This is a genomic window from Neisseria sp. P0009.S010, from assembly GCF_051958545.1.
In the GTDB taxonomy this organism is placed as follows: Bacteria; Pseudomonadota; Gammaproteobacteria; order Burkholderiales; family Neisseriaceae; genus Neisseria; species Neisseria subflava_A.
In genome coordinates this window covers 168272-225414 of record NZ_JBQCVH010000003.1, presented here as the reverse complement: position 1 = coordinate 225414, position 57143 = coordinate 168272, and the positions used below count along the sequence as shown (strand labels likewise).

The window sequence follows — 57143 nt, the reverse complement described above, 5'->3', positions numbered from 1 at the left end:
CGAAACCGTCACGATATCTTGAACATCGGCGGCTTCTCCGACCAAGTGTTTGCCCTGATTGGTTCCTTTGCCGAACGAGGTATGGGTACAGATTTCTGGGTAGATGAGATTGAGAAAACGCCGCTGGCAGCTGTGAACTGAAGCTAAGGCCGTCTGAAAAAAGGGTAGAAATATTTTTTCAGACGGCCTATTTATTCAGGACAAGCTGAGAACAAGAATAAGGAAACAAAATGCAAAAATTTATCTTAATACGCGGTCATCAGGGTTCGGGAAAATCGACTTTTGCCGAACAAAAAGCCGCCGAATTTAAAGCGCAGTATCAGGATGCGGAAGTTGTCCGTATTGAAAACGATTTGTTTATTACCGATGAATACGGTGAATATCGTTGGTCGGGCGAAGCGGTGGATAAGGCGCAGAAATGCGGCAATGCCTTGATGACTGAAACCTTGAGACTTGGACGCCAAAATCCGAATCGAAATATTTTGATCATTAATTCCAATACCAACCAAAAAGCTTCGCGTTGCCGCCATTTGTTGGATTTGGCGAAAAAAAGCGGTTTTGAAACAGAAATCTACCGTATGCACAATTTCTATCCCAACCTGCACGGTGTGAAAGAGCATGACGTGTTGGCGGCTTATATCAAGTTGAACCAAAACCGCGTGGCAAACGAAATCCACGTCGATGCCGAGCAGCCGGCAAATGCGGAGCAGTTAGAAAAAATCGAACAGATGCAGGCTGTCGAGCATAAGCCGCTGGTGTTTGATGAGGCGCAGCAAACCTTTGTGACCGATCACTATCTGCAACACAGCAGCCGTAATTTTACAGCCAAAGCATCCAAGCGTTATCCCGAATTGCGCGTGTTGAAATACGCCCGCAGCGTGTTCTATAACAAACGCTTTGATGATGCGTTGCTGGAAATGCGCGGTTTGATTATCGATGCGCATAATCGAATCATCGTGCGCCCGTTTAAAAAAGTGTTCAATTATTCGGAACGTATTGCCAAAGGCAGCCGCTATCCGATACGAATTAGTGACGAGAGGCTGGTGGACGCGGTGGTGAAAGTAAACGGCTTCCTCGGCTGCTGCACTTTCGTCTCGCTTTCAGACGGCCATCCGTCTCATGGCGCGACGTTTGACGGCAAAGTGCTGTATTCGACTACCGGTTCGCTCGATAGCGCGTTCGCGGACATGACCGCCGCACACTGCGCGCAATACGAAACCCTGTTCCGCGCTTATCCGAACCATACTTTTTTGTTTGAAATCACAGACGCGAAAGACGTACACATCATCCGCGAAGAACTGGGGGAAACCTTAATCGGCTGCATTGATGTGGCGACCGGTCGTCAGTTTAGCGAAGCGGAATTGGACGAAATCGGCAAACAATACGGCGTACGCCGTCCTGAAATGTTGAAAAACATTACATTCGGCGAGCTGAAAGGCCGTCTGAAAAACGTGGAACACGAAGGCTTTATGGTGTTTGATGCCCAAACCGGCGAAATGCTGTTCAAACTCAAATCGCCGTATTACCTGATTTCCAAGTTTTTAGGACGAAGCAACGAGGGGAATATCGGCCGCAAACTCGACAAACGCCACGTCGATGAAGAGTTTTACCCCTTAATCGACTACATCCACGAGCATCAGGAAGCGTTCAATGCTATGCCGGAATTGGATAAAATCGCGTTCATTCAGGCGTTTTTGAGACAGTTGTAAGGCCGTCTGAAAATATATGGAGCAACACGTATTTATTTTCCGCGCTCGTATGCTTCGATTTCTCCGACTTTAGGCGCATAGCTGCTGCTTGTGTCGTGGCGCAAATCCAACCAAATATCGACCAATGCCCAAGCGGCCGGCGCGGCAATCACGTTTTGCCCCATACATAAAACTTGCGCGTTATAGTTTTCCACCGAGCCGCGGACAGTAAGCAAATCATGTGCTGTCGCCGCTCGTATGCCGCGCACTTTATTGGCGGCAATTGCCGTGCCCACGCCGGTGCCGCAAATCAATAGCGCACGGTCGGCGCGTCCTGCCGCGACTTCTTCGGCCGCGGCAAACGAGAGTTGCGGATAGGTTCCTTCGGGCGAGGATAAATCGACCAAGCTGCTGACGCGCGGGTCGTTTTGCAGATGCGCTTTGAGCGCGTCCTTCAATATTGCGCCGTTGGCCGGCGCGGCAATAACCAAACGCATAAAAACTCCTTGAAGCACACAATAAACATTACTCAGCATACGCCCGCGCGTGATACGATTCAAGCCTGCAACGCAGAAAGCACGGTATGAGCAAAATCTACTTCACATCAGACCTACATTTCTCACATAAAAACATTGCCAAATTCTGCCCGCAATTTCGACCGTTCGATAACTTGGAGCAGATGGATGAATTTTTAATCCGGACATGGAATGAAACCGTTACGCCTGAAGATACGGTGTACAACTTGGGCGATTTTTCCTTTGCCCAAGACCATAAGCAGATAGAGCGCGTTTTGTCGCGTTTGAACGGGCAACATCACTTGATTTACGGCAATCATGATCATGTGATTCGGCAGCATGCCGATTTTTTCCGCAGCCAAACCAAGCATGACGGTCATCCGCTGCTGTCGTCCATACGGCCGTATTTGAAACTCAAATTGCCGGAAATTAAGAATACGCTGGTTCTTTTTCACTATCCGATACAGGAATGGGACGGCTGCTATCAGGGTTGGTATCACTTGTACGGCCATTTGCATGACAGGGTTGCGGAAATCAAAGGGCGTGCTTTAAATGTCGGATTTGATTTGCACGGCCGCTTTTTGACGGCGCAAGACGTCGATAAGTTTTTGTGTGATTTACCTAAAATTTCGTATTTTGGCGAAGCAGGGTTGAAGGCCAATTCGCCGGAAGAAGCGGCAGAGCTGGTGTCTCGGAAACTGGCGCAGTTAAATCAGGTATAATTTCAGACGGCCTTTGCGGATTTCCGGCAAAGGCCGTCTGAATATCAATTTCCCATTGTTGAGTGATACATGGAAAACCTTTTGGCTTACTTACTACAAAAAATCAGCCTCCCCAACCAAATCGGCAAGGACAAGTCATGAGCGGTAAGCCTTTGAAGTATCCCGTTTCCGCTTTGGTCGTCTTGCATGATAAAGACGGCAATATCCTGCTGATTGAACGTACGGCGCCGCAAGGTTTTTGGCAGTCGGTTACCGGCAGTTTGGAAGAGGGTGAGCGTATCGAAGAAACCGCATGGCGCGAAGTGTGGGAAGAAACCGGTATCCGCCTTGCAGACGGCCAGCTGGAAAACTGGCATGACAGCACCGTTTATGAAATCTATCATCACTGGCGCCATCGCTATCCCAGAGGCGTTTTTGAAAACCGCGAACACATCTTCTCCGCCCAAATTCCGCGCGATACGCCCATCATGTTACAACCGGACGAACACGTTGCCTACGGTTGGTTTGGCGTAGAAGAAGCGGCGGAAAAAGTGTTTTCGCCTTCCAATAAACGCGCAATTTTAGAACTGGTCAAAAGGCTGAATGCCAAAAAGGCCGTCTGAATACGACAGTTTCACATTTTCAGACGGCCTTGGGTTTGCTATACTTTCGCCGTTTGACTCTCTTTAAAATCAAAGGAAACCATCATGGCAGACTTCAACAAAATCCTGACCCCGGGCGATGTGGACGGCGGCATCATCAACGTTGTCAACGAGATCCCCGCAGGCAGCAACCACAAAATCGAATGGAACCGCAAACTGGCCGCTTTCCAACTCGACCGCGTTGAACCGGCAATTTTCTCCAAACCGACCAACTACGGCTTCATTCCGCAAACTTTGGATGAAGACGGCGACGAATTGGACGTATTGCTGGTGACCGAGCAGCCTTTGGCAACCGGTATTTTCCTGGAAGCACGCGTTATCGGCGTGATGAAATTCGTTGACGACGGCGAAGTGGATGACAAAATCGTCTGCGTTCCAGCCGACGACCGTAACAACGGCAACGCCTACAAAACTTTGGCCGATTTGCCGCAACAACTGATCAAACAAATCGAGTTCCACTTCAACCACTACAAAGACCTGAAAAAAGCAGGTACTACCAAAGTTGAATCTTGGGGTGATGTAGAAGAAGCGAAACAAGTCATCAAAGAATCTATCGAGCGTTGGAACAAACAAGCCTAATCGGTTTGTCCCATCCAATATTAAGGCCGTCTGAAAGCAAAGTTCAGACGGCCTTTTTATGTTTCAAACCGATATATAACAAAATCGTCTTTAAAACAAACAAACCATTCTTTCTCATTTTCAGACGGCCTCATTAAAGTAACGCCTATACCAAAAATAAGGAGTGCTTCAATGACTGCTACCACAACCAACCCGCGAGCTAAGCTGCCTGAGACGCCTTTGTCCGGCAACGAAGCCTTGAAAGAGCGCAGCGATTATCTGCACGGTACGATTAAGGAAGAGTTGAAAGACGATTTTACCGGCGGCTTTACTGCCGACAACTTTCAACTTATCCGCTTCCACGGTATGTATGAACAGGACAACCGCGATATCCGTGCCGAGCGTACTGAACAAAAACTTGAGCCTTTAAAAAACATGATGTTGCGTTGCCGTTTACCCGGCGGCATCATTACGCCGAAGCAGTGGCTGGGTATCGACAAATTTGCCGGTGAAAATACGATTTACGGTTCCATCCGCCTGACCAACCGTCAAACTTTCCAATACCACGGCATTCTGAAAACCGATTTAAAACAGGCACATCAGGCATTGCATAAACTTGGTTTGGATTCCATTGCCACAGCCAGCGATGTCAACCGCAATGTGTTGTGCACCAGCAATCCTGTACAAAGTACTCTGCACCAAGAAGCCTATGAATGGGCGGCGCGCATCAGTATGCACCTCCTGCCGCGTACCATGGCATATGCCGATGTCTGGCTGGACGGCGAAAAAGTGTTCTCGACCGAGCCGACCGAGCCGCGCAATAAAGAAATTGCCGACGATGTAGAGCCGATTTTGGGTAAAACCTATTTGCCGCGCAAATTCAAAACTGCCGTCGTGATTCCGCCCGATAACGATGTGGACATTCATTCCAACGATTTGGGTTTTGTGGCGATTGCAGAAAACGGCAGGTTGGTGGGCTTCAATGTATTGGTCGGCGGCGGTTTATCCAGCGAACACGGTAATACCAAAACCTATCCGAATACTTCTTACGAATTTGGTTTCGTTCCGCTCGAATACACCCTTAACGCCGCCGAAGCTGTCGTCAGCACTCAGCGCGACTGGGGCAACCGCAGCGACCGCAAAGCAGCGCGTACACGCTATACGCTGCAACGCGTCGGCGTGGATGTGTTCAAAGAAGAAGTTGAAAGACGCATGGGTATTAAGTTTGAACCCATCCGCCCTTATGAATTCACTCATCGCGGCGACCATATCGGCTGGGTACAAGGGCATGAAGGCAACTGGCATTTGACTTTGTTTATTGAAAACGGCCGTCTGCTCGATTATCCCGGCAGGCCGTTGAAAACCGGCGTGCGCGAAATTGCCAAAATCCATCCCGGCGACTTCCGCCTGACAGCCAATCAAAATCTGGTGGTTGCCAATGTGCCGCCGGAATTGAAAGATACGATTGATAAAATCGCCAAAGAGCATGGATTAATCAGCAAATCGATTACCATCCAGCGTGAGAACTCGATGGCCTGCGTTGCCTTGCCGACTTGCCCGCTGGCGATGGCGGAGGCTGAGCGTTTCCTACCGACATTCTCCGATAAAATCGACGCAATGTTCGCTAAATATGGCTTGGAAGACGAATACATCGTTTTGCGCGTAACCGGTTGCCCAAACGGTTGCGGCCGCGCCATGCTGGCGGAAATCGGTTTGGTCGGTAAAGCGGTCGGCCGCTACAACCTTTACGCAGGCGGCAACCGCGAAGGCACCCGCATTCCGCGCCTGTTTAAAGAAAACATTACCGAACCTGAAATCCTTGAAATTGTCGAAGGCTGGGTGGCAGATTGGTCTCGAAGCCGTTTGGATGATGAAGGTTTTGGCGATTTCGCCATCCGTACCGGCATCGTCAAGCCCGTATTGGACGCTCCGCGAGACTTTTGGGCATAACGCATACAAACAGACCCGACAAGTCTGCAATAAAAAAATAGAGAAAACCAAAGGCCGTCTGAAAATCTGATTTTCAGACGGCCTTTTATATTGGGAGCGTTTATATCAAAGATGGAATATAAACCGGATCAGCGACGGCGGCCAAAGCCCCGCCCCATGCTTGGGCGGCGGTAGTTGGAAGGCTGACGCGCGGTTTCGCGGTAACGCTGTTGCTGTTGAGCGTTTTGTTGTTGCGCACGCAGGGTGCGTGTATTCAGCTGTTGGCTGGTGCGTCCGTTTGGACGTGCGGTTTGATAATAGTTGGCACGGGCTTGACGGGCAATCGGGCTGTTTTGATTGCGTGCCTGTGTGAATTTGTTGGCCAATGCGTTGCCGATAAAGGCACCGGCTGCCGCACCCACCAAGCTTTGCAGCAGCCAGCTGCCGGTGGATTGGTCGTAGATGTATTGTTGGCCGTCTGTACCGGTTACCGGTTGGCCGTTGTTGCCGTTGGCTTGTGCTTCGGCAGGAATGGTGTCTTTCACGGCTTCAGGCGTGAGCTGGTAAACCGTATTGTCTTCTTGTTGGCCGTTTTGTTGTGCCAACTGTTGTTGCAATGCTTCGATTTGTTTTTGTTGCTGCTCAAGCTGCGCTTGGGTATTGTCTTTGCAGGCAGCGAGGGCAAAAGTGGAAAGGGCGGCTAAGGCAATCAGTTTTTTCATTGTTTTTCCTGAGAGAGGTTTGTCTTTGCCGAGATTTCGGCGGAGTGTGTTTGCCTAATATTAAACCATTTCCCTGTTTTTCAAGTGGTTTTACAAAATAATATTGGAAAGTTGCGCTGCAAATGCACGGCTGTTGGCAGCCAGATTGCCCAATGCAGGCATTTCGTGTTCGGTTTCGATAATCAGCAGGTTGGCAGGGCGGCGGGTGTGCAGGGACATTTGCATTTCAGCGGGAGAGAAGGACATGTGATGGCGTTTGGCGAAAGCTTCGGCGCGTTTGTTGGCGGTTTTGAGCATAGGCAGCAGGGTAATATCCAAATGGAAACGGCGTACGCCCAGAACCAAAATACGCGCTGCGAAGAAATCCGCTTCATCAGTAAAAACGCTGGGGCTGCTTTGATTGAAGTCGTGGCGCTCTGCGGCAATCAAAGTCGCGATGGTGCGCACTTGCGGAATCAGGGCTTCGCTGATGAGGCTGTCAGGCGAATCGGGCAAAGTGTGCATGTTGAGCATACTGTTGTGGCTGTTGCTGTCAACGACCATGCGGCAGGTGTGTAACATTTGGGTTTGGCTGTGGATTTTAGTTGAAGCGGTCATGGCTGTATTCCTTATTTCTTAAAAATGGGTGGATTTAAGCGGCCATGGTGGGTATAAAAAAAGCCGCTCAAATGAGGCGGCTCTAATTTGCGTATTTTCAATTTAGTCTGTTTCAGACAAGCGCAAAAAAGTACCGCACGTTTGTGTGGTACCAATAGAAGAAAGTAGCAGAGCGTTGCGCGGTTTGCATGATGAAAATACGTCTTTAATGTATAAAAGAATAAAGCGTAGTTTAAAACAAGAATGCCAGTAATTTCAATATCCAATCGACAAAACCCACCAATAAATCTACAAGTTGTTGTAATCCTTCCAATTTATTTTCTTTCGAGTGAGTCAAATTTGCACAATTATAATGCAAAACCGGGTAAATTGATAACAATCCGAGCTGGCTCTTTAAAAAGGCCGTCTGAAATTCAGCTTTCAGACGGCCTTTATTTTTGTTTATCCAATCAATAAACGTCACGTTGGTAGCGTTTGTCTTCGCGCAGGTCGTTGAGGTAGTCTTCGGCTTCGTCGCGGCTGAGTTTGCCTTGGGTTTCGATGACTTCGATCAGGGCGTTTTCGACATCGCGTGCCATGCGTGCGGCGTCGCCGCAGACGTAGATGTGTGCGCCTTGTTGCAGCCAGTTCCAAACTTCGGCGGAGTGTTCAGCGATTTTGTGTTGGACGTAGACTTTGTGTTCGCCTTGGCGGCTCCATGCGAGGTCGGCGCGGGTGAGGAGGCCGTCTTTACGCCATTCGCTCCATTCGAGTTGGTAGAGGAAGTCGTCGGCCAGGCGTTGGTTGCCGAAGAAGAGCCAGTTTTTGCCGCTGTCGCCATTGGCGGCGCGTTGTTGCATGAATGAGCGGAAGGGGGCGACACCTGTGCCTGCGCCGATCATGATGATGGGGGTGTCGCCGTTTTGAGGCAGGCGGAAGTTGGGGTTGGGTTCGACAAAGACGCGGACTTCGCTGCCTTCTTCGAGGCGTTCGCCTAAGTAGCCGGATGCTGCGCCGGTGTAGGTGTGGTCGTGGTGGTCGAAACGGACGACGCCTACGGTAAGGTGGACTTCTTCGCCGACTTCGTCTTGTGCGGAGGCGATGGAGTAAAGGCGCGGGGTTTGTGGGCGGAATAGGCTGTATAGGGTTTGTGCATCCAGTGGGTGTGGATGGGCGGCAAATACGCCGACGGGCGGTGTGGCGGAGAGGTAGGCGTCTAGTTGGGCTTTATCTGCGGCTATGGTTTTGAGTTCTCCGTTGTTTGATAAATCGGCGTATTGTTGGACGAAGGCGGGTGTGTTTTGGGTAATGTCTGCGGATTCGGTCAGGGCGGTGCGGATGTTGGTTTCGCGGCCGTCTGAAAGTTGGATGGTTTCGCTGCCGGTCAGTTGGTTGAGGTTGAGGATTTCTTGAACGAGGTCGGCGGCATTCAGCGGCCATACGCCGAGCGCGTCGCCTGCCTGATAATGCAAACCTGAGCCGCTGAGGTCGATTTCGATGTGTTCGACGTCTTTTTCTGCATCACGCGAGGTGATTTTTTGGCGCACGGATAGGGTGGCTGTGTAGGGGTTTTCTTTGGTGTACACGGTGCCGCTGCTTGGGGTTGCCGGGCTGTATGCTGCGGTGTTTGCACTAGGGCTTGCTGCTTGGGCGGTCAATTCGGCTACTTTGGGTACGACGGCGGCTACCCATGCGTCGGCATTTGCTTGGAACTCTAAGTCGCAAATGCCCAAGTCGTTCAGACGGCCTGCGCCCAGTTCGGCAAATTTGGCATCAAAGTCTTTGCCTGCTTGGCAGAAGTTTGGATAGGAGGAATCGCCAAGGCCCAAGACGGCAAAGGTCAGTTTGCTGAGGTCGGGTTTCTTTTTGCCGTAGATGAATTTGTACAGGGGTAGGGCTTCTTCGGGTGGTTCGCCTTCGCCTTGGGTGGAGGTAACTAAAAGCACGATGTCTTCGTCGGGCAGGGTTTTGCTTTTGAAATCGCCTACGCTGCTGAGGCGGGCTTCTACGCCGGCGGCTTGAAGTTTGGCGCGTAAGGATTCAGCAACGCTGCGGGCATTGCCGGTTTGTGAGGCGGAGAGGACTAATACGCGGCGGCTGACTGTCGAGGCGGCTGTTTGCAGGGCAGATGGTTGGGTTGCTATACCGGATATGCCTTGGCTTTGCGCCCAGCAATAGCCGGAGAGCCAGGCAAGTTGGGTGGGGGATAGTGTGGAGAGTTGGGCGGAGAGTTCGGGTGGAAGCGGATTGGCTTGGCTCATTTGGATTCCTTTGTTGGACGGCTATAACCGATTGTTTGAATAATGGACAGTCGCCACTTTAAACAGGCCGTCTGAAAAAAGGAAAGAATGCTTGGTTTTAATTTAAGATGATTTCGTTATATTCGGGAAGGTATTAGGCCGTCTGAACAAGCATATTCAGACGGCCTTGGATTGGATAGAAACGAGATTTTCAGTTTCCGCTGGAGAGTTTCATCACTACGACGCCGGAGATGATGAGAAATGCGCCGAGCCAGCGGCCGATATTGGCGGCATCGTTGAAAAATACAACTCCCACTAAAAATGCCCCTGCCGCGCCTATGCCTGTCCAGACGGCGTAGGCTGTACCCATCGGAATACTTTTTTGGGCAAGGTAAAGGAGGTATCCGCTACCGGCGATGCAGGCAAAAGCGGCGGCAAAGCCATGCCAGCGGTAGCCTTCCTGTTGTGCCAGCTTTAAGCCCAATGGCCAGCCGATTTCCAGCATACCGGCTAAGATTAAATAAAACCAACTCATAATATATCCTGATAGTGTGTTAAGGTTTCAGACGGCCTTGGAAAGATTGTTTTCTTCCGAGAGTTCAACGCGTTGTCCGATATCTTTTAAATTGGAGTATTGTTCGACCAAGCGCGGTACATCGTCCAAGCTCATTGCAAACATCCATAAATAAGTGCTGACGGAATAGATATGGCCGGCACTGCCATAGCCTTTAAGTGTCATGTGTATAAAGGCGAAGCCGAACAATATGCTCATCGCTATGCCGATACTGAGATAGCCTAAGGCTTCGCGGTTGGAAATCAGCACGCGTAGTTTGGCAACCCAGCCGTAGTGGCGGTAGAGCTGATGTTCGTTGCCGTCGCGGATAAAGTGATTGTCGCGTTCAAGCCGGTTGTTTAAACGGAAATATAGGTTTTCGCTGATGGCGGCAAAACGCGGCAGCAACCATAAAAACAGGGCAAGTATCGCGACAGCCAATACGCCCACCCGAAATTCCAATATCAGCAACATCATACATGCACCGAAGATGGAGACCAGCGAAGTAGCAGCGATGGGCAGGTGTTCTTCAAAAAAACTGACAAACTCACGCGATAGGGCGACGCGTGCAGTAATGGCGGAATGCGGTACTTCTCGCTTGCGCTGTTCCAAAACGACCGGGACGGCTATTTCAGTATAGATCTGGGTAAATGTGCGCGTATCGGCTATCCTGCGGGCGGCACCGATTATCCACATTAATAAAACCACCACACCATACAACATTGCCTGCCAGACGTTGCCTTCCATAACGGCATTAATCGCCCAGCCGCCAAACACGGGATATACCAGCAAGAGCAGATTATCCAAGCCGACGAGAGAGAAGGTTGTGATTAGTTTGCGGCGGTGTGTTTGACCGATGTGTTTCAACATTTTCCACATGGTTGCCCTCCTTATTTAGTATTGAGGGTTTGCGCCATTAATTCGGCCAATGCGTCCAAATCGGCAAACAGTCGGGCTGCACGTTTTTCACCGAAGGCGGTAAAAATTCGTTTGCTGAATTCCTGCATGTTTTGCACCAATGGGGCGGCAGATTTCTTGCCTTGCTCGGTCAGCGATAATAAGCGTTCGCGTTTGTCTTGTTCGCTTTTGTGAAATATCAGCAAGCCTTGTTCTGCCAGCGTTTTGCATGTGCCGGAAACGGTTTGCTTGGGCAGGCTCCATTCTTCGCCTATGTATTTTTGAGTGCGGCTGCCTTCGGTGGCCAAGGTGTAGAGAACGGCAAAGGTATTGTAGTTGGTGTTTTGCTGTTTAATCCATTGATCAAACGCGCTGTCTATGTGGCTGATACGCATGCCGAGTTAGTCGAGCTGATTCATAAATTGGTCTCAATATTGACTAATTGGGTGTGGATTATAGTCATGTTTAGGACTAATTGCAAATAGAAGGCCGTCTGAAACAATCATTTTCAGACGGCCTTGAAACCGTTAAAATAATTAATGTAGAAACGATATATTCAAACTACGATAAACCTAATAAAACCATCTTCAACACATACGCCATGATTCATTTCTTATCTCAAAATATTTCATCCAAACAAGCCACTGCCATCGGGCTGCTTGCCGTTGCCTTGTGGAGCTTCGTCATTTCTCTGATACGCTCTTTGAGTCTGCATATGGGGGCAGTGGGCGGCGCGGCAATGATGTACACCTTGTCCACCGTATTGATTTGGCTGATTTTCGGCCGGCCGCATTTGCGCAATTACAACCGCAGCTATTTGTTTTGGGCAAGCGTGTTTTTTGTCGGCTGCGAATTATGTTTGTCGCTGTCGGTCGGTTTCGCGCAAAACGCAAGACAGGCGGTGGAAATCGGCATGGTCAATTATTTGTGGCCGACGTTTACCATCGTCGGGGCGGTATATTTCAACAAACAGCCGTCAAAATGGTGGATAGTCATCGGCTTTGTGCTGTCGTTTTTAGGGATTGCCACTGTATTGGGCGGCGATGTCGGTTTGTCGGTTTACGGTATTTACCACAATGTCCGCACCAATCCCGGCGGCTACATCATGGCATTTGCGGACGCAGTGTTTTGGGCGGCATATTGTACGCTGACGGCGCGCGTGAAAGCGGAAGGCAGCAGCGTCGGCTTCTTCTTTGCGCTGGTGTCTATACTGTTGTGGATAGAGTATTTTCTCAGCGGCGCGGATACGTTGAGTTTTGATTCTGTATCGCTCGGCTATGCCGTTGCCGCCGCGTCTTGTATGGGCTTGGGCTATGCAGTGTGGAATATCGGTATTTCGCGTGGCAACCTGACCGTATTGGCGGGTGCATCTTATTTCATTCCGGTATTGTCTGCGGTAGTGTCCTCGTTTTTGATCAGCGCGCCTTTGTCCATGACGTTTTGGCAGGGTGCGGGAATGGTGTGCTTAGGGTCGATTGTGTGTTGGTTGGCGACCCGGAGAAAACAGATGGCGTGAGGCAATATCCCATAGCTTCGCGATATAACGAAAACAGCTTTTTTAACAACCAAACATTCTTTCCCATTTTCAGACGGCCTGTTTAAAGTAGCAGTCAGTTTGAGAAATCACGAGAAATGGAAAAGAATCATGACCGCAGCTTCCGCTCCGCTTTTGCGCTTCATTACCGCCGGCAGTGTCGATGACGGCAAATCCACCCTCATCGGCCGCCTGCTCTACGACAGCAAAACCTTACTGACCGACCAGATTGACAAGCTTAACCGTGCTGCCGAAAACGGTGAAACGCCCGACTTTGCCAGCCTGACAGACGGCCTTGCCGCCGAGCGCGAACAAGGCATTACCATTGACGTGGCCTATCGTTATTTCGCCACGCCCAAACGCAAATTCATCATTGCCGATACGCCGGGACATGAGCAATACACGCGTAATATGGTTACCGGCGCATCGACTGCCGATGCCGCCATTATTTTGGTTGATGCCACACGCGTCGATTTTTCAGGTAATGAACCTGTCCTCCTGCCCCAAACCAAACGCCACAGCGCAATTCTGAAACTCTTGGGCTGCCCCAACATCATCGTCGCCGTGAACAAACTCGACTTGCTCGACTTTGACGAAGCCAAATATCAAGCCATTACCGAAGCCTACCGCAAACTGGCGGAACAAATCGGCCTCCAAGCACAAATCCACTTCCTGCCCATCAGCGCCTTGAAAGGCGACAATATCGTCAATGCCAGCAGCCAAACCCCGTGGTATCAAGGTTTGCCGCTTTTGCCTTTGCTTGAAAGCCTGCCTGTCAACCGCCAAAACGCCGCCGACCAAGCCACCCACTTCCCCGTACAGCGCGTCGCACGGCAAGACGGCAGCAGCAGCGACGACTTCCGCGGCTATCAAGGCAGGCTGGAAGCAGGTCGTCTGAAAACCGGAGACGAAATCAAAGTCCTGCCTAGCGGACACACCGCCAAAATCGCCGAAATCTACAATCCAAACGGCAAAACCGAATCTGCCGAGGCAGGGGAAGTGTTGACTGTCGTTTTGGATACCGATATCGATATTTCACGCGGCAACAGTATTGTTTCAGCCGACAGCGCCATTGTTCCCGAACAACAATTTCAAGCCGCGCTTTGCTGGTTTGACGATATTCCGCTCAATCTGCGCCGCAAATATTTGCTGAAGCACACTACCCAAACCACGCCCGTAAAAATCAGCGAAATTGCCTATGTTTGGGACGTGAACACCCTCAGCCGCGTCGAATCCGCCGAAACGCTCAAGCTCAACGACATCGGCAGCGTCAGCCTCAAAACCCAGCAGCCGCTTTCTGCTGCCGCATACGAAGACAACCATGCACAAGGCGCGTTTATTTTGATTGACGAAGCCACCAACCATACTGTCGCAGCAGGCATGATACGCAAAGTCAGTGAAACAAACAGTTTTGAAATTTAAAAGAAAGTTGCAATAAAAAAAGGCCGTCTGAAGTTTCAGACGGCCTGTTATTTTATCCAAGGCGAAATGCTTATGCGCCGTAAACCGGATATTTATTGCACAAAGCAGTCACTTGTTCGCGGACTTTGGCGAGGTTGGCTTCGTCTTCAGGGTTGGCCAATACGTCGGCAACCAAGTTTGCCAATACGCGCGCGTCGGCTTCGTTAAAGCCGCGTGTGGTCATGGCGGCGGAGCCGATGCGGATGCCGGAGGTAACGAATGGTTTTTCCGGATCGTTCGGGATGGCGTTTTTGTTGACGGTGATATGAGCTTTGCCCAAAGCGGCTTCGGCGGCTTTGCCGGTGATTTTCATCGGTTGCAGGTCAACGAGGAAAACGTGGCTTTCAGTACGGCCGGAAACGATGCGCAAACCGCGTTTAACCAACTCTTCCGCCATAGCGGCAGCATTGATTTTCACTTGTTTTGCGTATTGTTTGAACTCAGGTTGCAACGCTTCTTTAAACGCCACGGCTTTGGCAGCGATAACGTGCATCAACGGACCACCTTGCAGGCTTGGGAAGATAGAAGAGTTCAGCGCTTTTTCGTGGGTATTGTCACGGCACAAAATCACACCGCCGCGAGGGCCGCGCAGGGTTTTGTGGGTGGTGGTGGTTACGAAGTCGCAGAATGGTACGGGGTTAGGATATTCGCCGCCGGCAATCAGGCCGGCATAGTGCGCCATGTCGACAAAGAGGTATGCGCCGACTTTATCGGCGATTTCGCGGAATTTTGCCCAATCGATTTGTAGCGCATAGGCAGATGCGCCGGCCACAATCATTTTAGGTTTGTGTTCAAGCGCCAAGCGTTCTACTTCGGCATAATCGAGAACTTCGTTTTCATCCAAACCATAAGTAATGGCGTTGTAGAGTTTGCCGGAGATGTTAACGCTTGCGCCATGGGTCAAGTGGCCGCCGTGTGCCAGAGACATGCCCAAAATGGTGTCGCCCGGTTTCAAAACTGAAGCATATACGGCTTGGTTGGCTTGCGAGCCGGAGTGCGGTTGGACATTGACATATTCTGCGCCAAACAACTCTTTAGCGCGGTCAATCGCCAATTGTTCGACAATATCAACGTATTCGCAGCCACCGTAGTAGCGTTTGCCAGGATAGCCTTCGGCGTATTTGTTGGTCAATTGCGAACCTTGGGCTTCCATAACGGCACAGCTGACGTAGTTTTCAGAGGCGATTAGCTCGACGTGGTCTTGCTGGCGCTTGTCTTCTTGGGCGATGGCTGCTGCCAAATCGGGGTCATATTGTGCGAGGGTAACGCTTTTTGAAAACATGTTCTCGATTCCTTTGTGATGGGCTGAAAATATAGGATGGAGTGCTGCGAATTGGTTCAAGATGAACTATTTTTCTTGCATTGTCAACAATTGTGTCGGGTGTTTGGTTTCAGACGGCCTGAGATTGAAGGGTTTATTTGAAAATATCATCTTGTTTTAAATGAAAATCCATTTTTTCCAGAAGCGCGACCAAATCGGCTTCGGCTTGGGCGGCTTTAAGATTTTTTGCCAGTTCTACCAAGGCTACCGCATTTAATCGTTCTTTCTCCAGCCGTAGAGCTTCTTCGCTGAAGATTTTGATATTGTCTGCCGATTCGGCAGCATCTATTTTTTCAAATGGATAAAACGATTCTTCGTGTACGGCCAAACCGTCGGGCAAGGGGGCGGCATGGTTGAAATCGGCATCATTGACCGGCATCCATGAAGGATGGTTTTCAAGCAGGATAAATTGTCCGTCCATGCCGTTGATATGACGGAATAGGGTGGTTCGGCCATTGTGTAAACGCATAAGCCCGATTGTATGCCCAAGTCGGTAAGCCGTCTATAAAGCCGTTTCTTTCTATTTTGGCGCTAACTTATGTTGATATTATTAATTTTGATGTAAAACAGTTTCGACTTAAAAAAGACTGGATAAAACGCCCGTGTTTGTTATAATGAAGCTAAAGATTGATTCGTCCTAGTTTTTGACCGCAGTACTTTTTTATTTAATTAACAAGAGAGGAAAACAAAATGTTTCCAGAATATCGCGATTTGATTTCTAAATTGAAACAAGAAGATGCACACTTTGCCCGTTTGTTTGACGAGCACAATGAGCTGGACGATAAAATCACCGGTTTGGTTAACAACCCTGTTACCAGCGGTGCCGAAGAGATTGAAGAGCTGAAAAAAGCCAAACTCAAACTCAAAGACGAATTGTATGCTCTTCTGCAAAAAGCAGCAGGCAAATAATTAAAAATTGAATAAGGCCGTCTGAACGGTATGATAGGAATCTCGGATTTCGTTTCATACTGGTTCAGACGGCCTTTTTAGTTGTTTGGTATTTGTTATTTTTATTAGCACAATTTAACTTTTAATTGTAAATCACTCTTAATTGCGTTGAAAACTCTGTTAAGGTTATTTAAAATCTCGAATAATTTTTATTTTGATTTTAAACAAACAAAACCAAGAGAAACAATGCAATGAAAACATTCACACTCGCTATTTTGCCTTTGGCGTTAATTAGTGCATTCTCACACGCAGCTGAAGAGAAAGCTGTTGAACAGGCTGAAGTCGATACCGTTTACGTTACTGCCGAGAAGCAGTTGCAACAGTCGCTCGGCGTATCGCGTATTTCTAAAGACGACATCGACAAACGCCCTGCAGCCAATGATATTTCCGAATTTGTCCGCACTATGCCGGGCGTTAACCTGACCGGCAATACGGCGACGGGTCAGCGTGGCAACAAACGCCAAATCGACTTGCGCGGTATGGGCCCTGAAAATACATTGATTTTGATTGACGGCAAGCCGGTTAATTCGCGCCAATCCGAGCGTATTAGTATGCGTGGTGAACGCAATACGCGTGGCGACAGTAACTGGGTGCCGGTTGAAGAGATTGAATCCATTACCGTCTTGCGCGGTCCGGCGGCAACACGTTACGGCTCTGGCGCGATGGGTGGCGTGGTCAATATTGTTACCAAAAAAGTGTCTAAAGAATTTAAAGGCCAAGTCAATCTTTACGCCAATCAGCCGCAAGACAACAAAGAGGGCGCAACCCGCCGTATCGGCTTTAATTTGAGCGGTCCGATTATCCAAGATACTTTGGGCTTCCGCATTTATGGCAACCTGAATAAAACGGATGCAGATGCTGCCGATATTAATGCCGGACACGGCAATGACAGCGCGGCCGGTGTTGAAGGTGTACGCAATAAAGACATTGCAGGCCGTCTGCAATGGAAAATCAGCCCAGCGCAAACGCTGATTTTGGACAGCAGTTACAGCCGTCAGGGCAATATCTACAACGGCGATACGCAAAACAGCAATCCGCGTTCTGCTTTGGTTAATTCTTTGGCCGACAGCAAAGCCGAAACTGCCCGCTTATACCGTTCCGCTTATTCTTTAACGCATGACGGCGCATGGGAATGGGGCGATACTAAAAACGTGATCAGTTATGAGCGCACAATCAACAGCCACTTGCCTGAAGGTTTGGCCGGTGGTCCGGAAGGCAGCTATACAGGCTTGGATTTTGTTCAAAGCCGTCTGAAAAACCTGCGCTTCAGCAGCGAAGCGAATATTCCGTTCAAACTTGGTGTCGATAACGTGTTGACGGTTGGTGCAGAATTTACTGACAGCAAATTGGACGATCCTGCCTCCAATACTCAGGGATTTAAAGACCAAGGCAAAACCGATGCGTTTAACGGCATCTCCGCAACGCGCGGTGGTAAGGCATCTCAACGCAACTGGGCGGCATACGTTGAAGACAATATTTCATTGACCGACAAAACCCATCTGATTCCGGCCATCCGTTTCGACCACAACAGCGACAGCGGCAGAAATTGGAGTCCGGCTTTGAACTTCTCGCATCAAATCGGCGAAAACTGGTTGGTCAAAGGCGGTATTGCCCGTGCGTATAAAGCGCCAAACCTGTATCAAACCAATCCTGACTTTATCCTGTACACACGCGGTCAAGGCTGTCCGCTCAATGCGCCGAACAGTGTCCGCTGCTACTACATGGGCAATGGCAATTTGAAACCTGAAACCAGTATCAATAAAGAGATTGGTCTTGAATTCAACAAAAACGGCTGGCAGGCTTCGGCGACTTATTTCCACAACGCGTACCGCAATAAAATCGTGATCGGCGACCAGCTCATTGCCACCAGCAATATTGGCAACTGGCTCCTGCAATGGGAAAATACGCCGAAAGCGACTATTTCAGGTATCGAAGGCAACTTGGTGATTCCGTTGCATGACACACTCAAGTGGAGCAACAATTTCACTTATATGCACAAATCTGAAGATTATCAAGGCAATCCATTGTCTTTGGTGCCGAAACATACCATCAACAGCACATTGTCTTGGACGCCGAACGAACGCTTCGATGCCAATCTGACCTTTACCCACTACGGCCGCACCAAGCCGCGCAGCGTGGCAGTCAACCGTTTGGAACAAAACGGCAATCCTCGTGCAGGCGTAGCAGCGTTGTCTTCCGAACACAGCCAAACCCAAGTCGGCTCTTACGGTATTTGGGGTATCAATGCAGGCTACAACTGGAACAAACGCGTGGCTGTCCGTGGCGGTATCAGCAATCTGTTTGACAAAAAACTGTACCGCACAACTGCCGGAGCACAAACTTACAACGAACATGGCCGCGCCTTCTACGGCAGTTTGAAAGTATCGTTTTAAGTAGAAGCGTATTAAATCAGGCCGTCTGAAACGGTGTGAAATGAAATCTAGGATTTCTGACACATGGTTTCAGACGGCCTTCAGATTTTAAATTTAGAAGTATTTGTTGTTACGGAATTTGCTTCTCTTTTTAGAAAAGTAAAAGGGCGGTATTTGCCGCCCTGAGAATACAAACTGCTTATTCGACCCAAGTCACCATTTCTTCAATCGGTTTGCGTGATTTTTGGGTGATTTCTTTGGCGCGATAGCCGAATGTTGCCGCTACGGATACGCCCCATTCATTGGCATCAAACAGGCCTTCTGCTGCCAATACTTCGTTCATTTTGTCGTAGTTGAAGCCCTCGATTGGGCAGGAATCGATACCGATGGCCGCTGCACCTGTAAGCATATTGGCCAAAGCAATATAGGTCTGCTTGCCGCTCCAGTCAAATAGTGCGCGTTGGTCGTCGGCAATTTTAATGTCGGTTTCTTGGAAGCTTTTGTATCTTGCCAACGCTTTTTCCAGTTGCTCTCCTTGCAGGCCCCTGCGTTCGGCAACACTGCGGAAGAACGGGGTATCGTAACGGGCATTTTTCTTGGCAAGGATAATCACCAGATGGCTGCAGTCGTTCAGTTGGGATTGCATCCCCCAGCTGAAAGGCTTGATTTTCTCACGCAGGGCTTTGTTTTGAATCACCAAGAATTTCCACGGCTCAGAGCCGACGGAGCTTGGGGAGAGGCGGGCAAATTCTAGAATCGCTGCAAAATCTTCTTGGCTGATTTTTTTGTTGGGATCGTAATAACGGGTGGAGCAGCGATTTTCGAATACTTGCAGCATTTGTTCGCGTGTAATTTGATTCATCTGGTTTTCCTAATAAATGAAGATGTTATTCCAATATCCGGTTCCTTTTGAGGCATCATTACCGGCATAACCTTAATGAGGAAACAGGCTGGGGCAACACCATGTTAAATCAAACCTGACGGTCAGGCTATCTTTTAATTCTGAATTTCGCAAAAAAATTCGATAAAAATCAATATCAATGCGAAAGGCCGTCTGAAACTTTAAACGTTTAAAGTTTCAGACGGCCTTTGATTTCAAATCCTGATTACAGATGAGGATTCATCAGGTTTTCAGGAGAGAGGATGCGGTTGAGTTCTTCTTCGCTCAACAGACCGCGCTCCAATACGACTTCGCGCACGCCTTTGCCGGTTTGGGCGCAGATTTTGCCGACCAAGTCGCCATTGCGGTGGCCGATGTATGGGTTCAGATAAGTGACCAAACCGATGGAGTTGAAGACATAGTGTTCGCAGATTTCGCGGTTGACCGTAATGCCTTTGACGCATTTGTCGGACAGGTTGACCGCGGCATTGCCCAAGAGGGAAATGGTTTCAAACATACATTGGGCGATTACCGGCTCCATAACGTTCAGCTGCAACTGACCTGCTTCGGCTGCGAAAGTGATGGTGGTGTCGTTGCCGATGACTTTGAAGCAGACTTGGTTGACGACTTCAGGAATCACGGGATTGACTTTGGCAGGCATGATGGAAGAACCGGCCTGTAATTCAGGCAGGTTGATTTCTTTCAAACCGGCGCGCGGACCGGAAGAGAGCAGGCGCAAGTCGTTACAGATTTTGGACAGTTTGACGGCTGTGCGTTTCAATGCGCCGTGTACCATCACATATGCGCCGCAGTCGGAGGTCGCCTCGATCAGGTTTTCAGTCAGTTTGCAAGGCAGGCCGCTGACTTCGGAAAGTTTCTCAACGACTAAAGCCGCATAGCCTTTAGGTGTATTCACACCTGTACCGATGGCGGTAGCACCGAGGTTGACTTCAAGCAGTAGGGAGCGGGTACGGTCGAGGTTGAGGATTTCTTCTTCCAGCAACACTTGGAAAGATTGAAACTCTTGGCCGGCAGTCATCGGCACGGCATCTTGAAGCTGGGTGCGGCCCATTTTCAAAACGTCTTTAAATTCTTCGGCTTTGGCGGCAAAGGCATTTTTCAGGATGGCCAGTTTGTCGAGCAATTCGCCGATGCTGTAATACACGGCAAGGCGGAAGCCGGTAGGGTAGGCGTCGTTGGTGGATTGGCTGGCGTTGACATGGTCCATCGGATTGACGATGTCGTAGTGGCCTTTTTCGTGACCCAAGACTTCCAATGCGAGGTTGGCAATGACTTCGTTGGTATTCATGTTGACCGAAGTACCGGCGCCGCCTTGATAAACGTCGGATGGGAATTGGTCGAGGCAGCGGCCTTTGACCAATACTTCATCGCAGGCTTTTTCGATGGCGGCCGCGATTTCCGGCTTGATGGCACCCAATGCGCCGTTGGCTTGCGCGGTGGCTTTTTTAACCATGACCATGCTGCGGACAAATTGCGGTACGTCGGAAATTTTTTGTGTGGAAATTTTAAAGTTTTCAATGGCGCGCAAAGTATGGATGCCCCAATATACTTCAGCAGGGATCTCGCGGTCGCCCAATAAATCGTGTTCGATTCGTACAGTCATTTCTCTTACCTTCTCGTATAGTTGTGTTGGTGTGCATTATGCGTTTGGAACATTAGCCCAGTTCGGCAAGATTGTCCAGTTAATAAGGCTTAATCGTCAGGATGAAAGCGCGTTGCTTCACGCTCTTTTGCGGCTGTCTCTTTATCTTTCAATTTCGCACCCAAGCCCAACATTTTTTCATATTCGGATTGCGGCGTGCCATCCTCTTCCATGCCGAATGCGCTGGCATTGACCCAAAGGGAAAGCAGGGAAACGATGAGGGCGAAAAAACCAACGATATACCAAAACATTTTTTTCTTCCTTGTGTGTCTGCGTGTGCAGATTGTTGTGGTTTGTAAAGATGTGAATGTAGCACAAACGCGGTTGGGTTTAAATTCTTCTCCCACATCCTTTCATTGATTTACCTGTAAGTGTTTAGAAAAGAAAAGGCCGTCTGAAAAGTAAGACTTTTCAGACGGCCTCGGAGGCTTTATCGGAAAGATTTAGCCGCCGCATGCGCCGCAGCAACCGCCTTCGCCATGACCGCCGCGTTTTTCTTCGTTGTTGATAACGGGCAGCTCGGTTTCTTCGGTTTGCTCTTTTTTATCTTCAGGCAAATCGTTTACTTTGATTTTGTTTTCTTCGGCCATGATACATCCTTTCAATGGATTGAGGAGTGGAAAGATTCATAAAGATAGCATCTTTAAACGGATAAACCAAGTAGCACAAAACTGCCTTGTGATAATGCCATGACTTGGAACAATAAATTTGCTTATAAAAACGTTAAGGCCGTCTGAAAAAATCCAAAGAGAAATATTGGTTTTATGGTTTGAAATGGCAGCAGAAAGATTTAAGAATGCTTGATTTGAAGGGATAAACTGACATGGATTTCAAAAAACAATACAATGTTATCATCATCTGGAAACAGCCAATTTATCGGAGCATATATGTATTCATACCACAGCGAACGCCATTTCAGCGACCGCAACAACTGGCTTAGGGCAAGCGTATTGGGTGCCAATGACGGCCTGATTTCCACTGCCTCCCTGTTAACGGGCGTAGCCGCTGCCGCGCCTGATTTCCAAACCCTGCTGTTGACGGGCGTTTCGGCGCTTATCGGGGGCGCAGTATCAATGGCGGCGGGGGAGTACGTTTCCGTGTCCAGCCAATTGGATACGGAAAAAGCCGATTTACACAAAGAATGCTACGAATTGGCAAATAATCCTGATGCGGAGTTGGAAGAGCTGACGGAAATTTACCGCCGCCGCGGTTTGTCCGACCCGCTCGCCACAGAGGTGGCCAAAGCCTTGATGGAACACGATGCACTCGCCGCTCATGCACGTGACGAAATCGGCATTACCGAAGCCTCTGCCGCCCAACCCATGCAGGCCGCGCTGGCTTCTGCCGCTTCATTTTGTGCAGGCGCAATTTTGCCTTTACTGGTTGCGTTGACGGCTTCTACCGCCATTGTTCCAGCCTTGGCAGTTTCCACTTTGTGCGGACTGGCCGGACTGGGCTATGCCTCCGCCAAACTCGGCGGCGCGCCTGTCGTTCCTGCCGTTTTGCGCGTGTGCATATGGGGCGTTGCGGCATTGGTGATAACCGGATTTATTGGAAAAATAGCAGGCGTGGCCGTCTGAATGTAAGGCCTTATATTCTTTTAAACCTGTATCCAGTAAAATTGAAAATTGATTTGATCGCTAAAGGCCGTCTGAAAATTTTTCAGACGGCCTATGGTGCTTGTATTTATTTATTACAAACTGTTTTATCATGACCTATCCGATTCCCAAACCCCGTGAAAAATCCCGTTGGCTCAATCTGTCTCAAGGCTCGCTGCCTTTGGCTTTGGCGCGTTATCTGCCGCATAAGCAGCTCAAGGTTGTCTTGACCCAAGATGCGGAACAGGCGCTACGCCTTCAGACGGCCTGGCTGTTTTTCCGTCCACACGATACGGCCGTGTTCCTACCTGACTGGGAAACGCTGCCTTACGAGCGTTTTTCACCGCATCAGGATTTGGTGTCGGAGCGCTTGTCGGCATTGTGGCAGATTAAAAGCGGCACGGCGGACGTGTTGTTCGTACCGGTTGCTACGGCGATGCAGAAGCTGCCACCTGTGCCGTTTCTAGCAGGGCGCACGTTTTGGCTGAAAACGGGGCAGACTTTGGATATAGGTCGTCTGAAAACCGATTTGGTAGATGCGGGTTATAACCATGTTTCCCACGTTGTTGCGGCGGGCGAGTTTGCCGTGCGCGGCGGCATTGTTGATTTGTTCCCGATGGGCAGCGAAATGCCCTACCGCATCGATTTGTTTGACGATGAAATCGACAGCATTAAAACCTTCGATACCGAAACGCAACGTACCATTTCTCCCGTTTCCGAAATCCGCCTGCTGCCGGCACACGAGTTCCCCACCGACAGCGAGGCGCAAAAAATCTTCCGCAGCCGCTTCCGCGAGGAAGTTGATGGCAATCCGAACGATGCCGCCGTATATAAAGCCGTCAGCAACGGCCATTTCGGTGCGGGCGTGGAATACTATCTGCCGCTGTTTTTTGAAAACGAGCTGGAAACGCTGTTTGACTATATCGGCGAAGATGCGCTGTTTGTCTCTTTGGGCGACGTTCACGCCGAGGCAAACCGTTTTTGGAGCGACGTCAAATCGCGTTACGCCATGGCGCAGGGCGACGAAACCTATCCGCCTTTGCTTCCACAGCATTTGTATCTCTCTTCTGATGTCTTTGCAGGCCGTCTGAAAAATTATGGTCAGGTATTGCCGGATATTTTTGGTGATGAACATACGTTGCCAAACTTGGCCGTCAACCGCCAAGCAGATGAGCCGTTGCAGGCATTGAAAGATTTTCAGACGGCCTTTGACGGACGGATTTTGCTGTGCGCCGAAAGTTTAGGACGACGCGAAACCATGCTCGGCTTCTTGCAGCAAAACGGCTTAAAAGCCAAAAGCGTGTCCGACTGGCAGGGCTTTTTGTCGGCGCATGAGCCGCTGATGATTACAGTGGCGCCGTTAGCTTACGGGTTTAAATTAGAAGATCAAAACATCGCGGTCATTACCGAATCCGATCTTTATCAATATGTTGCCCGCTCGCGCAAACATCATCGTAAGAAACACGCCGCCGTTTCAGACGGCCTGTTGCGCGACCTTGCCGAAATCAATATTGGCGACCCTGTCGTGCACGAAGAACACGGCATCGGGCGGTATATGGGCTTGGTCACAATGGACTTGGGCGATGAAACCAACGAAATGATGTTGCTCGAATATGCGGGCGAAGCGCAGCTTTATGTGCCTGTTTCGCAGCTGCATTTAATCAGCCGCTACTCCGGTCAGGCGCATGAAAACGTTACTTTGCACAAGCTCGGCAGTGGCGCGTGGAACAAGGCGAAACGCAAAGCCGCCGAAAAAGCGCGCGATACCGCCGCCGAGTTGCTCAACCTCTACGCCCAACGCGCCGCCCAATCGGGACATAAGTTTGAAATCAACGAGTTGGACTATCAGGCGTTTGCCGATGGCTTCGGCTACGAGGAAACCGAAGACCAGGCCGCCGCCATTGCCGCCGTGATTAAAGATTTGACACAGGCGAAGCCGATGGACCGCCTTGTGTGCGGCGATGTCGGCTTCGGCAAAACCGAAGTTGCCCTGCGCGCCGCATTTGTGGCGGTGATGGGTGGCAAACAGGTCGCCGTACTCGCCCCAACCACGCTTCTGGTCGAGCAGCACGCGCAAAACTTTGCCGACCGTTTCGCCGATTTCCCTGTGAAAGTCGCTAGCCTTTCGCGTTTCAACAACAGCAAAGCCACCAAAGCCGCGCTCGAAGGCATGGCGGACGGCACGGTCGATATTGTTATCGGTACGCACAAATTGGTGCAAGACGACATCAAATTCAAAAACTTAGGTTTAGTGATTATCGATGAAGAACACCGTTTCGGCGTGCGCCAAAAAGAGCAGCTCAAACTCCTGCGCGCCAATGTCGATATCCTCACCATGACCGCCACACCGATTCCACGCACCCTCAGCATGGCGCTCGAAGGTCTGCGCGACTTCTCACTGATTACTACCGCGCCCAGCCGCCGCCTCGCCGTCAAAACCTTTGTCAAACCCTTCAGCGAAGGCAGCGTGCGCGAAGCCGTATTGCGCGAACTCAAACGCGGCGGACAAGTGTTTTTCCTGCACAATGAAGTAGATACGATTGAGAATATGCGTGAGCGGCTGGAAACCCTGCTGCCCGAAGCCCGCATCGGCGTGGCGCACGGACAACTGCGCGAGCGCGAGCTGGAACAAGTCATGCGCGACTTTTTGCAGCAACGATTTAACGTGTTGCTCTGTTCCACCATCATCGAAACCGGCATCGACATCCCCAACGCCAACACCATCATCATCAACCGCGCCGACAAATTCGGGCTGGCGCAACTGCACCAGCTTCGCGGGCGCGTCGGCCGCAGCCACCACCAAGCCTACGCCTACCTGCTCACGCCCGAATACATCACCAAAGACGCAGAAAAACGCCTCGACGCCATCGCGGCGGCAGACGAACTCGGCGCAGGTTTCACCCTCGCCATGCAGGATTTGGAAATCCGCGGCGCAGGCGAAATCCTCGGCGAAGGTCAATCCGGCGAAATGATACAGGTCGGCTTCACGCTCTACACCGAAATGCTCAAACAAGCCGTGCGCGACCTTAAAAAAGGCCGCCAGCCCGACCTCGACGCACCGCTGGGCATCACCACCGAAATCAAACTGCACAGCCCCGCCCTGCTGCCCGAAAGCTATTGCCCCGACATCCACGAACGGCTCGTCCTCTACAAACGCCTCGCCGTCTGCGAAACCGTTCAGCAAATCAACGCCATACACGAAGAACTCGTCGACCGCTTCGGTCTGCCCGAACAACCCGTCAAAACCCTCATCGAAAGCCATCACTTACGGCTTGCGGCAAAAGAATTAGGCATTGATGCCATTGATGCGACCAGCGAAGCGGTAACGGTAACTTTTGGCAAAAACAACAATGTCGATCCAACCGAAATCATCCTGCTGATTCAAAACGACAAAAAATACCGCCTTGCCGGCACGGATAAGCTGCGATTTACCGCAGAGATGGAAAATATCGAAGTGCGGATTAATACAGTGAAGAACGTATTGAAGACTTTGAAAGAAAGGGTGATAGCAAAGTAGAGTTTGATAAAGAAAAGGTCGTCTGAAAAATTTTCAGACGACCTTTCCTTATCCAAAATTTGTAGGTCGGATACTTGTATCCGACAAAATCTCCCATGAAGCTGTCGGATTCGAGAATCCGACCTACACCTAACGCTCTTTTTTAAAAATATTAACTAAATCAATTATATAATTGTATTAATTAGCTTTTCATCATTTAATTTTTCAAAATTTTCGGCAATTATCTGTATTCATTATAGACAATAGAATTATATAGAACGCCATTCTTGTCAAAAACAGGCAGTAATTTAATTAGATACCAGTTTATATCCACTATTTTATTATAAATTTCCTTAATATTGATATTAATGCTGAATAAGAATTCAAAGTTAGGAAAAAATAAGACGTCTCCACCGATATTGGTATCAGACCATGTCATTACAAACCCGATAACTTCATCCGAATTACTTTTGATTTTTAAAAAATCAAAAATTTCTTGTTCCGACATAGAGGCCGAATTCCAATCCCAGTCGTCATTACCAAGCAGCAAATAAGTAAATTGTCCATTATCGAGAAAACGCCAACCATCCTCCCATAAATATTTCAGTATTTCATAACGAGAAATTTTTTTGTTATTCATCGATAAATCTATACTTAAACCTATATCTCTCGACATCTCGAATCTCCTGTGGCTTTTAATTTTTAATATTTTTAGAAGGGGTGTAAGCAAGCCTTAGCCCGCATTAAACCTGTAAGTAGAGTGTATACGGCACGCACAAACGTGGGCTTTAAGCGTAATAAAAAGTCGTCTGAAACGATTTTCAGGCTTTCAGATGACCTTTTATCAAATGATGCGAAATATCACTTGTCTAACTCAGCCCCACCTTCAAGTTTTGGGCAGACTACGACTTGTATCGTTTGTTTATTTTTATAATTGCTGAAATTTCCAATAATCCCGTCCTTCAATTTTCCAATAACAAAATTCGTCCGGTATCAAATACCCAAAGTCCATTGCCTTAGAAAACCAGCCATCATAGACATAATCTTCATGACATCTGTCCCAATCCATATGAAGGTAAACTTCCGTATCAAAATTAATATAGAACAACGGTAATCTTGAAGAAATCTGATTGATTTTTAAGAAATCACTTTGTTGGCCAGAATCCGAAATAGGATCATCATACGACAACTTGTTCTCGACAACGGAATATAATCTTGCTGCCTCATTTAAATTAAAGCCCTGTAACATCAGCGCCTTCAATTCGTCTTTTTCCAGTACGACGACCGAATCTGATTGAAGATAGTTTTCAAAATTGTCCTTAGTTAACTGCCAGATGCCGTTTCGGTAATAATAACTATTCATTTCATCCTGATACTGTTCTAACGTAATATTACCGTTTTTAAAATCCAAATCTAAGTCTAATTTCATGTTTAATATGAAATTAGCCTTATAATCAATCAAATAATATATCTTTTTCTTATAGACAAAAATGGATATACACTGAATGTACTCAAAGATGTTATCCAATAATTCAGATTTAAATTTCTCAATCTTTTCCATATTTGACAAATTCCTTAATAACTTTATCACCAGCAAGCATTAGTCCGCATGAAAGCTGCAGGTAGGGTGTGCGCGGTACGCACGTACGCGTGCTTTAAGTGTAAATACAGAAGCAGTATAAAAAGGTCGTCTGAAAAATTTTCAGACGACCTTTTAGGTTAATTTTCCGAATAGCCTTTCTAAGGCAGTACAACCACATTTCAATCTTTTCCTGCACAGAAAAAAAAATACAGCAGCTGTATCATCTCGTTAACTCGGGGGTCGGCAATATAATATTGCCGCTCTCGGTGGTTTACTTCAAACGATACCAAACCGGCTTCACGCAGTAGCGCTAATTGGCTGGACATTGCCGCTTGCGGCAGTCCGGATGATTCAGCCAACTCGGTTACATTGTACGGCCTTTCATGTAGTTTGCACAATACGGCGAGACGGTTGGGATTAGCCAGAAGTTTGAGAAAAGCGGAGGCTTCTTCGTAGGGAGGTTGATTGTCGGCAGTGGTCATTTTTCACGCTTGTCGGCAAATGAGGAGGTCGAATTATCAGTCATAATGTCCTTGACAGTAACTTTCAGACGGCCTTTGTTTAAGGGTTCCATGGCATTTTGGCCAGTAGGCGTGCCATGCCGCAGAATCCGGTTAGTCCGGCCGTTAACAGGCCTGCGCCGACCATCACGTCTATCAGATAAAACCAAGGCGATACCAGCCAACCTGCCAGCACGCCCAACAGAATCAAACTGCCCGCTATGGTTTGCACCTGCCGCATGATATCCGGTGCGGCACGGTCGGCAACAATTGAAAGCCCTGCAGCTTTCCATGCCTGTAAGCCGCCTTCTAGAATATAGCATTCTCGACCTTGGCCAAGCACTGACAATATTGTTTCTGCCCCTGCTGTACGTTTATCGCTCAGACAATAAAAAATCAGGCATGGGGCTGTATCATCGGGCAGTTTGTCTCGATACTGTTCAGGCGGAAGGGATAATGCGCCGCCAATATGCCCGCCCCGATATTCGGCTTGGCTTCGGATGTCCACTGCCAACGCGCCCTCACGGATTTTTGCCATTGCTTCGGAAGGCATAATTCGCGGGAGTTGTCCGACCGTAGTCATGTTTTGCCTTCGTTATTTTTTGTTGATACGGCAGGTGTTGATGCCCAATAAGCTGTACAGCGCACAGTTGCCAATCAGTGCTGTACCCAGGGGGATGATGCCCAGCCAACCCCACCAGCCAATTTGTCCGGTAGCGGCTGCAGCAATCAGCGCAACACCGATAACAATACGGATTACGCGATCTAAAGTACCCAAGTTTCGTTTCATTTTATTGCTCCTTGTTTAAGAATGGATTGTCTATAAATAAACATATATAACAAAAATCATATATGAGAAATATTATAGCTTTAAAGATGACTTTGTCAAATGGTTTACAGTAAAAGTGTAATGAATATTTGCATTGTATTTTTAAACGCACAAATAGAATCAATCTCCAACGGCATGGTTAAATGTAAAAATACAGCCTGATATTTTCAGACGGCACTGAAGATGATCTATATAATATTTTATTTATATTGGAAGAATGAGTAGTCAGTTTTCAGAAGGAATCAAATCATGACCGATTCGGAAAAGAAGTTCAATGGAGACGATTTGAAGACTGGATAATCCGTTGTGTAACTAGCAAGGGAGAGAAAACACTTTAAAATCAAATTATTTACGAATTATAAAAGGCCGTCTGAAAATTGAATTTCAGACGGCCTTTAATTTCTTTATAACGTCGTTCGTATCATCAGAAACGATAGTTCACGCCCAAGGCAAACTCGCGGCCGCGTTCGTAGAAGGGCACGCGTCCGTTGCCGTCGGGGAAGCGTTGGCTGTGCGAACGGTATTGTTTGTTGCCGATGTTGTTGACGGCGAAGTTGACGTTCAGGTTGTCTTTTTTCAGCGGCTGCCAGTTGGCGTAGATGTCGTGTACGCCGTAACCGGCTTTCTTGCCGTGTATCGTGCCTTGTCCGCGGGCGACGTCGGTGTATTTCACGCTTTGGGCGTAGCGGCCGCGCCAGCCGATTTCAAGTTTGGGGTTTTCAAACTGGTAAGACAGACCGGTCAGCCATTGGCGGCCGGTGTTCCAGAAGGTGAACGAGCTTTCGTGGTCTTCCGCTTGAATCGGGCTTTCGCCGTAGTACATTTCGCCGTTCAGACGCGGTTTGACGTAGGACACTCCGGCACGCGCGATTAGACCGCCCCAGCGGTAGGATGCGTCAAGTTCGTAGCCGTAGGTTTTGAGCGTGCCGCCGTTGTAAATCTTGCCGCGTTCGGTGATGGAGGCGGTGTTGTTGTTGATTTTTGCCCAACGATAGACGATGAGGTCTTTGATGCGTTGGTGGAACACGCTACCGCTGACGTTGAAGTTGTCGTTGCGCCATTTGAAGCCAATTTCAGCACGGCGGGCGGTTTCGGCTTTGAGGTTGCTGTCCAAATCGGCGGCAGCGCCTGCACGTTCGTTAGCCAACAGGGCTTCGTTCAGACGCGGCGCACGGCTTGCCTGATTGAGGTTTGCCAAGAGGGAGAAGTTGTCATTGATGTCCCAAATCGCGCTGATGCTGGGGTTGAGTTGACCGTGCGACGCGCTTTGTTTGCTGGCGGCGTTGTATTTGAAATGGTCGTAACGCAGGCCGGTGGTCAAGGTAACGGGGTGCAGGTTCCAAATGCCTTCCGCGTACACGCCGTATTCGGCTTTTTTCTCTTTGTCGCGGTCATACAGGCCGAGAATCTTCAGCCACGCGCCTTTGTCGGACGGCTCGGAGGTTTCGTAGCGGTAGTTGACGCCGTATTTCACCATGTGTCCGTCGCCGAAGGAGCTGGCGAGGTTCAGATTCGCGCCGGTCGCTTTGATTTTGCTTAGCTCAAGCTGACCGATGGGAACGCCGCCTTGCGCCGTGCCGGAAGCTTGGGCTTTTGGAGAAGGAGCGCCTTTAGGCGGTTTGGTGTCATCGGTGTTGATTTGGAAGACGTTGGCATCGATTTTGTCGATAAAGCCGACGTTACGGCCACGGTATTCCAGATTGTAGGTCTGCTCTTTTTGATAAGTGCCGTCCACGCCGATGTAGCTGTCAACGTTTTGGAACTCGGCTTTGTCGGTGCGGTTGCCTTTTTGGTATTCCTGACGGTAGGTCAGGCGGATGCCGTGGTCGTCGTTGAAGTCGTAGCCGAGTTTGGCGAGGTAGCTGTGCTGTTTCAGACGACTGCCGAGATTGACATTGCCGTTGCCGTCTTTGTAGTCACGGTTGTTGAGGAAGTTGCCTGCAAACAGGGCATCGAAGCCGTTTTGATAGCCGTAAACCGCTGCGCTGCCGGTTGAGCCTTTATTGCTGCTCAAGCCTGCGCCCAGTTTGAAACCGAAAGGTTTGCCGTCGGTCAGCAGGTCTTTGGCGTCAACCGTTGTTACGCGGATGGTACCGCCGACCGCACCCAAACCCGCGCTCGCCGCGCCTGTGCCTTTTTCGACGTTGATGCTTTTCACCAGAGCAGGATCAAGCTGGAAGCGGCTTTGGTGGTGGAAGATTTTTGTGGATTGGCTGGTGTTGTCGACTTCTAGGTTAATTTTGTCTTCACCAACGCCGCGGATGCTGTAAAACTGTGCTACGCCGTTGCCGCCACCAACATCCATACCGATTTGATCTTTCATGACTTGTTTTAAATCGGTCGAAATTTCGCGGTCGAGCTGGTTGCGGGTTACACGAGTCGGTACGGCAGTACCGGTGACCTTAATTTCATTCAGCTCGGCAGTTTCTGCGGGTTGCAAATTTTCGGCATGAGCGAAGCTTGTTGATAATGCGAGTGTAATGAGACTAAGGCGGAACACAGGAGAGGAGACCTTATTCATGATTTTTCCTAAGTAAAAAATTGACTGCTTATTCTAATTATTCTAATAATGATTATCAAATTCTTAATGGATATTAATAAATATATTCTGTTTTATTCCAATCTAAAATTAATAGGATTTTTATAAAAATCAATTAGTTTATATTTTAGTTAAATTTAGTAAAGATTCTTTGGCTGAGAAAGGGGTTGAGTCTTACTTTTTCTGAGAGGGAGAGATGGGATAGCTTGAATATCTGTCAATAAAGAATTTTGTCTATCAGTATTTTATTTAAAAGGCCGTCTGAAAAATATTTTTCAGACGGCCTAAATATTTATGTTTTACAGCAAAGGGCTCATTAGGCGGACGGCATTTTCTACGAGGCCGCGGAGTTTGGAGCGTTGTTGCCATGATTTGATGGCAATGTAGCTGCTGTTTTTAAGGTAGCTGCGCTGTAGGTGGTAGATTTGTTTGGTGGTGTCGCGATCGTAGATGGCAAGGCTTATTTCGAGGTTGAGGAAAAAGCTGCGCATGTCCATGTTGACCGTGCCGAAGAGGGAGTAGTCTTCGTCAATGGTCATGGTTTTGGCATGTAGAAGACCGCCTTCAAACATAGCGATTTTGACGCCGGCTTCCAGCAACATAGGGTAGTAGGCGCGTGAGGCGTAGCGAACCATCAGTGAATCGACTTTGGCAGGCAGTATTAGAGTTACTTTGACGCCGCGTTTGGCGGCAACGGTTAATGCCATGAGAAGCGGCTCGTCGGGGACAAAGTAGGGAGTGGTAATCGTGATTTGTTTGGTGGCGGCATAGATGGCGCTGATGATGGTTTCGTAGATAACGAAGCTGCCTTGCTCAGGGGCGGATGGAATGATTTGGGCAACAATATTGCCTTGCTGCATTTTTTCAGGAAGGATTTGGGGCAGCAGGCTTTGGGCTTGGTTGAGGTATGTTTGTACGTTTTGGAGGTTTTCATCGGTTTCGACGGCGAGGTCGGCGAAGAAGACGGCAGACAGTTCCAAAACCATAGGCCCTGTACAGCGCATCATGGCATCTATCCATTCTCCGACGCCAGAGTTTTGTTTGAAATAGCGTGGGTCGACAAGGTTGAAGCTGCCGGTGTAACCGATTTTGCTGTCGATAACGAGGATTTTGCGGTGGTTGCGCAGGTCGGTGCGCGTGAATAATGTACGCCAGATGCCGACAGGTAATGAGGTATGTACTTCAATGCCTGCTTGGCGCAGTATCTCTACCCAATCGCTTTCAAAAAAGCTCCTGCTGCCGACGGCATCGGCCAGTATGGAGCAGTCTACGCCTCTGGCTTTGGCGGCAAGAATTTCATTTAGAATTTCTTCAATGCGGCCTTTGGGTTCGATAATGTAAAAGGCCAGTAGGCAGGAATGGGTTGCGGCGCGTATGTCTGCGAGCATGCTGTCGATGATGGTATCGGTGGTTGAGAGCAGGCTCATGGCGTTGCCTTTGGTGGCACCCAGCCCCGTTCCTTTTTCGGCAACTTTACTGATGCCGTGGTAACGTGATTTGACTTGGTCGGCAATGTCGAGATAGATATCGGCTAGATGGGTGGCGGCAAAGTTGCGGTAGAAGCGGTTCATTTCGCCGGTACGTTTGGCGCGGGCGGTGCCTAGACGAGGCTCTCCGATAAGGATGTAGGCGATGGTTCCGAATACGGGGAAAAGGAATAGGATAATCAGCCAGGCAAAGGTTGAGCCGATATTTTTTTGTTTGTACAACACGCGCAGCATGCAGACGAGTGCGGCGCAGGTGTGGGCGAAGATAAAAATTTCGGTCCAGGTAATGTCTTTTAAAAAATTCATATTCGGTAGCGGGAGTAGATGTGTTTTAAGTTTGAAGGTGTCAGCTGATAAGCTTCAAATATTAAGTATATAGAAAAACTGTCTAAAAACAAATTTACACGATAATCGTGTTTTTGCTTTCAGACGGCCTTTGAGTTGCTTTAATTAACGGTGATACTGACGGGATAATTCATGTACGGTATCGACCAAAATTTTGGCGTGTTCGGGGTCGGCGTGTTGGTTGATGCCATGGCCGAGGTTGAATACATGGCCGCTGCCGTTGCCGTAGTCGGCGAGGATGCGTGCGACCTCGGTGCGGATAGATTCCGGTGTACCGAAGAGGGCAAACGGGTCGAAGTTGCCTTGCAAGGCAACTTGTTCGCCGACGCGACGACGTGCTTCGCCGATGTTGCAGGTCCAGTCTAAGCCCAATGCGTCTGCGCCGATTTCTGCCATACTTTCCAGCCATAAGCCGCCGCCTTTGACAAATACGATAACAGGCACGCGGCGGCCTTCGCTTTCGCGTTTGAGTCCGGCAACGATTTGTCGGATGTACTTCAGGCTGAATTCTTTAAATGCTGCATCGCTCAACACGCCACCCCAAGTGTCGAAAATTTGTACGGCTTGTGCGCCGGCATCGATTTGGGCATTGAGATAAGCGGTAACGGCTTGGGCGTTGGTGTCGAGGATTTTATGCAGTAAATCAGGGCGCGAATACATCATTGTTTTGATGGTGCGGAATTCTTTGCTGCTGCCGCCTTCGACCATGTAGCAGGCGAGTGTGAACGGGCTGCCGGAGAAGCCGATGAGTGGCACGCGGCCGCCCAGTGCTTTACGGATGGAAGTTACTGCGTCAAAGACGTATTGCAGTTTTTCCATATCGGGAACTTGCAGTTTGGCAATGTCGGCTTCGTGTTGCAAGGCACGTTCAAATTTCGGGCCTTCGCCTTCGGCAAAATACAGACCCAAACCCATGGCGTCGGGTACGGTCAGAATGTCGGAAAACAGAATCGCTGCGTCCAGATCAAAACGTTCTAAAGGCTGGATGGTAACTTCGGTTGCCAGCTCGGTGTTTTTACACAAATCGAGAAAGCTGCCTGCGCGTGCGCGTGTGGCTTTGTATTCAGGCAGATAGCGTCCGGCTTGGCGCATCATCCAGATGGGCGTGTATTCGACAGGCTGTTTGAGCAGGGCGCGGAGGAAAGTGTCGTTTTTCAGAGCAGTCATGATAAATAGGCTTTCTGATTTGGTGTGTTGGACAAAGTTCAGACGGCCTTAGATATGTATTGAGGCCGTCTGAAATGATTAAATGATTGGTTCTGTTGTAGATTTCATATTATCGCTTAATGCGAAATCAGCACATTAATTTGGTTGGGGAAGGGCTGCCGGATGTTCTTCTTCGGCCACGCTTTCCAAAACCAGATTGCGTTGTTCTTGCGCTTTTTGCGGCTGATCGGTTTCATCAAACACGCGAGCCAAGACCAAATGCGCAGATACGCTGGGTTGCAGGGCAATGCTGGCTTCGAGGTAGCCTTGGGCTTTGCCCCAAAGTTTGCGTCCGTAAGCCAGTTGGCCAAGATACATCAACAGTGGTGCATTGTCCGGTTGTTCCTGCAACCAAGAATCTGCCAAATCAATGGCTTTTTGCTGGTCGCGCTCGCTTAGGAAACGAACGGATTCGACAAATGCTTCCAAAAGCTCGGGCTGGCGGTTTTGCGGATAATGGTTTTTTACCCATTTGACCGCTTCGGCATACAAGCCCAAGCGCTCGTATTTTTCGGCAATCGCGACGCACAATTCGCCAGACTTCACACTTTCGGGAATCTGTTTCAAACAGGCTTTCAGACGGCCTGCATCGGTTACTTCGCTCAAGAGGCGGCGATATGCCCAGTTCTGATACTGTTCTGCTTCGTAATCGTTGATAGCGCCGGCTTTGACCAGTTTTTCCGCTTTTGCCAAGACATCTGAAGCATCGCCGTGATCAAAGGCATAACGCAATTGCAGGCGCACCAAGCGGCTTAAGTTGCCGTTGATTTTGGCTGCGGCTTCAAGATTTTGTGCGGCAGTCGGATAATCGCGGCAGCCCAGTGCGGATTCAGCCAGCAAAAGATGACGGGAAAGCTGTTGTTTTTGCGGAAGGTGTTCGATTTCGTGCAGGTAGCGGTCGCGCAGTTCGAAGTTTTCCATTTGGTCGGCCGCGTGCGCGCCCAACATCAAAGCCAGGGTACGGTTGTCGCCTGCTTCTTTGTTTTGCAAGACTTTGGCGGCTTCTTGTTCGGCTTTTTCAAAACGGCCTTCAAAATATGCCAAACCTGCGCTGTTCAAAGAGGCGGAAGCCTGACGGCCTTTGCGGGCAATGCCGAAGCGTTGCATACGCGCTGGAATATTTAAGAGGCCGAACACGAATTTAATCAGGAAATACAAGACGAATACGCTCAACAGCAGGCCTAAAACAAAGGCATGCAGATTGATACGCAGCATGGTTTGCTCAACCACGACATACACGTTACCTGTATAAATGCCGGAAGCCAACGCTAAACCAACGGCGGCGGCAAACAGAATGACAATCCAAACGACGGTTTTCATGCTTGCTCTCCTTTAATTTTGGCAGCAGGCTTGGTTTGGTTTTGTGGTTTGGCAGCTTCGGCGGCCGGTTCTTTTTTGTTTTCAGACGGCAAAGCAGGTGCTTCCAGAGATTGAGGGGCAGAAGCGGCAGCCGGTGCGGCAGTCGTGGCTTGTTCGGTAGCTGCAGCCGGAGCGGAAGCGGTTTTCTCGGCAGCTTGGGTTTGCGTAGCTTCTTCGGTCGTCATTTGTGTACGCGAACCTTCTTGATAAGCACGAACGGCGCTCAAGCTGGCTTTCAGGCTGTCGTCTGAAATCATGCGGACATCAAGGGCTTTGAGTTCGGCCAACTCTTTCAACCATGACTGGGTAGCAGGGGATTTGCTGTCGAAGTATTGCTTCACGGTTGCTTCAACGTTGTTCAAATCGCTTTGGTACACTTCGCCATTGTGTTGCAACAGGGCAATGCGCGCATCCAAAAGGCGTAGGCGCAGGTTTTCACGGATGAAGTAGGTTTGTTCGGGCGAAATCAACATGGCGTCGTTGCTGTCCAGATGACGGACTTCAACCAAGCCTTTGAGGGCATTGAGGGATTTCTCCCATGTGTTTTCCCACCAGGTTCCTGAATTGGTGGCTTCGACAGGCGCGGCACCTGGTTTCAATACGCCGTCCAAGACTAAAGGCAGGCCGGAAATACCGGTTTCCAAACGGTCGATACGCAAGGCTGTAGCGGAAATATCGACATAAGGACGGTTTTTCAGTGCGGCCAAATCATTGCTGATGGCTTGTTTGACGGGGATAAGTTCAGGCTGTTCAAAACGGCTTAAGCGACTGTCGATGTGTTCCAATACGCTGACCGCGCCTTGTAGGTTGCCTGACAGCATCAATTGTTGCGAAGCAGTGTTCAGCATGGATTCGGCTTCGTCAACCAGCCAGTTGATACGGCCTTTGAGTAACTCTTGATAAGCTTTCTGCGTTTGCAGGATTTGATCACTATTGTTTTTTTGACCGTTGTTCAGGCGGTCTAACTCGGTCTGAATAGCGGTTTGGCGGTTGAGGTTGTCTTTTAAAAGGCTGGAGTTTTCAGATTCGCCTAACGCAGCTTTGTCGATTTTTTGGTTGAATTCGAGCTCTTGGTTTTTTAAAACATTTTGACCCTGTACAAACAGGAATCCGCTCGCGCCTAGGCCAAGCAGTGCCAAGACGATCGCACCTGCGGCCAAGGCTTTGCCGCCAGATTGTTTGATGATAACAGGGGCGTTGTTTTGTGGGAGATTGTTGGACTCGGGCATGCTCGCCTCCACTCGCTGAGGTTGGGTAGGTTTGATTTGTTCAGACGGCCTGGTGTTTTCAGAACGTTCAGGCGCCGTAGTTGCCGTATTGGCAACTTGTTGGGTATCTTTATTGTCTTCGACTGGGTTCACTGCTTGGCTCCTTTGTGGTATGGATGAAAGTGCAGCGGATAAAGAAGTGACGGTTTCTACATGTTTGGCACCGACGATGCGAAGCGCATCGGCAATGCGAGGATGGTGGGTAAAGTATAGCAAGGATTCGAAGAATCGGGAAAATTGCGGCGGAATCTGATGGAAAAATTCGCGCGCGAGCTCGCCGGATGTAACGTAGGCGGCGGCGATGTCTTCAGTTTTAAAGTTCTGCCAATCGATGGCGTGTGGCCGTCTGAAATAGATTTCAGCGATGTTGATTTGGAAACCCAGTTCGGTCAGTTTGTCTGCTAGAAAATCACGGCCTCCATGGCCTCGAATGATTAGAACTCGGGCGTTGGGTGGCAGGGTTTTCCAAATAGGCATTCTCAAGACGGCTTCGCTGTCGTTACCATCTTCGGGAGAGAAGGCGGGATAGGGGGAGAATTGTGCCAAAGTATGTTGGCTGGTTTGGCCGACGGTAATGTGTACTTTAGGGCCGTCTGAAAAGGTCAGACACGGTACTGCAGTTTCAATAGCGGTCGGGCTGACCCAAAACACCACATCGGCTTGCTTGAATTGTTCGGGAAGTTTTTTTAGCGCCGAATGATCCAACTCTATTTCAATCGGACTCAATACCTGAGCCTGCCAACCGGCTGCATGGCAGGTTTGGATATCTTGCTGTGGACGGTTGGACGGACGGATGATGAGTAGAGTAGGCATAATGTGGGATAAATTATTAAGGTTTAGGCCGTCTGAAAGAAGGGTTTCAGACGGCCTGTTGCTGACGTACGTTATTGATCGACGAATGCGCGCTCAATCAGGTAGTCGCCGCGAACGCCGGTTTTCGGAGAAACGGTCAGGCCGAATTCGTCCAAGACGCTGCAGGTGTCTTTCAACATGGCAGGGCTGCCGCACAGCATGGCGCGGTCGTCTTGCGGATTGATTTTAGGCAGGCCGATGTCTTCGAAGAGTTTGCCGCTGCGCATCAAATCGGTCAGACGGCCTTGGTGTACATATTCTTCGCGTGAAACGATTGGATAGTAAATCAGTTTTTCTTTAACCAAGTCGCCCAGGTATTCGTGTTCGGGCAATTCTTTGGTGAAGCGGTCGTAGTATGCCAAGTCTTTTTTGTAGCGTACGCCGTGAACCAAGATGATTTTTTCGAATTGCTCGTAAATTTCAGGGTCTTTGGTAATGCTCAAGAAAGGGGCGATGCCGGTACCGGTGCTCAAGAGGTAGAGGTGTTTACTCGGATTCAGGTCGCCGGCAACCAATGTACCGGTCGGTTTTTTACTGATAAGGACATCGTCGCCGACTTTAAGGTGTTGTAGGCGGCTGGTCAATGGGCCGTCTTGTACTTTGATACTGAAAAATTCCAGATGCTCTTCCCAGTTGGCGGAAGCCACGCTGTATGCGCGCATCAGTGGTTTGCCGTCTACCATCAGGCCGACCATGACGAATTGGCCGTTTTCAAAGCGCAAAGATTCGTCACGGGTGCAGGTGAAAGTGAAGTAAGCGTCGGTCCAGTGGTGTACGGACAAGACTTTCTGGGTGTTGAATGCTGCCATTGATATTTCCTGTCGGATAAGGCCGTCTGAAAAGGATAGGTCGGGGCGGCCAAGGTTAATAAAAAGAATGGAATATGGTGTTCAGCTACTTGCTTGCCGGTTTGGCTGATTTTTCGCTGAGGCTGTGCAGGTCGGAATAGCGTCCGCCTGCGTTGATCAATTCATGATGAGTGCCTTGTTCGACTACATTGCCTTCGTGCATGACAACAATATTGTCGGCTTTTTCGATGGTCGAAAGTCGGTGGGCAATCACCAATGTGGTACGGTTTTGCATCAGATTTTCCAATGCGGTTTGCACCAAACGTTCAGATTCATTATCCAATGCGCTGGTGGCTTCGTCCAAAATCAAAATCGGTGCATTTTTCAAAAGTGCACGCGCAATGGCGAGGCGTTGACGTTGGCCGCCGGACAGTTTTAAACCGTTTTCGCCGACTTCAGTGTGCAAGCCTTGCGGCATTTTTTGGATAAATTCCCAAGCATTCGCGGCTTTTGCAGCATTGATAATTTCTTCTTCGCTGAATTTATCAGCTTGAGCATAGGCAATGTTTTCAGCAATCGTACCATTAAACAGGACAACATTTTGGCTGACGAATGCCATGCGGCTGCGCAGGTTTTCGAGCGTATATTCATTGATGTTGACGCCGCCAATCAAAACCTTGCCTTCATCCGGATTAAGGAAGCGCGGCAACATATTGGCCAGGGTGGTTTTACCGCAGCCTGATGCGCCGACCAATGCGGTCACTTTGCCTTGCGGTACAAGCAGGTTAATGTGGTTCAAGCTGTTGCGTTCGGCTTCAGGATAGCGGTGTACAACATTGCAAAATTCGATATCGCCAGGGTTTGGGCTGAGAATTTGTTTGCCTTCGTTGCTTTCTTCAGGTTGATCCAAAAAGGTGAAGACACTTTCTGCCGCCGCCAAACCGCGTTGCAGGGATTGCATCACACCGGTCATGCGTTTGATGGGGTCAAACATCATGATCATGCTCGACAAAAACGACATAAAATCGCCTGCACTGAAGCCGGAAAGCCCTGCTTGGCGGGCGGCTGCGTAAATAATCGCAGCCAGAGCAACCGAGGCCATTAATTGCGTAATGCCGGTACCCGCAGAGCTGGCGGAAACCTGTTTGAGCAGGTTGCGGCGCACATCGTCGGCAATACGGTTGAAGCGGCGGTTTTCATAATCTTGACCGCCGTAGATTTTTACAACGCGTTCACCATTAATGCTTTCGCCCAAGACCTGCATCAGCTGGCCAAGATAAATTTGGTTGTTGGCAGACAGTTTGCGCAAGCGTTTGCTGACTGTTTGGATACATACAGCAACAACCGGCAAGATGATAAAAGTAATCAGGGTCAAACGCCAGTTCAGATAAGTTAGCAAGCCCAATAGGCCGACTACGCTCACGCCGTCTTTAGCAATCACGGTAATGACGTTAAACCCTGCATCGGTAATTTGATTGACGTCGTTCAAGATACGAGACATCAAACGGCCGCCGGTATTGCTGCTGAAATACGAAGTCGGCAGATGCATCATTTTGTTGAACATTTCACCGCGCAAGCGCTGCACCAAGTGGCTGGACAGATACGTCGTGCAATATTCGTTGATGAAGTTAAACAGGCCGCGAACGAAAAACAGCGCCACAATTGCCAGCGGCAACCATGACATGCTTTTCATGTTTTTATCGACAAAACCTTCATTGATCAAAGGTTTGAGCAAGTAACCGAAAGCCGGCATCGTACCGGCGACAATCAGCATGGCCACTACGGAGACGATAAACATCTTCCAATAGCTTTTCAAATATCCAAGCAAACGCTTGTACAGCTCCCAGTTGGATGTGGCTTGTGTTGTCTGCATATCAATCCAAATTTAGAGCAAACATGCAATTCTAAACGAAAATATCTGTCATTACAATGTTTGCAATTGAAAGTCAAAAGGAGTCGGTATTGTTTTAACGCCTTGATTTTATATTGGGAACGACTGCGGCGTGGTGGGTTTGGCAATAATGTTACCCACTTCTCAAATATCGGTTGCGGCCGTCTGAAACTTTTTCAGACGGCCTGTGCAGTCGTCAAGGACGGCCGGTTAAGCCAGGGCTTCCTTAATGATGTCTTTCACTGCCGTTGCATTATTAGGGACAACACGGACCCGTTGTGGCAGATTTTCCAAGCCTTCCAATGCGGCAGGGCGGGGGATGGAAACTTCGCCGACAGCCTCATGGATGGTGGCTTCAAATTTGGCAGCTAATGCGGTTTCGAGGCAGACGATGGTTTCGCCGGCTTCGCGGACTTCACGGGCAACTTTGACGCCATCGGCTGTATGCGGATCAATCAATTCACGGTCTTGTTCGTAAACCTGTTTGATGGTGGCAAGGCGGTTGGCATGGGTTGATTTGCCGGAAACAAAGCCATATTGTTGATGTACTTTGTTTAAGGCAAATTCCAAATTGAAACCTTTGCCGGAGCCTACTTCAGCCCATAATGTTTTGATTTCGTCTGCATCACGGTCCATCAGGTCAAACACAAAACGCTCGAAGTTGGAGGCTTTGGAAATATCCATAGACGGGCTGGAAGTGACGTGGGTGTGTTCGCTGTTGCGCGGGCGGTATGCACCGGTTTTGAAAAATTCGTCCAATACGTCGTTTTCATTGGTGGCAACAATCAAGCGATGGATAGGCAGGCCCATTTGACGGGCGATATGGCCGGCGCAGACATTGCCAAAGTTGCCGCTTGGTACGCAGAAGCTGACTTTTTCGTCATTGCTCGAAGTGGCATTGAAATAACCGGCAAAGTAGTACACGACTTGGGCGACAATACGGCCCCAGTTGATGGAGTTGACTGTGCCGATATGGTATTTGGCTTTGAATTCGGCATCGTTTTGTACGGCTTTGACGATGTCTTGGCAGTCGTCAAACATGCCTTCAACGGCGATATTGTGGATGTTGGCATCTTGCAGGCTGAACATTTGCGCGCGTTGGAATGCGCTCATTTTGCCTTCCGGAGACAGCATGAAGACATTGACGCCTTTTTTACCGCGCAGGGCATATTCGGCGGCAGAGCCGGTGTCGCCGCTGGTTGCGCCTAAGATATTGAGTTCTTTGCCTTCTTTGTTCAATACATATTCAAACGCATTGCCCAAGAATTGCATGGCCATGTCTTTGAATGCCAAAGTCGGGCCGTTGGAGAGGGCTTGGATTTTGATACCGTCTGAAAGTGTACGCACCGGAGTAATGGCTTTGGTGCCGAATACTTCTTCGGTGTAGGTACGGTTGATGATGTCGCGTAAATCATCAGCAGGAATGTCGGTGGCAAACAGGCTCATGACTTCAAACGCCAGTTCAGGATAGCTGAGTGTGCGCCATTGGTCTAAGGTAGCACGGTCGATTTGAGGGTATTGCTCAGGCAGCATCAAACCGCCGTCAGGAGCCAAACCCATCAATAAAACTTCGCTGAATTGCTTGCGTGCGGTTGCACCGCGGGTGCTGATATATTTCATGATTTCTTCTCTATAAAAACAAAAATATTGCCGGTCAAAACAGGAAACCCGCCTGAGAACCATCCCGCAAGTCGCCTTATCCCGACCTTAATCTACTATAAACTTTCAGACAACCCCGTTACACAGAGGTCGTCTGAAAAACATTATCTATACAAACGCTTGAAACAAGCATTGACGGTTTTCACCGTTACCGACGCAATCGCCCGATCCCGCGAAGAAGGATTCAAAACATCCATCAACTCTTGCGCGGACACCTGATTCGGCGCCTCCTCGCTCGCGCAGCCGCAGATTTTGTCTTCCCACTCGCGCTGTTTGTCCGCGCTCATCGTTAGCGCGACCAAACGCCATTCATTGCGCTTGTTCAACTCCGAACGGCATTGATGATCGACTGCCATTTTCACCATGCTGCCGCCGATACCCGTACCGCCGCCCAACCCGCCGAACGCCGAGTCAGAATTATAAGCGCAACCGCCCAACAATACAGCCGCCAAAGCAACGGCAGCAACCTTCTTCATATTCATAATTATCCCTTGCCGCAAGGTCGTCTGAAACGCCCCGCAAAGTCTTTAAACAAACGCGTATTATACCGTAAGCAGTGTGAGATGGGGGATTGGGGAAAGTCGGGGTATAATTCAGTACTTATTTAAAAATGGGGCATTTTTAGACATGAATCATTTTAAAAAAAACAAACAGAAACAAATTAGATCACTATTACTTATAAAGTCTTCAGAATTAAATGAAAAATCAATATTTATCAATTATTTAGAAATAGTTGGTAAATTTTTTGCAGCTTTGGCTGCGCTTGGATTAATACTTGGAAGCTTTTTAACTCATCGCTATTTAGATTTTATTGAACAATCTAGCATCTTCCCTGATGCCATGACTTCTTCTTCCAGTTTAACTACTATTTTATTTGTTTTTGCTCTAATTCTTATAGTTTTCATTTTTCCTTTTGTATCTCCTTATTTTCTACTACACATATCTAGTGAATATAGAAAACAAGGGAAGAAGCTTAAAAAACTACATTTACCTTTATATACTTTAGCCTCAAGCTTCCCGATTCTGATTACATTACTTATACTAATGGAATACTTTGGGAATAAAGATAACTTACCAATTCATGTTTTTTCTCTAATTATATTGACACTACCCTGCTTTTTTTATCTACTACAGGGAAATATCTACATTTTTTCAAAACTTTTAAAATATGAACTGCCATCAGATAACTATTGTGATAATAAAAAACAAAATATAATTCTAAAGTCTATTAAATCTATTAAAATTTATTTCTTCCAAATTTTATATACTATATTTTATTTTACTTGTTTAATCTTCATAATTATAACGACAATTCCACTCATTCTTATACTAGGCTCAGTAGCAGATTTTAAATATACCAAAGAAAGTGTAATTTCATTTCTGAGTACTATCAAATCCACCTTATTTATACTATTCATCTTGCTCTTTATATCATTTACAATGCTTTTTTACCCTTTCATTTTTATAATCCTAGCATATGATTGGATACCTAACGGATTAACACAATACATGTACTTATATTGCTTAAGTTTCTTTATATTCCTAAATATCAAATTTGTAGTAGATGAGATAAATAAAAGCAATAGCATCAAAGCAAAAAATAAATCTATTTATACATTTCCCGTTTTTCTTTCTTTTTTGTCATTTTTACTTTTGCTTTCATATTCTAATAACTCTGCAATACATATGCTTTATCCTGTTCGATTTGTGGAAATTCCTAAAAACTCTTCATGGTATTTATTACATAATAATTTTCAACAAAACAACGGCTTCCAAGAAATCAATGGCATTAACAAAAATGACTTGGTTAAATTAAAACAAAAATTCAAATGTCCCATACTTTCAGAAAATGAAAAATTAAAAAAAGGTATTGATTGTTCTTCGAAACCTGAACAACGCAACAATGCCTTATACGGCTATATGGCTTGGAACTTAGGTGACACCAAAGTTTTCTGCCCGCCCACTGCTGAAAACAACAAAGGAAAAGAGGAAGCTGCAAAATTAGCTGAGGAATGTATCGTCATCAGCGGGAGATCACTACAAATTTTGAATGAAAATTATATTGATATTACGCCCAAAGAGCGTTAATCCCCCTTTCAGACGACCTGCTATAATCCACGTCGTCTGAAAACCCTTTTCACGGAATCCGCTATGTCCGACCTTTTTGCCCGTCAACCCGAAGCCCCTTTAGCCGAACGCCTGCGCCCGCATTCTTTAGACGATGTTATTGGGCAGCAGCACTTAATCGGCGAAGGTAAACCTTTGCGCGTGGCGGTCGAGGGAGGAAAGCCGCATTCTATGTTGCTGTGGGGGCCGCCAGGTGTAGGCAAAACCACGCTGGCACGGATTTTGGCGCAGAGTTTCAATGCCCAGTTTCTGCCTGTTTCCGCTGTATTTTCCGGTGTGAAAGACATACGCGAGGCAATCGAGAAAGCTGAAATTGCCTTGCAGCAAGGGCACGCGACGATTTTGTTTGTTGACGAGGTACACCGCTTCAACAAAGCGCAACAGGACGCATTTTTGCCTTATGTCGAAAGTGGCTTGTTAACCTTTATCGGTGCTACCACGGAAAACCCGTCTTTTGAAGTCAATCCGGCATTACTCAGCAGGGCGCAAGTTTATGTCTTGCAATCCTTGTCTTCAGACGACCTGAAGAAGCTGATTGCCAAAGTATTGGCTTTGCCTGAATACCAAGAGTTTACAATTGAAGCGGATGCGCAAGAATTGCTCGTGAATACCACCGATGGTGATGCGCGCAGATTGTTGAACTTGATCGAGCAGCTTTTACGCGCTGCTAATACACGCCGTCTGAAAACCCTGACTGCTGAATTTCTCGCCGACAGCTTGGGCGCGCAAATCCGCCGTTTCGACAAAGGCGGTGAGAGTTTCTACAACCAAATTTCTGCGCTGCATAAATCCGTGCGCGGTTCGCATCCCAATGCAGCATTGTATTGGTTCTGCCGTATGCTCGACGGTGGCACCGACCCGCGCTATCTCGCCCGCCGCATTGTCCGCATGGCATGGGAAGACATCGGTTTGGCCGATCCGCGTGCTTTAACGATTGCCAATGATGCCGCCGCAACTTATGAGCGCTTAGGCTCGCCGGAAGGGGAGCTTGCTTTAGCTCAAGCCGTGTTGTATCTCGCCGCAGCCGCCAAATCCAATGCAGGCTATAAGGCATACAACCAAATGCGCCGTTTCGTCAAAGAAAATGCCAGCGACGAAGTGCCTGTCCACCTACGCAATGCGCCGACCAAGTTGATGAAAGAATTGGGCTACGGACGCGAATACCGCTACGCCCACGATGAACCAAACGCCTACGCCGCCGGCGAAAGCTATATGCCCGATGGCTTGGACGAACCCGATTTCTACCAACCCGTCCTGCGCGGGCTGGAAATCAAAATTGGCGAAAAGCTAAAATGGTTGAAATCCTTGGATGAAGATGCGCTGGATGATTAAAACAATAAATGTACATAATACAAATCTAAGATCAAATTGAATTTTTCAGACGGCCTTTGCTGTTTGAATATTTTTAACCTATACCATACACAAACTTTTTCATGAATATTTTTGAAGCCTTACTATTATTGTGCCTGCTGATTGTCATTAGCGCGTTTGTGTCCTGTTCCGAACTCGCGCTTGCTTCGGCACGTAAAATCAAATTGCAGGTCATGGCGAAAGACGGCGGCGATACCCGTGCGCTTGATGTAATTAATATGCAGCAGCAGCCGGGCAGTTTTATTACCGTTGTCCAAATTGGTTTGAACGCCGTCGCCATTCTTGCCGGTATTGTCGGCGAGGCAGCAATACGTCCGTATTTTGGCAAACTATTGGAGAACGCAGGCAGTTGGGGCAGCACAATTGCCTCTTTGCTGACTTTCTCGCTGGTTACAGGCAGCTTTATTTTAATTGCCGACCTGATGCCCAAGCGTATGGCAATGACCCATCCCGAAGCGGTGGCGGTACGCATTGTCCGTCCGATGATGTTTCTGATTTTTATATTAAAACCCCTTGTCTGGGTTTTTGACGGGTTGGCAAACGCAATATTCAAACTCTTCAAAATCTCAACTGTTCGTCAGGAGCAGCTGACCTCGGAAGATATTTATGCCGTCGTTGATGCAGGCGCTCAGGCTGGTGTGTTGAAAGAACAAGAGCACTATCTGATTGAAAACATTTTCGATATGCAAGAGCGCACGGTCACTTCCACCATGAGCACGCGCGAATATATCGTCTATTTTGACAAACACGACGACAGCGATACCGTATTGGAAATGATGTCGGACAAACCGCACAACAAATTCCTCGTATGCGACGGCGATTTGGAACGCGTCATCGGTTATATCGAATCGCATACGCTGCTGACTTTGTTTTTAAAAGAAAAAGACGTCCGCCTGACCGACAAGCGCGTGTTGCGTAAAGCCTTGTTCATCCCCGACACGCTGTCGCTTTACGATGTCTTAGAAACCTTCAAAACTTCCGGCGAAGACTTTGCCGTAGTGGTGAACGAATACGCGCTGGTGGTCGGCGTGGTAACGCTGAAAGATGTGATGAGCATTGTTATGGGCGAGCTGGTCAATACCGAAGAAGAGCCGCAAATCATCCGCCGTACAGAAGACACATGGTTGGTGGACGGTGCCACGCCGCTTACCGATGTCATGCGCGCGCTGGATATCGAAGAGTTTCCCAATTCGGAAAACTACGAAACCATCGCCGGCTTTATGATGTATTCCCTGCGCAAAATCCCGAAGCGTACGGATTTTCTGGTTTATGCCGGTTATAAATTTGAAATCATCGATACCGAAAATTTGAAAATCGACCAACTTTTGGTTTCCAAACAAGGAAATATGGTGGGGAAAATGTAACGGGTTGCAGGGAACACTTGAAAAGAAAATTAAAAAATGAATAAAAAGGAAAAAATATTATGACGACAACCGAACCTCAAAAATACGCCCGCAGCCTGCACGCGCCCATCAGCCTTGGTACCACCTCTGACGACCGTTTTATGCCGCGCGGCTTTCTTTCATATTTTGCCTCACTGCCGAAATTGGTTTTAACCGAAAAATTAGATGGGCAAAACAACTGCTTTGCCGCACACGGTCTCTATGCCCGTAGTCATGCTGCGCCTACCCAGCATCCGTGGGATAAACCTTTGCTGCAACGATGGCAGCAAATCAAAGATGATTTAGGCGATCTTGAACTTTTTGGCGAGAATATGTATGGCATTCATTCGATTGCCTATTCGCAACTGGAAAGCTATTTTTACCTGTTTGCAGTCCGCCGTAGCGGACATTGGCTTTCATGGGAAGAGGTTAAATTTTATGCGCAGCTGTTTGATTTTCCGACTGTACCAGAAATACCCATTGTCCAGCCTCTTGCAGATTTCACTCAAAAATACGCCAATGAAGATATTGCTTTAGCGCAATGGCTTGCCGCTAATTTGGGAGAGCTGTGGACAGACAGCGTACAAACTGCCGGTAAGCTTGGCGGCTACGATCCGAAAACAGGAGCGGCATGCAGTGAAGGTTTCGTTATCCGGAACGCCGCTGATTTTGCCACCAACAACGGCAACCTGCCTGTTCAATTCAATGAATTTGATAATCTTTTCAAATTGGTGCGAGCCAAACACGTTAAAACCGACGTTCATTGGACGAAAACTTGGAAGCCTGCCCGTCTTATCGATTACGACAAATACCATTGGCAAAGCTGGCAGTTTCAGACGGCCTGAAGTCCAATTATCCAATAATAAGAAAGACAATTATGTGGACATTCCCAGATTACATACCCGGTCAACTTCCTGATTGGCAAGCCTTAGAACGTCGTTTCAGCTGGTTTGCCGATATGAAGGATGTTCCGCAAGACCCTGAGTGGCATGCTGAAGGCGATGTATTTACGCATACCAAAATGGTATGCGAAGCCCTTTTACAACTGCCCGAGTTCCAAGCGCTTGATGGACAGGAGCAGCATATTCTGTTTGCTGCCGCCATGCTGCATGATGTGGAAAAACGCAGTACGACCAAGCGTGAAATAGAAAACGGTAAAGAGCGTATCGTTTCGCCGCATCACGCAAAAAAAGGCGAGCATACCGCCCGTACTTTACTGTATACCGAACTTGCCGCTCCGTTTGCTGTAAGAGAAGCAATCGCCAAACTCGTGCGTTTGCACGGATTGCCCTTATGGGCGATTAACAAGCCTAATCCTGAGCGAGCCGTCATAGCGGCCAGTTTGCAGGTCAATACTGCGCATCTTGCCATGTTTGCTAAAGCTGATGTTCTCGGTCGTATATGTTGCGATCAACAGGATATTTTGCTGCGCATTGATTTGTTTCGTGAACTCTGTGAAGAAAATGCCTGTTGGGGTGAGGCACGTACGTTCGCCAGCGACTACGGCCGCTATCTCTATCTTAACGGCCGTAGCGAAATGCCGGATTATCAGCCATTTGATGATCAGACCTTTGATGTGTACGCCATGTGTGCCATAGCAGGCAGCGGTAAAGATAGTTACATCAGGCAACATCTTGCTCATCTGCCTATGCTGTCGCTGGATGAGATTCGCCGTGAGCGTAAACTCAATCCCGCGGATTCCAAACATACCGCCGAAGCAGTGCGTTTGGGTAAAGAGCAGGCAAAGGAATATCTGCGAGCCCATACGTCATTTGTCTTCAATGCGACCAACCTCAACCGCGACCTGCGCAGCAAATGGCTGCCGATGTTTGCCGATTACGGCGCACGTGTGCATCTCATTTATTTGGAAGTGCCTTACACGCAATTACTATCGCAAAACCGTAACCGCGAACATTCCGTGCCGAATGATGTGTATCACCGCATGATAGAAAAGCTGGAAATCCCTGATTACAGTGAGGCGCATACAGTGGATTTTGTGGTCTCTTCTTAATAGGTAAGAACCTTGTAATCAGGCCGTCTGAAACAATCCAATGTTTCAGACGGCCTTTTTATGAAATCAAAAATTACTAGAGCTAAGGCGGAGGCCTTTATTCGCAACTCAAGTTTTTTGTTTTTTCGGCGAATGTATCCATGGCAATTTGGCACATGCGTTCACGTTGGCCTACGTCGGCGGCGGGCAGGATTTGGCGCAGGTATTTTGTGTTGTCGCGTTGGAACGATGCTTTATCGCCTGCTTTTTGGTAACACGCATCCGCACGGGTAAAGTATTGCTGGCAGATTTTCGGCAATTCTTCAAAGGACAAGGGTTTGCTTTTGTGCATGCCGTGTGCGGAGACGGAGAGGGAGGAAAGGGCGCACAGCGCGATGATTAAGGTTTGGGAAATGGTTTTCATGGTAAGCCTATTTATTGAAGTGGTGTTTAAATCAATTGTTCGCCCCAATGCAGCTTTTGGCGCAGGGTTTTAAAGTATTGGTAATCGGTGGGATGGAGGACGCGCAAGGGGTTGTGATAGCGGCGGATGATGATGCGGTCGAAGTTTTGCACGTCGATATGGGATTGTCCGTCAAAGTGTGCGCGTGCGTCGCCGCTTTTGGTAATGAGGATTTCGATTACGCTGGTGTCGGAGATGGCAATCGGGCGGTTGGTCATGGATTGCGGGCAGATAGGTACAAGTGTGAATGCGTGCAGGCCGGCCTGCATAATGGGGCCGCCGGCGGCAAGCGCGTAGGCGGTCGAACCTGTCGGCGTGGAAATAATCAGGCCGTCCGAACGTTGGGTATAGACAAATTCTTGATTGATAAAGACTTCAAATTCAATCATTTGGCCTGCGCCACCACGAGACAGTACGGTGTCGTTGAGGGCGAGGGCGCGTTCGATGGTTTCGCCGTCACGAATGATGCTGGCTTCGATGAGGATGCGCTCTTCGGGCAGATATTTACCTTCCAGTACGGGGCGGATGCCCTCAACCATGGTGTCGCGTGAGATTTGGGTAAGAAAGCCCAAGTGGCCTTGATTGATGCCGATGATGGGGACGGCGCGCGGGGCGACTTCGCGGGCGGCGGAGAGGAAGGTGCCGTCGCCGCCGAGCACAACGACGAGGTCGCAATATTTGCCCAGCTGGGCTTTGTTTACGGTTTCGCAGTATGCGGAATCTTGGATATAGACGCAGTGTTCTTCTACGCTCAATTCATCCAGATAGATGGTGAAGCCGTTTTCGCGCAGAAAAGAAACCAATGTGTGGACGGTATCTTGAATCTCGGGCGTATTGGGACGCGTAACGATACCGATGTTTTTGAATGGGCTTTTCATGATAGTGGCCGTCTGAAATTAAGTGTCTAATCTATCCAGATATCGCGCTCGAGGCGGTCGAGGCGTTCGTTTAGGCGGGCAACGTCGTCACGCAGTTTGTCCACTTCTTCCAACCATGCGGCAAGCGTGGCTTGGTCGATAACAGGGGATTCGGGTTCGCGTGAAAAGTCGCTGATTTGCTCGGCAATGCTTTTGCCGATTTTTTTCATGGTGCGACCGATGTCGCCGGCGCGCGAGCTGATGCTTTCTGCGGCCACATGACCGAATACACGCGCCAAATCTTCGCTCGGATAATAGCGCAGTCCACCCAAAATAGGAAGGACGGACATGCCCAATACCAAGTCGCCTTCGAGGCTGATGTCGCCCACGCCGGGCTGGCCGCCTTGGAGGATTTTTTGGATGGCGCTGTTGTGGAATGTGATGTTGGTGTCGGCGGTTTCATTTGCGGTTTCAAGAAAACCTTGTTCGCTGATGCGTCCGGTCAGTCTGAAACCGGTTAGGCTGATGCAGATGATGCTGCCTGCAAATTCAGACAGCTCGCGCTGTTGCTCTGGATTTTGCTGTATCAGGTGGTTGATAAGGGGAAATAGGGCGGACATGGTTTACTCTAAATGCCGTCTGAAACGGATTAATGGGTTGAGTCGCAATTTTACAGGCTTAGCCCGTCTGCGCAAACGGTATTTACAATTTTGCCGTTGCTTTTGTCATCAACGATGAAATCAGGAGCCGGCAGGCCGAGTTTGGCCGCTTCGGCAGTATAAAATTCGGCTCGGCTTGGGTGGCGGGGTTCGACAATATTGCGGATACGTTTGCCGTCAGCTTGGCAGGCCGTCTGAAAAAGGACTTGGACGGCCAAGTCTTTATGAAGAATATTGATGGGTCGATTGCCACCTTGAATGCGTGTTTTTTGAACCAGCTTGGTAACGGGATGACGGTCGGCAGAGTAAAGCCCGCCCAGTCGCAGTATGTCGATATGGGGGACGGCGCTTTCCAGCAAGGCTTGCTCGACTGCGAGGATTTGACGGGCAGATTCGGTTTGCGGATCGGGCGGCATGGTTTCATCGCATATGCGTGCTTGGTCGCCATACACACTGGTGCTGCTGGTAAAGATGATGTGTTGTACCTTAGATTGCTCGGCAAGTTGAATCCACTTTTTCAGGGTATCGGCGTAATGGTTTAATGACGAAGGCGGAAGCAGGCAAAACCATGTCGGCTTGTTGATATGGTTTTGCCACAAGGCCGAACTGTGAAAAATATCGTCTTGATTCAAATCGATGATGTCGAGTTCAATCGGCAGATTGATGTCGTCAGAGGTCAGGTTGCGTTTGACGGCGGCTACCTGACTGCCTTGTTCATAACATTTTTGCGCCAGCGGCAGGCCGAGATAACCTAAGCCGAGAATGGAAATATTGGGAAGGTGCATAAATAAAGCATCCGAAAATTAACAGGCCGCCTGAAAATCGCTTTAACTTGGTTAAAGCCACGTTTTCAGACGGCCTTTGTATGGAAAAATTAATGGTTGCTGCCGATTTTTTGGTCGAATTCAGCGCGGTGTTCCGGCAGGAGGTAAGGGCGCAACAGGCTGAGTGTGCGGCTGATGCCCCGTACTTTGGAATCTTCGGTCAACTTGGCGCGGCCGCGCAGGGAGCTGTCGAAGTCAAACCAGTATTTCGTCACCATCCACATATTGACGGCAAGGTCGTTCATCGCGGTTTGGTCTGCGCTGATGATGTTCAGACCGTTGAGCTGGGTCAGCAGGTTGACCAACAGCGGGGACACTTTGGCTTGGGTAAAGGTATTGTGCTCGCCCAATAATTCGGCACTGCGGGCAAGCAGGGTATTCACATCGCTGAAAAGGAAACGGTATTCCCACATCACATCATAAATACCGGCCATGTAGTTGATGGAGTCTTCAACATTAGACGGCAACACAGCTTCGTTAAGGTAGACAAGCAGGGCCTCGCTGTAACGTTTGAACAATTGGACGATGATTTCGTCTTTGTTGCGGAAATGGTAGTAGAGGTTGCCCGGGCTGATGCCTAAGTGGGCGGCAATATGGTTGGTGCTAATATTGCGCTCGCCTTCTTCGTTGAACAAGGCAAGGCTGGCATTGATGATTCGTGTGTAAGTGTTGACTTTAGCAATGCGCGGCATGGAATACACTCCTTTGTTTTATAGGCTGTATGAAGTCGGCAGCCAGTTGGGTTCTGCGTGTAATTCTACCTGAAATTGAGTAAATACTGTATTACAAACATATTGTGCTAGCTGGTGGACATCTTGCGCGGATGCATTGTTTTTATTTACCAAAACCAAAGCCTGTCTGTCATGCACAGCCGCACCGCCGATCTGATGGTCTTTCAGACGGCATTGGTCAATCAGCCAGCCGGCCGCGAGTTTGACCGAACCGTCAGGCTGCGGATAGCGTGGCATATTGGGGTATTGCTGCAACAAATCGGCAGCTTTTTCAGCGCTGACAACAGGGTTTTTAAAGAAACTTCCGACATTACCAAGCACGTTAGGATTAGGTAGTTTACTGTTGCGGATTGCACACACTGCATCGGAAACATCTTTAGCCGTTGCCTCGCGGTCTTGGCTTAGTTCGGCAACCGCTGCCGCCAAATCGCCATAGCCCAAGTTCGGCACAAAATGCTCTTTTAACGCGAATACAACCGAAACAATCACATAACGGCCTTTGCCTTCCTGTTTGAATAGGCTTTCACGATAGGCAAAGTCACAGTCGGCATTGGAAAGTTCGACAAAGGTGTCCGTATCCAAATCAAAGCAGCGTACGCTATGGATAACATCTTTCGCTTCAACACCATATGCACCGATATTTTGTACCGGAGACGCGCCGACCGTGCCCGGAATCAGACTGAGGTTTTCCAGCCCGCTTAAACCCAGCCCAACCGTGTGCAAAACAAAATCATGCCAAATTTCCCCAGCCTGAGCCTCGATATAAACCAGGCCGTCTGAACGCTCAATTTCGCGTATTCCCTTGTTTTCCATATGCACAACCAGACCGGCATAGTCCTCCATCAAAAGGATATTGCTGCCGCCGCCGAGCCATAAAACAGTATTTCGGTTGAACTCGGGCAGCCGGACGATGTCGCGCAACTCGTCGGCATGTTTGAGTGCAACAAATGCTTGGGCTTGGGCGCGAAGGCCGAAAGTGTTGTAGGGGGTGAGGTCGGTTTGGTATTGGATGGGTTGCATGATGATTTGTGATTTTGTGGATTCAGGTCGTCTGAAAACTTACTATTTAACAATTACGATAGGTAATGGGGTTTTGGGGCGCTTTATAATTTTCTTGGGAAGAATAGGTCAGCTTATTCACGATTTCTTCATAAATGTCGGAGCCTTCTGGTAACGGCTTGCCTTCAAACATCCAACGACCTTGAATAATATCGTCGGCAGAAATCCATCTTTCGATTTCATACACTGCCAATGTCCAGCCGCGATAGACTGCAACTGCATATTTTGCTTTTTCACGTCGGCTTCCGATTTTCCAATATTTCCGTGTGCGTTCGTAAATTTCCTTATCCCTATTGGCTTCAGGAATATTCCCAGATCTAATGTCTTTTTTCAGTTTCTCGTATTCGTTATTAATCGTAATTAAAACAATAGGTTTATCAGTTTTCAATTCTTGCGCATCATATTTTCGTTTTAATTCGGATAAGCTCATCAATCCTACTTCAGAAGAATGTGTGCCGCCTTGAATATTAGTCAGCGGCTGCTGGCTCGGTTTGACTAAGGAGAGTAGGTCTATTGCCATCGCTTCATATTCAAAAGCCTGTTTGTCTGTTTGGATGTTGTGCCGCAGAATGTAATACACGGGTTGGTTTCCACTTTGATGTATTTCCCTAATCAAGGCAATTTTATCACTTGGCGTTTCTGTTTCTTGTAATGAACCTAGGGCATGATGGAAAACGCGATTGCCTATGCCTTTTCCTACATAGAAAATATTGCCGTCTCTAGGATCAATCAAGCAATAAACATAGTAAGCAAGTTTTTCTATAATGGAAGTTGAAAACATTTTTCCCTTAAAAGTGAATAAGCCGTAAATGAAATATCAATGGAGGTCGTCTGAAAGAAATTTCAGACGACCTTATGCGATCTGACCATCTCTTTACTGCAAAGCTCCAGGCACCATACCAATGCGATGGCGGCAATCGTCAGGGAAACGGTCAGCGCGGTCCAGAAGCCGTAAATGCCCATATCGACATGATAGGCAAGCAGGTAGCCGGGCAGCAGGCCGCAACCCCAGAAAGCCACGGCATGGATGAACATCGGCATTTTGGTCACTTTATAGCCGCGCAGCGCATATGAAGCGATACATTGGGTAGCATCTGCCAGTTGGAATAGGGAGGCAAAAAATAAAACGGTCGCGGCAATGCCTAATACTGCCGCATCGTTGGTGTACATACCGGCCAACTGAAAGCGAAAGATGACCAAGAGCAGCGCGGTACAGGTGGCAAGTACCCAGCCCAGCACCAGCGACACGCCTGAAATATAACGCGCCCGCAAAAAATCGCGCCGTCCGAGCGAAAAGCCAACGCGTACCGTGCTTGCAGAGCCGACGCTTTGCGGAACCATATACAAAATGCCCGACAGGCTGATGACGACTTGTTGCGCGGCGACATAATCTTCGCCGAATGGCGCCACCAAAAAGACGATAAACGAAAACGCGCTGGCTTCTAGAAAATAAGACAAGCCGATGGGTGCGCCGATTTTCCAAATCTGTTTAAAGGCCGCCAAATCGGGTTTGCCGATTTTTGCTGTCAAGCCAAACGGACGGAAGAATTTTTCTTTGGCGATATAAAGCCACAAAGCCAATGCGCTGAACCAAAATACCGCCGCCGTTGCCACGCCGCAACCTGCGCCGCCCAAAGCAGGCATACCGAATTTGCCGTAAACAAACACATAGTTCAGCGGCACATTCAATACAAATGCCGCGAAGCTGACCAACATAATCACGCGCGGACGGTTCAAGCTGGAGGCATAAGCGTGCAGGGCGCGGTGTATCATGGCGGCAGGCATTGCCAAGCTGGTAAAGAACATATATTGCGCCATCGTGTCCTCGACATAATCGTTCAATGTCAGCCAATGACGGAACGGCGTAATCATCGCCCACATCAACAGCATGCCGAATACGCCCAAACACAAGCCAAACCAAATGCCCTGCATTCCTGTTTTGCCGACTTCTTCGGTTTTACCTGCGCCGTACAACTGGGCAATCATCGGGTTCAACGCCGCCATCACGCCCATAAAGGTAATGTAAATCGTGGAAAATGCGCTGCTGCCCAAAGCCACCGCGGCCAAATCTTCCTTACCTGCGCCACCAGCCATTACCGTATCGACAAAACCAATACCCACTTGCGCCACTTGCGCCAACAGCATAGGCAGGGCGAGGGCAGTAAGCAGACGGGTTTCTTTTAAGAAAACAGGAAAGGCAAAGCGGTTGAGGTTCAGTAGCATAAGTGTGTGCGTGGATTGAGGATAAAGGCCGTCTGAAACGGAAACGTAAAATTATAAAGGGTAATGCTGATAAGCAGGCAATATGTTGTTTAATCGCTAAATTTTTCAGACGGCCTTAAATGTCGGATGTCTTTTTACTGCTTCCAACCAGCTGTCCGGCGTTTGAAACTGCATCAGGCCGTCTGAAAGCGATACTGCGGCTTGGGTAGTCGAAGCGCGGGTCATTTTTTCGTTGGTTTCGGCATCGTAAATGGTGTAATCGATACGCAGGCAGCTTTCGATCTCGACGATGTCCATATCAACGCGGATCTTTTGGCCGAAACGGGCAGGGCGGATGTATTTGAGGTTCATCTGCACAATCGGCCAGCTGTACCCCTGCCGTCCCATCTCGTTGTAGTCGTAACCGATGGAAGACAAAAAAGCACAACGTGCGGTTTCAAGGTATTTGACATAGTTGCCGTGCCACACGATGTGCATGGCATCTACGTCAAAAAAAGGAACTTCGGTTTCAAAGCTGTGTTGGCAGTAGATGTGTTTTTTCATGGTTTAAAAGAGTGAGTGTGATGGTTTCAGACGGCGTCTTCGCCCCAAAAATCATAAAAATTGAACCATTGTAGCGGATTTTGCGCACATTCTTGCGCCAAAATGTCGGCAAAACGCTGCATCGCGTCTTTGACGGCAGCCTCGCGGTTGCCGCGTTTCCAGCTGGAAGTGTCGGTAAAGCGGCGCAGTTTCAAATGATAGCGGCCGTTTTGTTTGACGCAAAACAGCGTGTTTACCTGTGTTTTTAAAAGCGAAGCCAATAGCCATGCGCCTTGCGGCATAGGGGCAGTGTGGC

54 protein-coding genes and 1 pseudogene (2 of these 55 running past the window's edge) are annotated in these 57143 nt (G+C 48.7%); 17 read left to right on the top strand and 38 right to left on the bottom strand.

Going from position 1 to position 57143, the window contains the following annotated elements; genetic code table 11:
- A protein-coding gene (locus ACTHSN_RS04555; RefSeq protein WP_070461662.1) for a vWA domain-containing protein crosses the window boundary here: on the top strand, positions 1-141 show its 3' end. It extends 1434 nt beyond the left edge of the window; only the last 141 of its 1575 coding nucleotides appear in the window; its start codon lies off the left edge, out of view; it ends in the stop codon at positions 139-141.
- A gap of 89 nt (positions 142-230) precedes the next feature.
- Entirely contained in the window at positions 231-1709 is a 1479-nt protein-coding gene (locus ACTHSN_RS04550; protein WP_440365124.1) for an RNA ligase, read from the top strand.
- Positions 1710-1741: 32 nt separating this feature from the next.
- Here the strand turns inward: ACTHSN_RS04550 and ACTHSN_RS04545 are convergent, their stop codons facing one another.
- Entirely contained in the window at positions 1742-2185 is a 444-nt protein-coding gene (locus ACTHSN_RS04545) for an RpiB/LacA/LacB family sugar-phosphate isomerase (protein ID WP_440365123.1), read from the bottom strand.
- A gap of 86 nt (positions 2186-2271) precedes the next feature.
- On the opposite strand from ACTHSN_RS04545, the gene ACTHSN_RS04540 reads away from it, so the two are divergent.
- The 4 genes from ACTHSN_RS04540 (at position 2272) to cysI (ending at position 6074) form a co-directional block, all read left to right on the top strand.
- Complete coding sequence (locus ACTHSN_RS04540) at positions 2272-2925, top strand: phosphoesterase (RefSeq protein ID WP_440365122.1); 654 nt, start codon at positions 2272-2274, stop codon at positions 2923-2925.
- Between the two features lie 137 nt (positions 2926-3062).
- Positions 3063-3527, top strand: a complete 465-nt coding sequence (gene nudB / locus ACTHSN_RS04535; protein WP_440365121.1) for a dihydroneopterin triphosphate diphosphatase — start codon at positions 3063-3065, stop codon at positions 3525-3527.
- An 84-nt stretch (positions 3528-3611) separates the two neighbouring features.
- Positions 3612-4145 (top strand): inorganic diphosphatase, encoded by a 534-nt coding sequence (locus ACTHSN_RS04530; protein ID WP_440365120.1) that lies wholly within the window; start codon positions 3612-3614, stop codon positions 4143-4145.
- A gap of 171 nt (positions 4146-4316) precedes the next feature.
- On the top strand, positions 4317-6074 hold the full coding sequence (gene cysI, locus ACTHSN_RS04525) for an assimilatory sulfite reductase (NADPH) hemoprotein subunit (protein WP_440365119.1): 1758 nt from the start codon (positions 4317-4319) through the stop codon (positions 6072-6074).
- Positions 6075-6202: 128 nt separating this feature from the next.
- Here the strand turns inward: cysI and ACTHSN_RS04520 are convergent, their stop codons facing one another.
- The 6 genes from ACTHSN_RS04520 to ACTHSN_RS04495 all read right to left on the bottom strand — a co-directional run bounded on the left by ACTHSN_RS04520 (position 6203) and on the right by ACTHSN_RS04495 (position 11436).
- A complete protein-coding gene (locus ACTHSN_RS04520; RefSeq protein WP_049332431.1) occupies positions 6203-6775 on the bottom strand; it encodes a membrane protein in 573 nt (190 codons plus the stop codon).
- A 90-nt stretch (positions 6776-6865) separates the two neighbouring features.
- The gene (locus ACTHSN_RS04515) at positions 6866-7372 is read right to left on the bottom strand and encodes a hypothetical protein (protein ID WP_314597813.1); all 507 of its coding nucleotides are present in this window, start codon (positions 7370-7372) and stop codon (positions 6866-6868) included.
- A 449-nt stretch (positions 7373-7821) separates the two neighbouring features.
- Positions 7822-9612, bottom strand: coding sequence for an assimilatory sulfite reductase (NADPH) flavoprotein subunit (locus ACTHSN_RS04510; protein WP_440365118.1), 1791 nt, complete (start codon positions 9610-9612; stop codon positions 7822-7824).
- A gap of 190 nt (positions 9613-9802) precedes the next feature.
- On the bottom strand, positions 9803-10126 hold the full coding sequence (locus tag ACTHSN_RS04505) for a DMT family transporter (protein WP_070646415.1): 324 nt from the start codon (positions 10124-10126) through the stop codon (positions 9803-9805).
- A gap of 27 nt (positions 10127-10153) precedes the next feature.
- Entirely contained in the window at positions 10154-11023 is an 870-nt protein-coding gene (locus tag ACTHSN_RS04500; protein WP_440365117.1) for an ABC transporter six-transmembrane domain-containing protein, read from the bottom strand.
- 11 nt (positions 11024-11034) lie between these two features.
- Positions 11035-11436, bottom strand: a complete 402-nt coding sequence (locus ACTHSN_RS04495) for a MarR family winged helix-turn-helix transcriptional regulator (RefSeq protein ID WP_440365116.1) — start codon at positions 11434-11436, stop codon at positions 11035-11037.
- Positions 11437-11642: 206 nt separating this feature from the next.
- Between ACTHSN_RS04495 and yddG the strand changes: the two genes are divergently transcribed.
- Both yddG and ACTHSN_RS04485 read left to right on the top strand, forming a co-directional pair.
- Positions 11643-12557 (top strand): aromatic amino acid DMT transporter YddG, encoded by a 915-nt coding sequence (yddG, locus tag ACTHSN_RS04490; protein WP_440365115.1) that lies wholly within the window; start codon positions 11643-11645, stop codon positions 12555-12557.
- 129 nt (positions 12558-12686) lie between these two features.
- Complete coding sequence (locus ACTHSN_RS04485; protein WP_440365114.1) at positions 12687-13997, top strand: sulfate adenylyltransferase subunit 1; 1311 nt, start codon at positions 12687-12689, stop codon at positions 13995-13997.
- Positions 13998-14067: 70 nt separating this feature from the next.
- Here ACTHSN_RS04485 and glyA read toward each other — a convergent pair whose 3' ends face one another.
- Both glyA and ACTHSN_RS04475 read right to left on the bottom strand, forming a co-directional pair.
- Positions 14068-15318, bottom strand: a complete 1251-nt coding sequence (gene glyA / locus ACTHSN_RS04480) for a serine hydroxymethyltransferase (RefSeq protein ID WP_004520001.1) — start codon at positions 15316-15318, stop codon at positions 14068-14070.
- A 133-nt stretch (positions 15319-15451) separates the two neighbouring features.
- Positions 15452-15826: a hypothetical protein gene (locus ACTHSN_RS04475; protein ID WP_070461683.1), complete on the bottom strand. Its 375-nt coding sequence runs from the start codon at positions 15824-15826 to the stop codon at positions 15452-15454.
- A 221-nt stretch (positions 15827-16047) separates the two neighbouring features.
- On the opposite strand from ACTHSN_RS04475, the gene ACTHSN_RS04470 reads away from it, so the two are divergent.
- Both ACTHSN_RS04470 and ACTHSN_RS04465 read left to right on the top strand, forming a co-directional pair.
- A complete protein-coding gene (locus ACTHSN_RS04470; protein WP_003685475.1) occupies positions 16048-16266 on the top strand; it encodes a YdcH family protein in 219 nt (72 codons plus the stop codon).
- Positions 16267-16496: 230 nt separating this feature from the next.
- Positions 16497-18698, top strand: coding sequence for a FepA family TonB-dependent siderophore receptor (locus ACTHSN_RS04465; protein WP_070461685.1), 2202 nt, complete (start codon positions 16497-16499; stop codon positions 18696-18698).
- A 178-nt stretch (positions 18699-18876) separates the two neighbouring features.
- Here ACTHSN_RS04465 and ACTHSN_RS04460 read toward each other — a convergent pair whose 3' ends face one another.
- From ACTHSN_RS04460 to ACTHSN_RS04445, 4 genes are all read right to left on the bottom strand, one after another.
- The gene (locus ACTHSN_RS04460) at positions 18877-19539 is read right to left on the bottom strand and encodes an NAD(P)H-dependent oxidoreductase (protein WP_070461688.1); all 663 of its coding nucleotides are present in this window, start codon (positions 19537-19539) and stop codon (positions 18877-18879) included.
- Between the two features lie 244 nt (positions 19540-19783).
- Positions 19784-21181 (bottom strand): aspartate ammonia-lyase, encoded by a 1398-nt coding sequence (gene aspA, locus ACTHSN_RS04455; RefSeq protein WP_070461690.1) that lies wholly within the window; start codon positions 21179-21181, stop codon positions 19784-19786.
- Between the two features lie 89 nt (positions 21182-21270).
- Positions 21271-21471: a hypothetical protein gene (locus ACTHSN_RS04450; RefSeq protein WP_070461692.1), complete on the bottom strand. Its 201-nt coding sequence runs from the start codon at positions 21469-21471 to the stop codon at positions 21271-21273.
- A gap of 192 nt (positions 21472-21663) precedes the next feature.
- On the bottom strand, positions 21664-21810 hold the full coding sequence (locus ACTHSN_RS04445; protein WP_049336812.1) for a hypothetical protein: 147 nt from the start codon (positions 21808-21810) through the stop codon (positions 21664-21666).
- A gap of 297 nt (positions 21811-22107) precedes the next feature.
- On the opposite strand from ACTHSN_RS04445, the gene ACTHSN_RS04440 reads away from it, so the two are divergent.
- Both ACTHSN_RS04440 and mfd read left to right on the top strand, forming a co-directional pair.
- Complete coding sequence (locus tag ACTHSN_RS04440) at positions 22108-22800, top strand: VIT1/CCC1 transporter family protein (RefSeq protein ID WP_070461694.1); 693 nt, start codon at positions 22108-22110, stop codon at positions 22798-22800.
- 130 nt (positions 22801-22930) lie between these two features.
- Positions 22931-26335 (top strand): transcription-repair coupling factor, encoded by a 3405-nt coding sequence (gene mfd, locus ACTHSN_RS04435; protein ID WP_440365113.1) that lies wholly within the window; start codon positions 22931-22933, stop codon positions 26333-26335.
- A 220-nt stretch (positions 26336-26555) separates the two neighbouring features.
- Here mfd and ACTHSN_RS04430 read toward each other — a convergent pair whose 3' ends face one another.
- The 15 genes and pseudogenes from ACTHSN_RS04430 to ACTHSN_RS04360 all read right to left on the bottom strand — a co-directional run bounded on the left by ACTHSN_RS04430 (position 26556) and on the right by ACTHSN_RS04360 (position 43101).
- On the bottom strand, positions 26556-26990 hold the full coding sequence (locus ACTHSN_RS04430; RefSeq protein WP_225905482.1) for a hypothetical protein: 435 nt from the start codon (positions 26988-26990) through the stop codon (positions 26556-26558).
- 252 nt (positions 26991-27242) lie between these two features.
- Positions 27243-27875 carry a hypothetical protein gene (locus tag ACTHSN_RS04425; RefSeq protein WP_107768975.1) on the bottom strand — a complete coding sequence of 211 codons (633 nt, stop codon included), beginning with the start codon at positions 27873-27875 and terminating at the stop codon, positions 27243-27245.
- 200 nt (positions 27876-28075) lie between these two features.
- Positions 28076-28378, bottom strand: coding sequence for an ArsR/SmtB family transcription factor (locus tag ACTHSN_RS04420; protein ID WP_070461695.1), 303 nt, complete (start codon positions 28376-28378; stop codon positions 28076-28078).
- Between the two features lie 79 nt (positions 28379-28457).
- A complete protein-coding gene (locus ACTHSN_RS04415) occupies positions 28458-28979 on the bottom strand; it encodes a rhodanese-like domain-containing protein (protein WP_070461697.1) in 522 nt (173 codons plus the stop codon).
- A gap of 12 nt (positions 28980-28991) precedes the next feature.
- Positions 28992-29186 (bottom strand): YgaP family membrane protein, encoded by a 195-nt coding sequence (locus ACTHSN_RS04410; RefSeq protein WP_003685761.1) that lies wholly within the window; start codon positions 29184-29186, stop codon positions 28992-28994.
- A gap of 463 nt (positions 29187-29649) precedes the next feature.
- Positions 29650-31746 carry a TonB-dependent receptor plug domain-containing protein gene (locus tag ACTHSN_RS04405; protein WP_440365112.1) on the bottom strand — a complete coding sequence of 699 codons (2097 nt, stop codon included), beginning with the start codon at positions 31744-31746 and terminating at the stop codon, positions 29650-29652.
- A 317-nt stretch (positions 31747-32063) separates the two neighbouring features.
- Positions 32064-33557 carry a cardiolipin synthase gene (gene cls, locus ACTHSN_RS04400; RefSeq protein WP_440365111.1) on the bottom strand — a complete coding sequence of 498 codons (1494 nt, stop codon included), beginning with the start codon at positions 33555-33557 and terminating at the stop codon, positions 32064-32066.
- Between the two features lie 144 nt (positions 33558-33701).
- Positions 33702-34763, bottom strand: a complete 1062-nt coding sequence (gene hemE, locus ACTHSN_RS04395) for a uroporphyrinogen decarboxylase (protein WP_440365110.1) — start codon at positions 34761-34763, stop codon at positions 33702-33704.
- 135 nt (positions 34764-34898) lie between these two features.
- Positions 34899-36122, bottom strand: coding sequence for a heme biosynthesis protein HemY (locus tag ACTHSN_RS04390; protein WP_107768978.1), 1224 nt, complete (start codon positions 36120-36122; stop codon positions 34899-34901).
- Entirely contained in the window at positions 36119-37390 is a 1272-nt protein-coding gene (locus ACTHSN_RS04385) for a uroporphyrinogen-III C-methyltransferase (protein WP_234395981.1), read from the bottom strand. The genes ACTHSN_RS04390 and ACTHSN_RS04385 overlap by 4 nt, the downstream gene beginning before the upstream one ends.
- Positions 37391-37606: 216 nt before the next feature.
- Positions 37607-38242, bottom strand: a pseudogene (locus ACTHSN_RS04380) (uroporphyrinogen-III synthase); the annotation flags it as partial.
- Between the two features lie 71 nt (positions 38243-38313).
- Positions 38314-39090 (bottom strand): ferredoxin--NADP reductase, encoded by a 777-nt coding sequence (locus ACTHSN_RS04375; RefSeq protein ID WP_070461704.1) that lies wholly within the window; start codon positions 39088-39090, stop codon positions 38314-38316.
- Positions 39091-39175: 85 nt separating this feature from the next.
- Positions 39176-40942 (bottom strand): lipid A export permease/ATP-binding protein MsbA, encoded by a 1767-nt coding sequence (gene msbA / locus ACTHSN_RS04370; RefSeq protein ID WP_440365109.1) that lies wholly within the window; start codon positions 40940-40942, stop codon positions 39176-39178.
- A gap of 228 nt (positions 40943-41170) precedes the next feature.
- Positions 41171-42580, bottom strand: coding sequence for a threonine synthase (thrC, locus tag ACTHSN_RS04365; RefSeq protein ID WP_070608769.1), 1410 nt, complete (start codon positions 42578-42580; stop codon positions 41171-41173).
- 143 nt (positions 42581-42723) lie between these two features.
- Positions 42724-43101 carry a hypothetical protein gene (locus tag ACTHSN_RS04360; protein ID WP_440365108.1) on the bottom strand — a complete coding sequence of 126 codons (378 nt, stop codon included), beginning with the start codon at positions 43099-43101 and terminating at the stop codon, positions 42724-42726.
- Positions 43102-43177: 76 nt separating this feature from the next.
- Between ACTHSN_RS04360 and ACTHSN_RS04355 the strand changes: the two genes are divergently transcribed.
- From ACTHSN_RS04355 to ACTHSN_RS04335, 5 genes are all read left to right on the top strand, one after another.
- The gene (locus tag ACTHSN_RS04355) at positions 43178-44707 is read left to right on the top strand and encodes a hypothetical protein (RefSeq protein ID WP_070608771.1); all 1530 of its coding nucleotides are present in this window, start codon (positions 43178-43180) and stop codon (positions 44705-44707) included.
- Positions 44708-44770: 63 nt separating this feature from the next.
- Positions 44771-46078, top strand: coding sequence for a replication-associated recombination protein A (locus ACTHSN_RS04350; protein WP_440365107.1), 1308 nt, complete (start codon positions 44771-44773; stop codon positions 46076-46078).
- 101 nt (positions 46079-46179) lie between these two features.
- Positions 46180-47481: a hemolysin family protein gene (locus tag ACTHSN_RS04345; protein ID WP_070735116.1), complete on the top strand. Its 1302-nt coding sequence runs from the start codon at positions 46180-46182 to the stop codon at positions 47479-47481.
- 59 nt (positions 47482-47540) lie between these two features.
- Positions 47541-48344, top strand: coding sequence for an RNA ligase family protein (locus ACTHSN_RS04340; RefSeq protein ID WP_283116700.1), 804 nt, complete (start codon positions 47541-47543; stop codon positions 48342-48344).
- Positions 48345-48376: 32 nt separating this feature from the next.
- Positions 48377-49510 (top strand): AAA family ATPase, encoded by a 1134-nt coding sequence (locus tag ACTHSN_RS04335; RefSeq protein WP_440365106.1) that lies wholly within the window; start codon positions 48377-48379, stop codon positions 49508-49510.
- Positions 49511-49607: 97 nt separating this feature from the next.
- Here ACTHSN_RS04335 and ACTHSN_RS04330 read toward each other — a convergent pair whose 3' ends face one another.
- From ACTHSN_RS04330 to ACTHSN_RS04285, 10 genes are all read right to left on the bottom strand, one after another.
- Positions 49608-49913 (bottom strand): hypothetical protein, encoded by a 306-nt coding sequence (locus ACTHSN_RS04330; RefSeq protein WP_049332487.1) that lies wholly within the window; start codon positions 49911-49913, stop codon positions 49608-49610.
- A gap of 26 nt (positions 49914-49939) precedes the next feature.
- Positions 49940-50830 carry an NAD(+) kinase gene (locus tag ACTHSN_RS04325; protein ID WP_039863638.1) on the bottom strand — a complete coding sequence of 297 codons (891 nt, stop codon included), beginning with the start codon at positions 50828-50830 and terminating at the stop codon, positions 49940-49942.
- A 26-nt stretch (positions 50831-50856) separates the two neighbouring features.
- The gene (locus ACTHSN_RS04320) at positions 50857-51429 is read right to left on the bottom strand and encodes a ubiquinone biosynthesis accessory factor UbiJ (RefSeq protein ID WP_004519967.1); all 573 of its coding nucleotides are present in this window, start codon (positions 51427-51429) and stop codon (positions 50857-50859) included.
- Between the two features lie 50 nt (positions 51430-51479).
- Positions 51480-52253, bottom strand: a complete 774-nt coding sequence (locus tag ACTHSN_RS04315) for an NAD(P)-dependent oxidoreductase (RefSeq protein WP_107696913.1) — start codon at positions 52251-52253, stop codon at positions 51480-51482.
- A gap of 89 nt (positions 52254-52342) precedes the next feature.
- Positions 52343-52984, bottom strand: coding sequence for a TetR/AcrR family transcriptional regulator (locus tag ACTHSN_RS04310; protein WP_004519965.1), 642 nt, complete (start codon positions 52982-52984; stop codon positions 52343-52345).
- Positions 52985-53002: 18 nt separating this feature from the next.
- The gene (murB, locus tag ACTHSN_RS04305) at positions 53003-54043 is read right to left on the bottom strand and encodes a UDP-N-acetylmuramate dehydrogenase (RefSeq protein WP_107810900.1); all 1041 of its coding nucleotides are present in this window, start codon (positions 54041-54043) and stop codon (positions 53003-53005) included.
- Positions 54044-54089: 46 nt separating this feature from the next.
- The gene (locus ACTHSN_RS04300) at positions 54090-54863 is read right to left on the bottom strand and encodes an LEM-3-like GIY-YIG domain-containing protein (RefSeq protein ID WP_107791825.1); all 774 of its coding nucleotides are present in this window, start codon (positions 54861-54863) and stop codon (positions 54090-54092) included.
- A 62-nt stretch (positions 54864-54925) separates the two neighbouring features.
- Positions 54926-56305, bottom strand: a complete 1380-nt coding sequence (locus ACTHSN_RS04295) for an MATE family efflux transporter (RefSeq protein WP_107696911.1) — start codon at positions 56303-56305, stop codon at positions 54926-54928.
- Between the two features lie 105 nt (positions 56306-56410).
- Positions 56411-56848, bottom strand: a complete 438-nt coding sequence (locus tag ACTHSN_RS04290; RefSeq protein WP_107696910.1) for an acyl-CoA thioesterase — start codon at positions 56846-56848, stop codon at positions 56411-56413.
- 26 nt (positions 56849-56874) lie between these two features.
- Positions 56875-57143, bottom strand: the 3' portion of a protein-coding gene (locus ACTHSN_RS04285) for an LpxL/LpxP family acyltransferase (RefSeq protein WP_107696909.1). It continues 661 nt past the right edge of the window; 269 of the gene's 930 nt are visible here — the last part of the coding sequence; its start codon lies off the right edge, out of view; its stop codon occupies positions 56875-56877.

What these genes read in the sequence shown, in the direction of transcription:
- ACTHSN_RS04550 (WP_440365124.1), top strand. Translation starts at nt 231, where the DNA reads ATGCAAAAATTTATCTTAATACGCGGTCATCAGGGTTCGGGAAAATCG.
- ACTHSN_RS04545 (WP_440365123.1), bottom strand. Translation starts at nt 2,185, where the DNA reads ATGCGTTTGGTTATTGCCGCGCCGGCCAACGGCGCAATATTGAAGGAC.
- ACTHSN_RS04540 (WP_440365122.1), top strand. Translation starts at nt 2,272, where the DNA reads ATGAGCAAAATCTACTTCACATCAGACCTACATTTCTCACATAAAAAC.
- nudB (WP_440365121.1), top strand. Translation starts at nt 3,063, where the DNA reads ATGAGCGGTAAGCCTTTGAAGTATCCCGTTTCCGCTTTGGTCGTCTTG.
- ACTHSN_RS04530 (WP_440365120.1), top strand. Translation starts at nt 3,612, where the DNA reads ATGGCAGACTTCAACAAAATCCTGACCCCGGGCGATGTGGACGGCGGC.
- cysI (WP_440365119.1), top strand. Translation starts at nt 4,317, where the DNA reads ATGACTGCTACCACAACCAACCCGCGAGCTAAGCTGCCTGAGACGCCT.
- ACTHSN_RS04520 (WP_049332431.1), bottom strand. Translation starts at nt 6,775, where the DNA reads ATGAAAAAACTGATTGCCTTAGCCGCCCTTTCCACTTTTGCCCTCGCT.
- ACTHSN_RS04515 (WP_314597813.1), bottom strand. Translation starts at nt 7,372, where the DNA reads ATGACCGCTTCAACTAAAATCCACAGCCAAACCCAAATGTTACACACC.
- ACTHSN_RS04510 (WP_440365118.1), bottom strand. Translation starts at nt 9,612, where the DNA reads ATGAGCCAAGCCAATCCGCTTCCACCCGAACTCTCCGCCCAACTCTCC.
- ACTHSN_RS04505 (WP_070646415.1), bottom strand. Translation starts at nt 10,126, where the DNA reads ATGAGTTGGTTTTATTTAATCTTAGCCGGTATGCTGGAAATCGGCTGG.
- ACTHSN_RS04500 (WP_440365117.1), bottom strand. Translation starts at nt 11,023, where the DNA reads ATGTGGAAAATGTTGAAACACATCGGTCAAACACACCGCCGCAAACTA.
- ACTHSN_RS04495 (WP_440365116.1), bottom strand. Translation starts at nt 11,436, where the DNA reads ATGCGTATCAGCCACATAGACAGCGCGTTTGATCAATGGATTAAACAG.
- yddG (WP_440365115.1), top strand. Translation starts at nt 11,643, where the DNA reads ATGATTCATTTCTTATCTCAAAATATTTCATCCAAACAAGCCACTGCC.
- ACTHSN_RS04485 (WP_440365114.1), top strand. Translation starts at nt 12,687, where the DNA reads ATGACCGCAGCTTCCGCTCCGCTTTTGCGCTTCATTACCGCCGGCAGT.
- glyA (WP_004520001.1), bottom strand. Translation starts at nt 15,318, where the DNA reads ATGTTTTCAAAAAGCGTTACCCTCGCACAATATGACCCCGATTTGGCA.
- ACTHSN_RS04475 (WP_070461683.1), bottom strand. Translation starts at nt 15,826, where the DNA reads ATGCGTTTACACAATGGCCGAACCACCCTATTCCGTCATATCAACGGC.
- ACTHSN_RS04470 (WP_003685475.1), top strand. Translation starts at nt 16,048, where the DNA reads ATGTTTCCAGAATATCGCGATTTGATTTCTAAATTGAAACAAGAAGAT.
- ACTHSN_RS04465 (WP_070461685.1), top strand. Translation starts at nt 16,497, where the DNA reads ATGAAAACATTCACACTCGCTATTTTGCCTTTGGCGTTAATTAGTGCA.
- ACTHSN_RS04460 (WP_070461688.1), bottom strand. Translation starts at nt 19,539, where the DNA reads ATGAATCAAATTACACGCGAACAAATGCTGCAAGTATTCGAAAATCGC.
- aspA (WP_070461690.1), bottom strand. Translation starts at nt 21,181, where the DNA reads ATGACTGTACGAATCGAACACGATTTATTGGGCGACCGCGAGATCCCT.
- ACTHSN_RS04450 (WP_070461692.1), bottom strand. Translation starts at nt 21,471, where the DNA reads ATGTTTTGGTATATCGTTGGTTTTTTCGCCCTCATCGTTTCCCTGCTT.
- ACTHSN_RS04445 (WP_049336812.1), bottom strand. Translation starts at nt 21,810, where the DNA reads ATGGCCGAAGAAAACAAAATCAAAGTAAACGATTTGCCTGAAGATAAA.
- ACTHSN_RS04440 (WP_070461694.1), top strand. Translation starts at nt 22,108, where the DNA reads ATGTATTCATACCACAGCGAACGCCATTTCAGCGACCGCAACAACTGG.
- mfd (WP_440365113.1), top strand. Translation starts at nt 22,931, where the DNA reads ATGACCTATCCGATTCCCAAACCCCGTGAAAAATCCCGTTGGCTCAAT.
- ACTHSN_RS04430 (WP_225905482.1), bottom strand. Translation starts at nt 26,990, where the DNA reads ATGTCGAGAGATATAGGTTTAAGTATAGATTTATCGATGAATAACAAA.
- ACTHSN_RS04425 (WP_107768975.1), bottom strand. Translation starts at nt 27,875, where the DNA reads ATGGAAAAGATTGAGAAATTTAAATCTGAATTATTGGATAACATCTTT.
- ACTHSN_RS04420 (WP_070461695.1), bottom strand. Translation starts at nt 28,378, where the DNA reads ATGACCACTGCCGACAATCAACCTCCCTACGAAGAAGCCTCCGCTTTT.
- ACTHSN_RS04415 (WP_070461697.1), bottom strand. Translation starts at nt 28,979, where the DNA reads ATGACTACGGTCGGACAACTCCCGCGAATTATGCCTTCCGAAGCAATG.
- ACTHSN_RS04410 (WP_003685761.1), bottom strand. Translation starts at nt 29,186, where the DNA reads ATGAAACGAAACTTGGGTACTTTAGATCGCGTAATCCGTATTGTTATC.
- ACTHSN_RS04405 (WP_440365112.1), bottom strand. Translation starts at nt 31,746, where the DNA reads ATGAATAAGGTCTCCTCTCCTGTGTTCCGCCTTAGTCTCATTACACTC.
- cls (WP_440365111.1), bottom strand. Translation starts at nt 33,557, where the DNA reads ATGAATTTTTTAAAAGACATTACCTGGACCGAAATTTTTATCTTCGCC.
- hemE (WP_440365110.1), bottom strand. Translation starts at nt 34,763, where the DNA reads ATGACTGCTCTGAAAAACGACACTTTCCTCCGCGCCCTGCTCAAACAG.
- ACTHSN_RS04390 (WP_107768978.1), bottom strand. Translation starts at nt 36,122, where the DNA reads ATGAAAACCGTCGTTTGGATTGTCATTCTGTTTGCCGCCGCCGTTGGT.
- ACTHSN_RS04385 (WP_234395981.1), bottom strand. Translation starts at nt 37,390, where the DNA reads ATGCCCGAGTCCAACAATCTCCCACAAAACAACGCCCCTGTTATCATC.
- ACTHSN_RS04375 (WP_070461704.1), bottom strand. Translation starts at nt 39,090, where the DNA reads ATGGCAGCATTCAACACCCAGAAAGTCTTGTCCGTACACCACTGGACC.
- msbA (WP_440365109.1), bottom strand. Translation starts at nt 40,942, where the DNA reads ATGCAGACAACACAAGCCACATCCAACTGGGAGCTGTACAAGCGTTTG.
- thrC (WP_070608769.1), bottom strand. Translation starts at nt 42,580, where the DNA reads ATGAAATATATCAGCACCCGCGGTGCAACCGCACGCAAGCAATTCAGC.
- ACTHSN_RS04360 (WP_440365108.1), bottom strand. Translation starts at nt 43,101, where the DNA reads ATGAATATGAAGAAGGTTGCTGCCGTTGCTTTGGCGGCTGTATTGTTG.
- ACTHSN_RS04350 (WP_440365107.1), top strand. Translation starts at nt 44,771, where the DNA reads ATGTCCGACCTTTTTGCCCGTCAACCCGAAGCCCCTTTAGCCGAACGC.
- ACTHSN_RS04345 (WP_070735116.1), top strand. Translation starts at nt 46,180, where the DNA reads ATGAATATTTTTGAAGCCTTACTATTATTGTGCCTGCTGATTGTCATT.
- ACTHSN_RS04340 (WP_283116700.1), top strand. Translation starts at nt 47,541, where the DNA reads ATGACGACAACCGAACCTCAAAAATACGCCCGCAGCCTGCACGCGCCC.
- ACTHSN_RS04335 (WP_440365106.1), top strand. Translation starts at nt 48,377, where the DNA reads ATGTGGACATTCCCAGATTACATACCCGGTCAACTTCCTGATTGGCAA.
- ACTHSN_RS04330 (WP_049332487.1), bottom strand. Translation starts at nt 49,913, where the DNA reads ATGAAAACCATTTCCCAAACCTTAATCATCGCGCTGTGCGCCCTTTCC.
- ACTHSN_RS04325 (WP_039863638.1), bottom strand. Translation starts at nt 50,830, where the DNA reads ATGAAAAGCCCATTCAAAAACATCGGTATCGTTACGCGTCCCAATACG.
- ACTHSN_RS04320 (WP_004519967.1), bottom strand. Translation starts at nt 51,429, where the DNA reads ATGTCCGCCCTATTTCCCCTTATCAACCACCTGATACAGCAAAATCCA.
- ACTHSN_RS04315 (WP_107696913.1), bottom strand. Translation starts at nt 52,253, where the DNA reads ATGCACCTTCCCAATATTTCCATTCTCGGCTTAGGTTATCTCGGCCTG.
- ACTHSN_RS04310 (WP_004519965.1), bottom strand. Translation starts at nt 52,984, where the DNA reads ATGCCGCGCATTGCTAAAGTCAACACTTACACACGAATCATCAATGCC.
- murB (WP_107810900.1), bottom strand. Translation starts at nt 54,043, where the DNA reads ATGCAACCCATCCAATACCAAACCGACCTCACCCCCTACAACACTTTC.
- ACTHSN_RS04300 (WP_107791825.1), bottom strand. Translation starts at nt 54,863, where the DNA reads ATGTTTTCAACTTCCATTATAGAAAAACTTGCTTACTATGTTTATTGC.
- ACTHSN_RS04295 (WP_107696911.1), bottom strand. Translation starts at nt 56,305, where the DNA reads ATGCTACTGAACCTCAACCGCTTTGCCTTTCCTGTTTTCTTAAAAGAA.
- ACTHSN_RS04290 (WP_107696910.1), bottom strand. Translation starts at nt 56,848, where the DNA reads ATGAAAAAACACATCTACTGCCAACACAGCTTTGAAACCGAAGTTCCT.